At 33.1% G+C, this 40,977-nt stretch carries 41 protein-coding genes and 1 pseudogene (1 of these 42 only partly in view); 38 read left to right on the plus strand and 4 right to left on the minus strand.

From position 1 onward, the window contains the following. The 15 genes from ACU68Y_RS03200 to ACU68Y_RS03270 form a co-directional block, all read left to right on the plus strand. A protein-coding gene (locus tag ACU68Y_RS03200) for a hypothetical protein (protein ID WP_060790877.1) crosses the window boundary here: on the plus strand, positions 1–217 show its 3' portion. Its footprint begins 191 nt before the window's first position; only the last 217 of its 408 coding nucleotides appear in the window; its start codon lies off the left edge, out of view; its stop codon occupies positions 215–217. A 126-nt stretch (positions 218–343) separates the two neighbouring features. Next, positions 344–2,437 (plus strand): Tex family protein, encoded by a 2,094-nt coding sequence (locus tag ACU68Y_RS03205; protein WP_446755513.1) that lies wholly within the window; start codon positions 344–346, stop codon positions 2,435–2,437. Between the two features lie 87 nt (positions 2,438–2,524). Further along, a complete protein-coding gene (locus ACU68Y_RS03210) occupies positions 2,525–2,887 on the plus strand; it encodes a type II toxin-antitoxin system RelE/ParE family toxin (RefSeq protein WP_446755514.1) in 363 nt (120 codons plus the stop codon). Then, on the plus strand, positions 2,874–3,170 hold the full coding sequence (locus ACU68Y_RS03215; protein WP_002836992.1) for a helix-turn-helix domain-containing protein: 297 nt from the start codon (positions 2,874–2,876) through the stop codon (positions 3,168–3,170). The genes ACU68Y_RS03210 and ACU68Y_RS03215 overlap by 14 nt, the downstream gene beginning before the upstream one ends. 81 nt (positions 3,171–3,251) lie before the next feature. Next, positions 3,252–3,662: a GNAT family N-acetyltransferase gene (locus ACU68Y_RS03220; RefSeq protein WP_002839197.1), complete on the plus strand. Its 411-nt coding sequence runs from the start codon at positions 3,252–3,254 to the stop codon at positions 3,660–3,662. A gap of 134 nt (positions 3,663–3,796) precedes the next feature. After that, positions 3,797–4,420, plus strand: a complete 624-nt coding sequence (locus ACU68Y_RS03225; protein ID WP_002836906.1) for an ECF transporter S component — start codon at positions 3,797–3,799, stop codon at positions 4,418–4,420. Further along, a complete protein-coding gene (locus ACU68Y_RS03230; RefSeq protein WP_002839210.1) occupies positions 4,417–5,148 on the plus strand; it encodes an energy-coupling factor transporter transmembrane component T family protein in 732 nt (243 codons plus the stop codon). The genes ACU68Y_RS03225 and ACU68Y_RS03230 overlap by 4 nt, the downstream gene beginning before the upstream one ends. Continuing rightward, entirely contained in the window at positions 5,148–5,984 is an 837-nt protein-coding gene (locus ACU68Y_RS03235; RefSeq protein ID WP_002839189.1) for an energy-coupling factor ABC transporter ATP-binding protein, read from the plus strand. The genes ACU68Y_RS03230 and ACU68Y_RS03235 overlap by 1 nt, the downstream gene beginning before the upstream one ends. Beyond that, complete coding sequence (locus ACU68Y_RS03240) at positions 5,984–6,802, plus strand: energy-coupling factor ABC transporter ATP-binding protein (RefSeq protein WP_002837024.1); 819 nt, start codon at positions 5,984–5,986, stop codon at positions 6,800–6,802. Before ACU68Y_RS03235 ends, ACU68Y_RS03240 begins: the two co-directional genes overlap by 1 nt. Continuing rightward, a complete protein-coding gene (locus ACU68Y_RS03245; protein ID WP_316535318.1) occupies positions 6,795–7,697 on the plus strand; it encodes a nucleoside hydrolase in 903 nt (300 codons plus the stop codon). The genes ACU68Y_RS03240 and ACU68Y_RS03245 overlap by 8 nt, the downstream gene beginning before the upstream one ends. A 116-nt stretch (positions 7,698–7,813) precedes the next feature. Continuing rightward, a complete protein-coding gene (locus ACU68Y_RS03250) occupies positions 7,814–9,280 on the plus strand; it encodes a C69 family dipeptidase (protein ID WP_094225993.1) in 1,467 nt (488 codons plus the stop codon). Between the two features lie 75 nt (positions 9,281–9,355). After that, positions 9,356–9,817 (plus strand): ASCH domain-containing protein, encoded by a 462-nt coding sequence (locus tag ACU68Y_RS03255; RefSeq protein ID WP_094225992.1) that lies wholly within the window; start codon positions 9,356–9,358, stop codon positions 9,815–9,817. A 234-nt stretch (positions 9,818–10,051) separates the two neighbouring features. Next, positions 10,052–10,897, plus strand: coding sequence for a KilA-N domain-containing protein (locus ACU68Y_RS03260; RefSeq protein ID WP_002840707.1), 846 nt, complete (start codon positions 10,052–10,054; stop codon positions 10,895–10,897). Between the two features lie 112 nt (positions 10,898–11,009). Beyond that, positions 11,010–11,657 carry an SIMPL domain-containing protein gene (locus ACU68Y_RS03265; RefSeq protein ID WP_446755515.1) on the plus strand — a complete coding sequence of 216 codons (648 nt, stop codon included), beginning with the start codon at positions 11,010–11,012 and terminating at the stop codon, positions 11,655–11,657. Positions 11,658–11,659: 2 nt separating this feature from the next. After that, positions 11,660–12,313: an alpha/beta hydrolase gene (locus tag ACU68Y_RS03270; RefSeq protein WP_446765322.1), complete on the plus strand. Its 654-nt coding sequence runs from the start codon at positions 11,660–11,662 to the stop codon at positions 12,311–12,313. Positions 12,314–12,349: 36 nt separating this feature from the next. Here ACU68Y_RS03270 and ACU68Y_RS03275 read toward each other — a convergent pair whose 3' ends face one another. Both ACU68Y_RS03275 and ACU68Y_RS03280 read right to left on the minus strand, forming a co-directional pair. Next, complete coding sequence (locus ACU68Y_RS03275) at positions 12,350–13,711, minus strand: YjiH family protein (protein ID WP_446755517.1); 1,362 nt, start codon at positions 13,709–13,711, stop codon at positions 12,350–12,352. Positions 13,712–14,072: 361 nt separating this feature from the next. Further along, positions 14,073–15,329, minus strand: a complete 1,257-nt coding sequence (locus tag ACU68Y_RS03280; RefSeq protein WP_446755518.1) for a YkvI family membrane protein — start codon at positions 15,327–15,329, stop codon at positions 14,073–14,075. Between the two features lie 133 nt (positions 15,330–15,462). On the opposite strand from ACU68Y_RS03280, the gene ACU68Y_RS03285 reads away from it, so the two are divergent. The 13 genes from ACU68Y_RS03285 to ACU68Y_RS03345 all read left to right on the plus strand — a co-directional run bounded on the left by ACU68Y_RS03285 (position 15,463) and on the right by ACU68Y_RS03345 (position 28,737). Next, positions 15,463–16,224, plus strand: coding sequence for an AIM24 family protein (locus ACU68Y_RS03285; RefSeq protein ID WP_002836990.1), 762 nt, complete (start codon positions 15,463–15,465; stop codon positions 16,222–16,224). 239 nt (positions 16,225–16,463) lie between these two features. Beyond that, positions 16,464–16,745, plus strand: a complete 282-nt coding sequence (locus ACU68Y_RS03290) for a hypothetical protein (RefSeq protein ID WP_446755519.1) — start codon at positions 16,464–16,466, stop codon at positions 16,743–16,745. 15 nt (positions 16,746–16,760) lie between these two features. Continuing rightward, positions 16,761–17,936 (plus strand): hypothetical protein, encoded by a 1,176-nt coding sequence (locus ACU68Y_RS03295; protein ID WP_446755520.1) that lies wholly within the window; start codon positions 16,761–16,763, stop codon positions 17,934–17,936. A gap of 87 nt (positions 17,937–18,023) precedes the next feature. After that, positions 18,024–18,971, plus strand: coding sequence for a GTP 3',8-cyclase MoaA (gene moaA / locus ACU68Y_RS03300; protein WP_060790862.1), 948 nt, complete (start codon positions 18,024–18,026; stop codon positions 18,969–18,971). A 1-nt stretch (position 18,972) separates the two neighbouring features. Next, positions 18,973–19,887 (plus strand): cyclic pyranopterin monophosphate synthase MoaC/MOSC-domain-containing protein, encoded by a 915-nt coding sequence (locus ACU68Y_RS03305; RefSeq protein WP_002840694.1) that lies wholly within the window; start codon positions 18,973–18,975, stop codon positions 19,885–19,887. Between the two features lie 181 nt (positions 19,888–20,068). Then, a complete protein-coding gene (gene thiC / locus ACU68Y_RS03310; protein ID WP_446755521.1) occupies positions 20,069–21,370 on the plus strand; it encodes a phosphomethylpyrimidine synthase ThiC in 1,302 nt (433 codons plus the stop codon). A 164-nt stretch (positions 21,371–21,534) separates the two neighbouring features. Continuing rightward, entirely contained in the window at positions 21,535–22,011 is a 477-nt protein-coding gene (locus ACU68Y_RS03315) for a MarR family winged helix-turn-helix transcriptional regulator (protein ID WP_060790860.1), read from the plus strand. Next, complete coding sequence (locus tag ACU68Y_RS03320; RefSeq protein WP_081091130.1) at positions 21,986–23,746, plus strand: ABC transporter ATP-binding protein; 1,761 nt, start codon at positions 21,986–21,988, stop codon at positions 23,744–23,746. Before ACU68Y_RS03315 ends, ACU68Y_RS03320 begins: the two co-directional genes overlap by 26 nt. After that, positions 23,739–25,535: an ABC transporter ATP-binding protein gene (locus tag ACU68Y_RS03325; protein WP_446755522.1), complete on the plus strand. Its 1,797-nt coding sequence runs from the start codon at positions 23,739–23,741 to the stop codon at positions 25,533–25,535. The genes ACU68Y_RS03320 and ACU68Y_RS03325 overlap by 8 nt, the downstream gene beginning before the upstream one ends. Before the next feature lie 91 nt (positions 25,536–25,626). Beyond that, a complete protein-coding gene (rlmD, locus tag ACU68Y_RS03330; protein WP_060790858.1) occupies positions 25,627–26,856 on the plus strand; it encodes a 23S rRNA (uracil(1939)-C(5))-methyltransferase RlmD in 1,230 nt (409 codons plus the stop codon). A 291-nt stretch (positions 26,857–27,147) separates the two neighbouring features. Next, positions 27,148–27,207, plus strand: coding sequence for an erythromycin resistance leader peptide (locus ACU68Y_RS03335; RefSeq protein WP_146743586.1), 60 nt, complete (start codon positions 27,148–27,150; stop codon positions 27,205–27,207). A gap of 57 nt (positions 27,208–27,264) precedes the next feature. Next, on the plus strand, positions 27,265–27,996 hold the full coding sequence (erm(A), locus tag ACU68Y_RS03340; protein WP_000810833.1) for a 23S rRNA (adenine(2058)-N(6))-methyltransferase Erm(A): 732 nt from the start codon (positions 27,265–27,267) through the stop codon (positions 27,994–27,996). 216 nt (positions 27,997–28,212) lie between these two features. Beyond that, the gene (locus ACU68Y_RS03345) at positions 28,213–28,737 is read left to right on the plus strand and encodes a phosphotransferase (RefSeq protein ID WP_001176020.1); all 525 of its coding nucleotides are present in this window, start codon (positions 28,213–28,215) and stop codon (positions 28,735–28,737) included. An 896-nt stretch (positions 28,738–29,633) separates the two neighbouring features. On the opposite strand, the gene ACU68Y_RS03350 is transcribed toward ACU68Y_RS03345, so the two are convergent. Continuing rightward, complete coding sequence (locus ACU68Y_RS03350) at positions 29,634–30,965, minus strand: relaxase/mobilization nuclease domain-containing protein (protein ID WP_446755905.1); 1,332 nt, start codon at positions 30,963–30,965, stop codon at positions 29,634–29,636. Between the two features lies 1 nt (position 30,966). Continuing rightward, positions 30,967–31,323, minus strand: a complete 357-nt coding sequence (locus ACU68Y_RS03355; protein ID WP_002836960.1) for a plasmid mobilization protein — start codon at positions 31,321–31,323, stop codon at positions 30,967–30,969. Positions 31,324–31,667: 344 nt separating this feature from the next. Here ACU68Y_RS03355 and ACU68Y_RS03360 point away from each other — a divergent pair, with 344 nt between their 5' ends. From ACU68Y_RS03360 to ACU68Y_RS03405, 10 genes and pseudogenes are all read left to right on the plus strand, one after another. Further along, positions 31,668–32,264 carry a TetR/AcrR family transcriptional regulator gene (locus ACU68Y_RS03360; RefSeq protein ID WP_019213939.1) on the plus strand — a complete coding sequence of 199 codons (597 nt, stop codon included), beginning with the start codon at positions 31,668–31,670 and terminating at the stop codon, positions 32,262–32,264. A gap of 23 nt (positions 32,265–32,287) precedes the next feature. Beyond that, complete coding sequence (locus tag ACU68Y_RS03365; RefSeq protein ID WP_060790070.1) at positions 32,288–34,762, plus strand: PEP/pyruvate-binding domain-containing protein; 2,475 nt, start codon at positions 32,288–32,290, stop codon at positions 34,760–34,762. A 1-nt stretch (position 34,763) separates the two neighbouring features. Beyond that, positions 34,764–36,143, plus strand: a complete 1,380-nt coding sequence (locus ACU68Y_RS03370; RefSeq protein ID WP_060790069.1) for an MATE family efflux transporter — start codon at positions 34,764–34,766, stop codon at positions 36,141–36,143. Between the two features lie 428 nt (positions 36,144–36,571). Then, positions 36,572–36,709: a hypothetical protein gene (locus ACU68Y_RS03375; protein ID WP_004838640.1), complete on the plus strand. Its 138-nt coding sequence runs from the start codon at positions 36,572–36,574 to the stop codon at positions 36,707–36,709. A gap of 55 nt (positions 36,710–36,764) precedes the next feature. Then, on the plus strand, positions 36,765–38,588 hold the full coding sequence (locus ACU68Y_RS03380) for a recombinase family protein (protein WP_446765323.1): 1,824 nt from the start codon (positions 36,765–36,767) through the stop codon (positions 38,586–38,588). A 55-nt stretch (positions 38,589–38,643) separates the two neighbouring features. Continuing rightward, on the plus strand, positions 38,644–38,868 hold the full coding sequence (locus ACU68Y_RS03385; RefSeq protein WP_288164686.1) for a CD1845 family protein: 225 nt from the start codon (positions 38,644–38,646) through the stop codon (positions 38,866–38,868). 19 nt (positions 38,869–38,887) lie between these two features. Then, a complete protein-coding gene (locus ACU68Y_RS03390) occupies positions 38,888–39,277 on the plus strand; it encodes a bleomycin resistance protein (RefSeq protein ID WP_002841024.1) in 390 nt (129 codons plus the stop codon). A 143-nt stretch (positions 39,278–39,420) separates the two neighbouring features. After that, a pseudogene (locus tag ACU68Y_RS03395) lies at positions 39,421–39,525 on the plus strand (DUF3847 domain-containing protein); the annotation flags it as partial. Positions 39,526–39,655: 130 nt separating this feature from the next. Beyond that, on the plus strand, positions 39,656–40,150 hold the full coding sequence (locus ACU68Y_RS03400) for a hypothetical protein (protein ID WP_035137264.1): 495 nt from the start codon (positions 39,656–39,658) through the stop codon (positions 40,148–40,150). Between the two features lie 84 nt (positions 40,151–40,234). Next, a complete protein-coding gene (locus ACU68Y_RS03405) occupies positions 40,235–40,525 on the plus strand; it encodes a DUF3847 domain-containing protein (protein WP_446755903.1) in 291 nt (96 codons plus the stop codon). Positions 40,526–40,977 lie beyond the last annotated feature (452 nt).

The following is a 40,977-nucleotide window of genomic DNA, read 5'->3' on the forward strand; positions in this document are numbered from 1 at the left end:
AGCGATATTTATGATGCTTTTCATCGGACAAATGACACCTCCATCAAGAGGATTCATCGAATATTCATTTATCGACTTTTATTACGTGTCGGCTTCGACGATTTTCATGTTAGTAGCAGACATTGCAGGATCCATCAGAAAAACTCACATGATTCAAAAAGAGATTTTCTTGGAACAATTAGAAAAAGAAAAAAACGCTAAGTTATTTAAAAAATAATCAACCAAACCATCAAGTGTACGCTTGGTGGTTTTTAAAATTTTACCTCAAAATGCTTTAATCTGGAAAAATAAATAAAATAATGTTAAAATATAGATTATAGTTTATTAAAAGAGAAGGAAGAGAATGGATATACTACAAAAATTATCAGAAGAATTAGACATAAAATATGATAACGTTGTTAAGACGGTTGAATTGTTAGATGAGGGAAACACTATTCCATTTATCGCCAGATATAGAAAAGAAATCACTGGAAATTTGACTGACGAAACGTTGAGACAATTAAACGATAGGCTTACATATTTGAGAAACTTGCAAGAAAGAAAAGACGACATCACACGTCTTATCGATGAGCAAGGAAAACTAACAGAAGATTTGAAAAAACAAATCGACGAAGCGACTATTTTGACAGAATTAGAAGATATTTATCTTCCATTTAAGCCTAAGAAAAGAACTCGTGGATCGATCGCTGTAGAATTGGGACTTCAACCTGTTGCCGATATGATAATGGAAAAGACTCATTTATTGGCAGAAATCGAGAAAAAAGCTTCAGAATTTATCAACGGAGAAGAAATCAAAACAGTTGATGATGCTGTAGCGAAAAGTTTGGATATCATAGCAGAATTCGTATCGGAACAAAAAGTGTTCAGAGATATCGTTCGTAATTCTTTCGTTACAGAGGCGATTTTGAAAACTGAAGAGAAAAACGAAGATGAATCCGGCACATACAAGATGTACTACGATTTTTCTGAGAAAGTAAAAGATGTCAAAGCCCACAGAATTCTTGCAATCTTTAGAGGAGAAAAGGAAGGATTCTTGAAAGTTTCATTCGTTTTAAATGACGATTACAATATTTTCAAAATTATGAGAAAAATCGCAAGGAAAAATGATTTTGAAACTTACGATTTGATTGAAAAAGCAGTCAAAGATAGCTACAAGAGATTGATTGTTCCATCAATCGAAACAGAAGTGCGTCAAAGCATGAAAGAAATGGCAGATGACGAATCAATCGGCGTATTTAAAAGCAATTTGAAACCTTATTTGATGCAACCTCCTATCAAAGAAACAGCAATTATTGGACTTGACCCTGGATTTAGAACTGGTTGCAAAGTCGCTGTAATTTCTGAATACGGAGATTTCTTGGACAGTGCAGTAATATATGTCACTGATGCCAGAAAACAAATCCAAAGAGCAGATGAAACTTTGAAGGAATTTATTAAAAAATACAACGTAAAGTTAATCGCAATAGGTAACGGAACAGCTTCTCGTGAAACAGAAAAATACGTATCTGATTTGTTGGCGCAAATTGACGACGAAATATTCTACGCAATTGTAAACGAAGCAGGAGCTAGTATTTATTCTGCATCCAAGCTTGCAATCGAAGAATTTCCAGATTTGGATGTAACAATCAGAGGAGCAATCTCAATCGCACGTCGTATTCAAGACCCACTTGCAGAATTGGTTAAAATCTCTCCACAATCGATAGGAGTTGGACAATACCAACACGACGTCAACCAAAAAAAATTAAAATCATCACTCGAAGAAGTAGTGGAAGATTGCGTAAACACAGTTGGTGTCAACATCAACACAGCAAGCTCTGCACTTTTGAATTACGTATCTGGAATTACGAAAACAACTGCGAAAAACATCGTGGATTACAAAATAGAAAACGGACCATTCACTAATCGTCAAGAAATATTGAAAGTAAAAGGAATTGGACCAAAAGCATTCGTACAATGTGCAGGATTTTTGAGAATTCCTGAAAGCGAAGAAATATTGGATAACACAGAAGTTCACCCAGAAAGCTACGAAATCGCAAAACAAATCATGAAATACGATTTGAACGATATCGACGTGAAAAAACTGTCAGAGGAATTGGAAGTGGGAGAACCTACTTTGCGAGATATAATTGAAGAACTCAAAAAACCAGGTAGAGATCCACGTGACGAAATGCCAAAACCAGTTCTACGACAAGATGTATTGTCAATTGACGATTTGGAAGAAGGAATGATAGTCACAGGAACTGTAAGAAATGTCGTGGACTTCGGCGCATTCATAGATATTGGAATAAAAGAAGATGGACTTTGCCACATATCCAAAATGAGCAACTCCTACATCAAAAACCCAAGAGAAGTGTGCGAAGTAAGTGACACCGTAAAAGTAAAAATAATTGGAATAGACAAAGAAAGAGGATTGGTTTCTCTGTCAATGAAATTGTAAAATGGGCGCTGTAATAGCGCTTATTTTTGTGAGAAAATTCAATTGACAATATGGGATATATAACATAAAATATAATCAGAGGTAAATATGAATGATTTTGAAGTAATATTATATGAAAAAGAAAATGGCGAAATACCAGTAGAAAAGTTTTTGGATAATTTACCTATTAAAATGAAAGCAAAAGTAGTTGGATTGATTCAAATATTGCAAGAATTTGGTAATGATTTAAGAGAACCCTATAGCATACACTTAGAAGATGGTATATTTGAACTCAGGGCAAAGCAAGGCAGAGATATTACAAGAGTATTGTATTTTTTCTATTTCGATAAAAAAATTATATTAACTAATGGATTTGTAAAGAAAACTCAAAAAACGCCAAAAGCTGAAATCCAAAAAGCAAAAAAATACAGAGATGATTTTACGGAAAGGACAAAAAATGAAGACTTTTGATAATTATTTAAAAGAACAATTGAAAAATAAAGAATTTGCAAATGAATATAAGAACATTCAACCAGATATGGATATTATAAGAGCTTTAGTTTCTGCAAGAACATCTCAAAACTTAACACAAAAGCAATTATCAGAAAAAACTGGCATTGATCAATCAGACATTAGCAAATTAGAAAATGGAACCAGAAACCCAAGTATAAATCTTTTGAAAAGACTAGCTGATGGCTTGGGAATGGATTTGAAAATTGAATTTGTAAAAAAGAATCCTCAAATTTCAAAATAAACCTTAGAGATATTGGCAAGTAGCTGATATCTTTTTTTGTCAAAAATTAGAAAATAATGGATAATATTTGTGAGGTGAATTATGAACACAAAATACGTTATAAAAAATGCAGCGGTTAGTCCAGATGATTACAACGAATTGCGTGAAAAATCTGGTATTGGAAATAGAAAATCGAAGGAGAATGTAAAAGTTGCAATCGAAAATTCTCTTTTCATTACATCGATTTATGATGGCGATAAGTTAATTGCGATGGCAAGAGTTGTCGGCGATGGGGCTATTAGTTTGGTGGTAACTGATGTTATGGTAGATGTTGATTATCAATCAAATGGACTTGGGAAGATTTTGATGAATGAAATTAATAAATACTTGGACGAAAATTATGACGAGGATAGCTATATTATTTTGTTGGCGAACACTCCTTACGACAAATTTTACGAAAAATTTAACTTCAAAGAATTTCCTAACAAGAAGGGGATGCTAAGAGTTCTGTAAATTTCAAATTAAATATTTTAGCAATACAAAATTTTTGTTAATAATTTTAACGATAAATGATTTAATAATTCTCCAAATTATGATAAAATTTATTCAGCGGGAAATATTTTCCGCAAAATTTATAGGAGGAATTTATGAAATCTAAATCTAAGACTAGCTATAATTTGTCGGTAATTTTACTTATTCCACTTGGTATAGCTATCAATTTTGTTGGTGCAAATTTAACTGCAGCATTAAAATTGCCCGTTTATTTGGATGTTATTGGAACTGTATTCACAGGTGTGTTGTGCGGCCCATGGATTGGTTTTCTTACAGGTGTTGTCACAAATATCGTGACATCTGTTACAAATCCAACACAACTTCCATACATGATTGTAAGTGGTGCGATTGGCTTGGTGGCAGGTTTTTGTGGTAAGAGAGGAATGTTTAAAACTCCACAGAAAACATTTGTAGTAGCCATTATTATTTGGCTTGTGGCGATGATTACATCTGCGCCAATCACTGTGTTGGTTTTCGGTGGTGTTACTGGAGCGAGTGGTTCAAGTGCAATCACGACATTTTTGGTTGCAACAGGAAAAGGATTATGGCAATCAGTGCTTGGTTCAACAGTTCTTACAGAAACTTTGGACAAATTCTTGACTTCTTTTGCAGTGTATTTTCTAATCAAATCTATTCCGAACAGAAACTTGTTGAGATATCCTAACGGACTAGAATACATAAAAGAAAAGAAGAACAAATACGTGAGAGGTGCAAAATGATATCTAAAATTTTCCCAACAACAAAACTTTTTATAGTGATAGTTACAGTTATTATTTCGTTGGTTTTGCCATGGCAATTTGCGTATCTTTTCGTACTTCCATTAAGCTTGATATTGGCTTTATTGGACAATAAATTCAAACCATATTTCAAAAAATTGTGGATAGTTTTGTTATTCGTACTACTAATAATGTTTTTATTCCAATTGTTATTGGACAAATCAACAGAACACGTTTATTTGAATTTAGGATTTATGAGAGTGACACTTAACGGGATATTAAATGGTTTGGAACAAACTAAATTCATTCTTACACTTATAACATTGTTTTTATTATTTTTCGAAACTACAGACATCGAAGACTTGATGATATCACTTCAAGAAAAAAATGTAAGCCACGTTACAAGTTATGTTATCATGGCAACAATGACAATGATTCCTGAAATGATTAAGAAAAGTTCCAAAATCATCAAAGCCCAAGAAGCGCGTGGAATTGAAACGACAGGCTCTTTGAAAAACAGAGCGAAGGCGTTCTTCCCTTCACTTGGACCTTTGATTATATCTTCACTTTCAGAAATCGACGAAAAGACGATTACACTAGAAGCACGTGGATTTGCATCCGAAAACGAAAAAACATGCCTCAAAGAAATCAAGAAAACAACTACAGACAGAATAATTTTCTACGTATTCATTGCCTTGGTTGTGTTGGCATTGGTGTGGAGGTTTAAATAATGATAGAACTTAAAAATGTTTCGTTCAAATATGAACTTCAACAAGAAAAAACGATAAAAAATTTGGATTTGTACGTTCAACAAGGAGAATTCATAGGAATTATCGGCAAAAATGGTTCCGGCAAGACGACTTTGTGCAACATTATTAGAGGAATAATTCCGGATTTCGTTCAAGGAGAGATTTCGGGCGACATAATAATTGACAACAAAAACATCGACGATATCGAACGTGGGGAAATGGCAGAATTAGTTGGATTTGTATTCCAAAACCCATTCAGTCAAATTTCTGGAATCAAGAAAACTGTATTCGAAGAAATAGCCTACGGACTCGAAAACTTGGGAGTTCCAAGAGAAGAAATCAAACGAAGAGTAACTGATGTAATTAAATTACTTAAAATAGAAGATTTACAAGATAAAAACCCGAACGAATTATCAGGTGGACAATCGCAAAGAGTTGCGATAGCTTCAATCATCGTCATGAATCCGAAAGTGTTAATATTTGACGAGCCTACAAGTCAGCTAGACCCACTGGGAACTGAAGAAATATTCGACATTTTGAAACTTTTGAAATCACAAAACAAAACTATAATCTTGGTTGAACACAAAATTGATTTGATAGCAGAATATGCAGATCGAGTTGTCGTAATGGACGATGGAGAAATTATCTTCAACGGTGAAACTCACGAAGTTTTATCGAACGACAAAATCGAAGAACACAATGTATCTATGCCTATAGTTTCGAAACTTGCCTACAAGATGAACGCTGAAAAACCGGGATTTTTCAAAAAAGTTCCTATCACTTTGGATGAATGCAAGAAAGAATTGGAGGAAGATTAATGAGCGAATTAGAATTTAAAAATGTAAGCTTTACTTATCCTAACGGATTCAAAGCGATTAACGATTTGAATTTTGTTGTGTATCCTTCAGAAAAAGTTGCAATCGTAGGACAAAACGGAGCTGGCAAATCAACTTGCGCCAAATTAATGAATGGATTATTGAGACCAAGTTCTGGAGAAATCTTGTTAGAGGGCAAAAACACAAAAGACATGACAACAGCACAAATCTCCAGAAAAGTTGGCTACGTATTCCAAAATCCTAACGATCAAATCTTCAACTCAACAGTTTACGATGAAGTCGCATTTTCGTTGAGAGCATTGAAAGTCGACGAAGATGAAATGGATAGACGTGTCAGACAAGCGTGCGAAATTTGCGAACTTTCAGAATATTTGGACGATCATCCATACGATTTGCCATTTAGTACTAGAAAATTCATCACGATTGCAATTACAATCGCAAACGACTGCGATATTTTCATATTTGATGAACCAACTGCAGGACAAGACGCATATTCGATGAGTTGCTTGAAAAGAGTCATCGACCATTTGCACGATTTGAACAAAACAATCATAACAATAACGCACGATATGGAATTTGTCGTTGAAAACTTCAACAGAGTTGTCGTAATGTCCAACAAGGAAATCATCAAAGACGCAGATAAGAAGGAAGTTTTTGACGAAGACGAAATACTACAAAAAGCATACATCCAACCGCCTGTTATCAAAAGACTTTGCAATTCGATTAATTTGAACGAAAAATTGTTGTCGGTGGATGATTTTGTAGATTACATCAAAGATTTTGGAGGACACAATGATTAATTGTATATTGGATTTTGATCCAGGAGTAGATGATGCAGCGGCATTATTTGCAATTAAAAAAGCAAAAAATTTAAATTTATTGGCGCTTTCATCGGTGAGTGGTAACGTATCAATTGACCACACAACAAGAAACATGCAATGCTTGGCAAAATTATTGGATATAAATGTACCGATGGGAAAAGGACAAGAAGTGCCACTTGTAAGAGAGCCTTTCTTTGCGACAGTTCACGGAGATGATGGAATTGCAGGATTCAGAGATATGATTGAATCAGACGATGTAGGAGAACTTTCAAGCGAAAATTCAGTTACAATGATGCACGAAATCATTCAAAAATCGACTGAAAAAATCACAATCATCGCAGTAGGACCACTTACAAACATCGCGCTATTGCTTCGAACTTTTCCGGAAGACAAGGAAAAAATCGAACAAATCAGCATCATGGGTGGCTCCATTACAAGAGGAAATGTAACAAGCCTCAGCGAATTTAATTTCTTCGTAGATCCAGAAGCCGCAAAAATCGTATTTGAAAGTGGCGTGAAACTTATCATGGCAGGACTTAACATTACACAAAAAGCCAGCATAACAGATGAGCAAATCCAATTCTTGGACACAATTGAAACGAAAAGAACGAAATTTGCACACAGAATTTTGAAATACTACGCATCAAACGATGCAGGAATTCACGATCCTTGTTCAGTAATCGTTCTTGATAATCCAGAAGTTTTCGAAACAGAAGACATGTACATCAAAATCGATGTGCAAAACGACGAAACAAGAGGAATGAGCTACAGAGATTTAATAAAAGAAGAAAATGGCGAATTCAACTGCAAAGTTATCACTAAAATAGACAGAGAAAAATTCAGAGAAATTTTGATGCAAGCTCTAACAGAATAAAACTTACTCCGAAATATTTCGGAGTTTTTTTATTTTACTGTGTAAAAAATATGGGAAAAGGGGTATAATGATATTGGATATTAGAAAAGGATATCACATTTAGGAGGTAGAAAATTATGGCATGTACTACACTATTAGTAGGTAAAGAAGCGAGCTTTGACGGCTCAACAATTATTTCAAGAAGTGAAGATTCTCCTTCTGGAATTTTTACAGCAAAAAGATTTATCGTTGTAAAACCAGAAGATCAACCAAGAAAATACGAATCAGTTTTATCAGGATGCAAGGTAGATTTACCGGATAATCCTATGAGATATACAGCTCTTCCAAACTCTGACACATTCGAAGGAGATTGGGCAGCATCAGGCGTTAACGAAAAAAATATTTCAATGAGCGCAACTGAAACTATCACTACAAACGCAAGAGTTCAAGGAGCAGATCCTTTGATTCAATACCCAACAAAAGAAGAAAAATGCGGCGGTATTGGCGAAGAAGATTTCGTAACTCTTGTTCTTCCATACATCAACTCTGCAAGAGAAGGCATTGAAAGATTAGGAAAATTATTAGAAGAACACGGAACTTACGAATCAAACGGAATCGCATTCCAAGATGTTGACGAAATTTGGTGGTTGGAAACAATCGGCGGACATCACTGGATGGCAAGAAGAGTTCCTGATGATGCATACGTTGTAATGCCAAACCAATTGGGAATTGATTATTTTGATTTCGACGATGCTTATGGTGAACAAAAAGAATTCATGTGCTCAAAAGATTTGAAAGAATGGTCCGAAAAACATCACTTATTCTTAGATCAAGAAGATTATATAAATCCAAGATTAGCATACGGATCTCATGATCATTCAGATCACACATACAACACACCAAGAGCATGGATTATGCTTAGATATTTCAATCCTAACACTTTGATTTGGGATGGAGAAGACGCTGATTTTACACCAGAATCTGACGATTTGCCATGGGCAATGGTACCAGAAAGAAAAATCACAGTTGAAGATATGAAGACAATATTGTCTAGCCACTACGAAGGAACACCTTATGATTGCTACGCAAAACACGGAGATCCAAACTACCGCGGAATGTATCGTCCATTGGGAATTAGCCGTGACAACGTAACACATTTCACACAAATAAGACCATACGCTCCAGAAGAAATCAGAGCAATTCAATGGTTGTCATTCGGTAGCAACGCATTCAACGCAGCAGTTGCATTCTACGCAAACGTAGAAACAACACCAAGCTATGTAGGTGATCAAGTAGTAAAAGCAACATCAGAAAACTTCTACTGGGCTAACAGAATCATAGCAGCACTTTGCGATGCACACTTCAATAAAACAGCAATCTTCATCGAAAGATACCAAGGAGCAGTTCAATCCAAATCCAACGAAATTATCAACAAATACGACGAAGAATTTGCTAAAAACTCAGGTAATGTTCATGAATTACTTGAAAAAGCAAACCAAGAAATGGCAGATTTCTTGAAAGAAAAAACAGACAAATTACTTCACGACGTTTTATTCACAGCAAGCTGCGAAATGAAAAACGGATTCGCAAGAAGTGACAACTAATATTTAACACAAAATCGGGTTTGATAATCAAACCCGATTTTTTATACATAAGAAATTTTAAAAGAGGAAACATAAATGAAAGCACTAAGTATACAACCATTCTACGCAACAATGATAGCTATGGGATGTAAATGGATCGAACTTCGCAGTTGGAAGACAGATTATCGAGGATGGATATTGATTTGTGCATCCACTGCCAGAAATAAATTCGAAAGAACATCACTCATGAATGGACACGCAATAGCAATCGCAGAATTGGCCGACATTCGAAAATACAACGATGAAACTGACAGATCAGATGCATTTTTATATGATGATGAAACATTTGAAGGATATTCGTGGATATTCAACCGCGTAATTCCAATCGTACCATTCCCAGTAAAAGGCAAACTCCACTTGTTCGAAGTGGAACGTGAACTAGATGACCTCGAAGCAATCGACATAGACTACGATACAAAACAATACGATGTTGATGTCGCAACGCGGTGGAAAGAAAATGGATTCATAGAAAACTTGGATATATTTGGAGAAGAATAATTTAATTCTAAAAAAATTTAAAAAACAGAGCGAAAGAAATAACTTTCGCTCTGTTTTTTTGCAGAGAGAAACAGCTACAATACTGAATTTACCAACTCATTTTGGTATAATAATAGGTAAGAATATTTAATAAACAAGAATAAAAATATAGCAGGTGATTACATGGACAACATAACAGGATCTAACCTTGGATTTGAAATTGTAAATAGTACACCAGCATAAGGAGAGTGTAAATTGTCTAAAATGAAGAAAGAGCAAATTTCTGCTAAGGGATTTTCAATTCAAGTATATACCGAAGATTTTAAAAATGATTATATAAGCTTAACGGATATAGCAAAATATAAAAACACAGATGATCCAAGATTTGTTATTCAAAATTGGATGAGAAATAGAAACACTCTTGAATTTATAGGATTATGGGAAGTTTTGAATAATCCAAATTTTAACCGTGTGCAATTCGACACGTTTAGAAATGAAGCAGGCCTAAATAGATTCACAATGACCCCTGGAAAATGGATAGAATCTACAGATGCCATAGGTATAGTTTCAAAAGCGGGCCGATATGGAGGAACCTATGCTCATTACGATATAGCAATGGAATTTGCGTCATGGCTTTCTCCAGAGTTTAAGCTTTATATTATTCAAGACTATAAAAGATTGAAGGAAGATGAAACCTCAAAGCTATCATTGACTTGGAATCTTCATAGAGAAATTTCCAAGATTAATTATAAAATTCATACAGATGCAATAAAAGAATATCTCTTAAAAGACCTAACTAATGAACAATTATCTTATAAATACGCAAGTGAAGCAGATATGCTGAATGTTTTATTATTTAATAAGAGAGCAAAACAGTGGCGTGAAGAAAATCCAGAGTTAAAAGGCAATATGAGAGACTATGCAGGTTTGAATGAATTACTTGTGCTTGCAAATATGGAAAGCTATAATGCAATCCTTATTGGAAAAGGTGTGAATCAAAAAGAGAGAATGATTGAACTTAGAAAACTTGCAAGAACACAATTGATGTCACTTGAAAAACTTGGAGATAGTGGTATTAAAAAATTAGAGGAGAAGAAATAATTTTTTAAGTAATTAATTGACAAATTTGTAAAAAATCATCTATTTTATCGTGGAACAAGCAGAGTACATCGACGAGGTTGTAGGATAAATTTATCATCAAAAGGAGATTATTATGGAAAGAACTATTCGTGTAAAGGGTAAGGGAAAGATTTCGGTGAAGCCTGACACTATCAAGATTACGATAAAAGCTGAGGGCTTGCGTTGGAATTATGACGAAACTATTGAGCAATCGACACATGATACGAAAATGTTGCGAGATGCTTTGGAAAAAGCAGGGCTTGATCCGAAGAATTTGAAGACGACGCATTTTTCGATTGATTCAAAATACGAGAGATATCGCGACAGAAATGATGACTACAAGGACAGATTCATAGGTTACAAATACGAGCATCGCACATATATTGAGTTTGATAATGACAATAAGATACTGGGGAAAGTTTTGTATGAATTGGCGCATTGCGATGTAAAAGTGAAGTTTGAAATTAATCACACTGTAAAGGACAAGGAAAAGGTCAAGAATGATTTGCTAGAAAAAGCTGTAGAAGATTCCACAACTAAGGCAAAGGTGTTGGCGAAGGCTTCTGGTGTGAAGTTGAAGGAAATACTTAACATAGATTATTCGTGGGGAGAAATCGAGATATATTCATCTCCGATGGATGATTTGATGGTTTGTGAAGCGGCATCGACATATGACATAGACATCGAGGCTGATGACATTGATATACAAGACACTGTTACGATTACATGGACAATAGAATAAATATGAATCATACAAAAGAAGTAGCAAAAAAAATATATATGTTATCTGGTTTGGGATGTGACAAATCAAACGTAAATAATCTTGAAATCGAATTAAATAAGTACAATTATACTATTGAATATATCAATTTACCAGGACAATTTTCAAATATAGATGTGAACGTAGAAAACGAAGAAGATTTTGAAAAATGGATAGAAACTCAGATACCAAAAAATTCAATAGTTATTGGATATTCGCTAGGTGCAGATTTATTGGTTAGAAATATTGAAAGGATAAAACCAGATAAATTAATTATTTTAGATGGCGCAATTATTACGAATGATTTCACGAAAACAACAGCGGAAAAAGAAGTTGAATTTAGTAGAAGGTATATAAAAGAAAATAGTCTTGAGATGAATGCTGACACAATTTCTAATTTGCTTTATATAAAGTTCAAAGAAGATGTGGATGTTTTTGACATGCATATAAAAGAAAAAACGCTGTTATTATTAGCTGATACACCAGATGATTTATACAAATATAAGAAAAACAAGGTAGGGAAAAATAATAATCAAGAAAATATAAAATCACTATTTGTCCCAAATACATCACATGATTTTCACACTGAAAAGCCAGTTGAAATAGCTGAATGTATTGGTGAATTTTTAATAGAATAAATCAAAAAAACCAGAGAATGTTTCTCTGGTTTTCGTTTACATAAATATCAAATGTGCGATTGGGACTACTATCAAAAGTGAGATTATTGTTCGTTCTATAAATATAACGAATAATTCGAACAAATTCACAGGAATTGACGATGCGAGTATGAGTCCTCCGACTTCTGATAGATAGATTAATTGTGTTACAGAAATTGTCGCTACGATGAATTTGGTCATTTGCGATTGAATTGTGCTTGCGGCTATGATGGATGGTGTGAACATGTCACTGAATCCGACGATCATTGTCTTGGATGCTTCCAAGCTTTCAGGAACTTTCAAGAAGTTCAACAGTGGCAAGAATGGCTTTCCAAGGATTTCGAAAACTTGAGTGTTATTGGCAAGTACAAGCGATGCTGTTCCGATAATCATAACTATAGGCATTACTGAAAACCACATTCCAAATGCGTTTTCGATTCCATTTTTCAAAAATTCTCCGATTCCTTTATGAGAGTCTGCACGTTTGATTGCCAAATCTAATCCATATTGTACGGATGAAGAATAATTTTTCGATATATCTTCATTTGCTTGATTAGATTCTACAAAATATTCATCTTTTTTAAGTGACAATGGTGGAATTCTTGGGACGATAATTGCGCACACGATTCCGACTAAGCATACCAATAAGTAGTACACTCCAAAGTAGTCGACCATGTCAACTTGTGACAAGACAATCAGACTGAATGTGATGGAAACTGCAGAGAAATTCGTAGAAATAATTGCGGCTTCTTTTGCAGAATAATATCCAGATTCGTATTGGTTTGAAGTCAGCATGACTCCTAATGTTCCATCTCCAATCCAACTTGTGATGCAATCTACTGCTGCACGTCCAGGAATTAAAAATACTGGTCGCATTATTTTGGTGAAAATCGCACCGATAAATTCCAAAAGTCCAAAATCCAACAAAAGTGGTAGTAGCATGCTGGCGATTACGAAAATAATTACAAGCGATGTCAACAAATCGTTGAGGATAAATGTGGCAGATTCATCTGCGACTATCATGTCGTAAAATTTCCCAAAGTGTAGCTTGTCTTTCAACACGACCATCCACACGACGATAAATCCTAGAATTCTTAGAACTAGCCACACGCCTGTTACGGAAAATGTCTGATCCAAAAGTTTGTTTTCTTTGATGAATTTGACATTGAAACTTGCCAATACGCTCATGACAAATGATATCGTGATTATTATTGTACAAAGTGCTGGTAGATAATCGCCAATGGTTTTGGCGATAAAATCAGCGAAAATTTTGACTATTATTGTCCAATTGCCATCGAATTTTACAGGAATCATGAAGATAATTATCCCAATAATCGATGGAATCAGAAATTTAAGTAATGATTTCTTGTTGGTTTTCATATTATCTCCTCGCTTTAAAATATTTCAACTAGTATATCATTAATAAAAAGATGATGCAAGAAAATAACAAATAAAGTTATTGAGAAGAAGTGAGAGATCCTTTGGTGTAATAAATTTAAAAATCTTCTGGTATTAAAATTAGAAAAATCCTCTAGCACGAATATCTAGACTACACAAATTGAAGATTTCTAAATCTCAAAATCCTAAAATCGTAAGCACGCTAACGCTTACGCGGTACGATTTTTGACGGATTTTTTCGATTTGAAATCAAACAATTTGTTTCGTATGATATTCTTAGCCAGAGGATTTTCTAATCTACAAAATCTCAAACAAAAAAGGCTGCTAGTAGTGCAGCCGTAAATTATTTTTCCGTATCTTCTGTGGTATCATCTGATTGATTTTCTTCTGCCATTGTTTCCATTTCTTCTTTCAAAACTTTGTTGTCCAAGTTTGAATCTTCAATCATGGATTTTACTTTGCTGGCATCTTTTTTGCTGTAATGTTGATCGTCGTCGTATTTCTTTTCCAACAAATCCAAGATTTTGAATCTTCTTTTGGATTCTTTCTTGATTTTTTTGAAATCTCTGATGTATGCGTAAATCAAGAATAGTATCAATACAATACCAGCGTAACCTATGATTGGGTAGGTGATGCTTATAAGTTTTTTGAATCCTAAAAAGCTTAGGAAAAAACCTACCGTAACGAATCCTATCAAATACATTTTGTATTTCGCAGGATTACTTTTCGAAAATCTTTTTGCCAACGAATAATACAAGCCGATTGCTGTGTTAAAAATCATTCCGAAAATTACCAAACTCATAATCAAACCAAGAATTGGGTTGATTTCTTCGATTAAAACTTGTGTTGGAAGATCTGAATCTTTTAAAATGTCGACTCTCATGAATAAAACAACAGCCAAAAGTGATGTTACCGTTCCTGTGATAAATCCTCCCAAAAGTCCACTGACTTTGGCTTCTTCTGATAATACGTGGTTACCACCGATTGCAAATGCCGTACTCAAACCAACCATCATACACAATGAAAAGTAATTGACTACAGAAAGCCAAGGATTGCCGAAATTTTTCGGAATAGTTCTTGCGATTGGATCCAATTGGTCAAAACTTCCGTCAAATTTCACGATTGTGTAGATTGATGCAATTAATATCAACGCCACGATAATTGGTGTGAATGCTCCGATAATTCTCGTAACTTTTTCAAAATCCATCATTCCTACGAAAATTACAAGTAGTGCGCAAATCAAAGACCCTATCCATGGAGCTAGTCCAAATTGTTGGTTGAGGTTGGATCCTGCACCTGATAGCATTACAAACCCGATTATAAATCCTGTTAAGATAAGTAAAATGTCGAATACTTTCGTGAATTTCTTGGATGCTATCTCGTCCAAAACATCGCTGTGCTCATCTGCAAAATAATACGAGCCCAATTCCAAAATAATCGCCCCGATAAATGTATGCAACAACAAAACAAATAGCGCGGTCCACAAACCAGATTTGCCATAAGCTGTGAAATATTGCAAGATTTCTTGTCCGCTTGCAAGGCCTGCACCAGTTAGAACTGCGACGTATGCAAGGGATGTGTTTAATATTTTTTTTGTCATAATATCTCCTTCTTTTGTAAAATTATATAATAAATTTTTCGGATTGCCAAATTTTTATTATATAACAAATACAATAAAATTCAAATTTGAAAACTGAACAATATGGTATAATATTCATGAAAAGAGGTGCTATATGTTTAAAGTTAAAAATTTTGAAGATAATGATGATGTAATAATCAAAGAACAAAATGGAGCGTTTAAAGTTGTAGAATACAAGAGGGATTTGTCGGTTGATTACGAACAAGCACAAAGCTCTTACTTCGCATCTGAAATGAATGTCAGAAGAAGACAATTGGTGTGCGACGTTTCCCAATCAAATATAACTGTGCAAGCGGGAGCTATGCAATGGATGGTTGGAAATGTCAATTCAACTACTGGAATAAAAGGAGCTGGAGATTTCTTCAAAAAAGCTTTGCGTGGTTCTGTCACTGGTGAAAGTGCAATCAAACCAGAATACACAGGTGATGGGCTTTTGGTATTGGAACCGACATACAAGCACATTATTTTGTTGGATGCAGATGATTGGAACAACGAAATTATTATTGAAGATGGATTGTTCTTGGCTTGCGATTCTGAATTGGAACACAAAGCTATCATGCAATCAAGTATTTCATCGGCTGTTGCAGGTGGCGAAGGATTGTTTAACCTTGGACTTCACGGAACGGGAATTGTCGCATTGGAATCTTATGTTCCAAGAGAAGAATTGATCGAAATAACTCTTGACAATGACGTGTTGAAAATAGATGGAAGCATGGCGATTGCTTGGAGTGGAACGTTGAGCTTTACAGTTGAAAGAGCTGGCAAATCATTGATAGGATCTGCGACAAGCGGCGAAGGACTTGTGAATGTGTACAGAGGAACTGGAAAAGTTTTAATGGCACCAGTTTTGGAGTAAATGAAAATGATAAACCACTAGATAACAAACCTTAATGCTTTAGAAATCTTCAATTTGTGGAGTCTAGATATTCGTGCATTAATGGTTTGTTATTTTTTATTTTCGTTCATAGCCAATTAGAAAAAAAGCGTGAAAGTTTGCAAAAATTTTCGCGTTTTTTTATTGAGATTAATTGAATATGGTATAATAAGGTAAAGAATATTCAAAGTAATGTAAAGAACATCTTGGGGGGCACTACTATGAATAAATTGAGAAATAAATTATACAAATACGAATTTATAACTATGATTTTAGGTGTAATTCTGTTTATCGTGGAATTGAAGTTTGCAACTAATTATCCTAGACTTGTAAGCGCGTTGATATCGCCATTGTCGAATATTTTCATCTACGCGGCAATAGCTATTGTGTTGATTTTGATTGTTTTGGAGATGATCAGTGCGATTAAACACAGAAATTTCGATATTTTGTTTTTCATTTTAATCATTTTAGCGGGACTTTATTTGATGTATCGTATTATTTAAAATTTGGAGGATATTATGAGTATATTTGATAAATTAAAAAGCGTTTTTTCTTCAGAAGAAAAAGAAACTAACAGCCAAGCACACAAAAATGATTGGTATGTTTTTGAATGGAGCGTAAAGGATACTGGAGAAATCTTCTATGTTGGATATGGTTATGGTGAAGATTCCAAGTCTTTCGGATTTGAAACTTATCATGGAGAAAGAATCAAGGAAAAATTAGACGTAGAATGTAAAATAATCAAGGACAACTTGGAAGAAGACGAAGCACGTGATTTGCAACAAGAAGAGTTGAAGAGAGTGTTGAAAGAAACTGACAATGTGATTATCAATCGTGTGACTCCTAATATGATTACTAGAAAATCGGGATTATTGAAGTCAGTTGCTACACCAAACTACAGATTTGAACAAGCACCAGTGTTGTATGTCTCTGAATATGAACAACATTATTTGGATATGGATTATGATGATTTTGAAAAGGTTGACTTGGATAATTTGAAATCAGTGTTCTTGGTTGAAAAGGGTGTTGACGATGAAATTATCGCGAACATTTACAAGGATGATTTGGACAAATATGTAAATCAAACAAAATCTTTGTTGGAACACGAAAATATTAAAATAGTTGATGACCAATTTGCAAATGATGTAACTGCTTGGGTATATATCGGAGATGATTCCATTGCAAAGGTTAAGGAATACGAGGACAAGGCACAACAAAAACTTTCCAAGAAAATTCCTGTATACCACATGATGGATGTGTTGAAGAAATTAAAAGAAAAGAACAAGGACAGCTTGGATGAGATTTTCAACAAAATCAAGACTACAAAAGAAGTTGTAATTCACCCACACAACAGTAGAGTTGCTGTGTTTGATATCAAAAACTTGGACGATCCAGCAAAGGGTGCGAAGGAAGGTTTGAGATATTGGAATGAAGGAGAAAAATTCAGAAAGGATTCTCATTTCCAATCTGCAATCAAAAACTACGACACTGCTCGTGAAAACGGATTGTGTACTCCTGCACTTTACAGTTCTTATGCTAGTGTTTACAGAAGCATGAAGGATTACGACAACGAAATTGATATTTTGCAAGAAGGTATCAAGAGATTGTCAAATCAAGATAATGTGTCTGAATCTCACATCAATTCTATGAAAGAAAGATTAGAAAAAGCAAAGGAACTTTTATTAAAAGAATAATTTGAACGAATTTCCCAATTTGAGAAATCAAGTTGGGGAATTTTTTATCGCTAAGCGTTATATGATATAATATATAAAGGTGGTAAAATGAAAGATGCTCTCGGAAGAAAAATAGATTATTTGAGAATTTCGGTGACTGACAAGTGCAATTTGAGATGCAAATATTGCATGCCAGAAGAAGGAATCACGCACTTGAATCACGACGAAATTCTAACTATAGATGAAACTTTGAAAATCGTTGAAGTTTTCAAAGATTTGGGAATAAAAAAAGTGCGTTTAACGGGAGGCGAACCTCTTGTTAGAAACGGAATATTGGATTTGGTAAAAGGCATCAAGGACATGGGAATCGAAGAAATCTGCATGACTACCAACGCCATCAAATTGTACGACATGGCTGATGATTTGAGAAAAAATGGTGTTGATAGATTCAACATTTCATTGGATACTTTGCATGCGGATAAATTTCGTGAAATAACTCGTGGTGGAGATTTGAAAAAGGTTTTGAAATCCATTGACAAACTAAAACAAATGGATATGAAACCTATCAAAATCAACACCGTTGTTATGAGACATTTCAACTACGGTGAGATTGAAGATTTTGTGAAATTCGCAGAGGATGGTGTGATTGTGAGATTTATCGAGCTGATGCCTATTGGTGAAGCGATTGGAAAATCTGATGATTACGTGTCGAACGAAGAAATTATCAAAAAAATTGGCAATCTTCAAAAAATTGACAGCGATTCACAAAAATCGAAGGTCGCAGAATATTATACCAATCCAAATGGTGCGATTGTGGGATTTATCAATCCGATTTCTCACAAATTCTGTTCAGAATGTAACAGAGTTAGGTTGGATTGCAAGGGCAATTTGTTGATGTGTTTGCATTCTAATAAGTCGATTAATTTGAAAGATTGTATTAGAAATGGCGAGGATATACGACAAATAATCACGCAAGAAATATACAATAAACCAGAAAGACATTATCTCGAAGAAGGTAATTTCAACAAAAGGGATATGAATACTATAGGAGGTTAATGTGGATTTAACTCATTTTAACGAAGATGGTTTGCCAAGAATGGTGGATGTATCTGAAAAGGAAACTACTAAAAGAGTTGCTGTGGCTCATAGTAGGATTTATATGAAAAAAGAAACTATGCAAAAAATCACAGAAAAATCCATCAAAAAAGGCGATGTTTTGAGTGTCGCACAAACGGCGGCGATTATGGCTGCGAAGAAAACATCAGAAATTATTCCAATGTGTCACAATATTTTCATCACAGGTGTTGATGTTAAATTTGAATTGGCAGATGATTTTATAGATATTTTCGTTCAATCAAACACAGAATCAAAAACGGGAATTGAGATGGAAAGTTTGACTGCTGCAAGTGTAGCGGCTCTTACGATTTATGATATGTGCAAGGCAATTGACCGTTCGATGAGAATTACAAATGTGGAATTACTTCACAAAGAAGGCGGCAAAAGCGGCGTTTACAACAGAAGTGTGGACAGCGATGAAGCTATTGTAATCGATGTAAATATCAGCGAGAAAAAAGGAACTGTGAAAACTCCTGTAGAATTTGCAGAACTAAAAGTGGATCACGGATTGGTTGGAGATGCACATGCTGGAAATTGGCACAGACAAGTGTCGCTTTTGGCAGAAGAATCCATCAACAAAATGCGAGAAATGGGTCTTGATTTGAAAGACGGAGATTTCGCAGAAAATATCACAACGAGAAACATTGAATTGTTTACGCTTCCTGTCGGTCAAGTGTTGACGATTGGAGAATGCGTGCTTGAGGTGACACAAATCGGCAAAGAATGTCACAAAGGTTGTGCGATTAAACAAAAAGTCGGCAATTGTATCATGCCAACGGAAGGAATTTTCTGTAAAGTTTTAAAGGGTGGAATTATTAAGAAAAATGACAAAATCAAGCTTGTAGAATTAAATTAAAAGTTTGTGTTATAATATATTCGGAGTCTGGGGGTGCTTTACGCTGAGATCTTTTTAGAAACCCTTAAACCTGCTCATGATAATGCATGCGAAGGGAAGAACTTAGAATGTTTTTTGCGGATACATGGATTGTGTATCCGTTATTTTTTTTCCAGTCTCCAAATTAATTTAGGAGGTATTTATGGAATATACAACTCAATTAGACGCTGCGAAGAAGAAAATCATTACAAAAGAAATGAAAAGAGTAGCGCAAAAAGAAAATATAGACGTAGAAATTCTTAGAGAAAAAATCGAAAAAGGATACGTGGTTATTCCTGCAAACAAAAACCACAAATCATTAGATGCACACGGTGTTGGCGAAGGTTTGAAAACAAAAATTAACGTGAATTTGGGTATTTCAAAAGATTGCTACAATATCGAAAAAGAAATGGAAAAAGTTAGAGTGGCAATCGACATGGATGCAGAAGCGATAATGGATTTGTCAAATTACGGTAAGACAAGAAAATTTAGAGAAGAACTTATCGATTACTCTCCAGCAATGATAGGAAGCGTTCCAATGTACGATTGTGTGGGAATGTTGGATAAAGAATTGAAGGATATTACTGAAGAAGAATTCTTGGAAGTTGTGGAACAACACGCAAAAGACGGGGTGGATTTCATCACAATTCACGTGGGACTTACAAGAGATATCGCTGAACACTTGAAAACAACAGATAGAATCACAAAAATCGTGTCACGTGGTGGATCATTATTATTCGCGTGGATGATTGTGAACAACAAAGAAAACCCACTTGTAACAAGATACGATGATATACTTGAAATCTGCGAAAAATACGATGTTACACTAAGCTTGGGAGATGCATTGAGACCAGGTTGTATCAACGATGCGACAGATGATTTGCAAATTCAAGAGCTAATCAATTTATCCAGAATGGCAAAAAGAGCCTACGAAAAAAATGTCCAAGTAATGATTGAAGGACCAGGTCATGTTCCAATCGATCAAATCGAAGCAAACATGAAAATCGAAAAAACAATCTGTAACAACGCACCATTTTATGTGTTGGGACCTTTGGTTACTGACATTGCACCAGGATACGATCACATAACATCAGCAATAGGTGGTGCCATTGCAGCAAGTACAGGAGCAGATTTCTTGTGCTATGTAACACCAGCAGAACATTTAAGACTACCTAACTTGGAAGATATGAAAGAAGGAATCATTGCTACGAAAATCGCGGCTCACGCTGGAGATATCGCGAAGAAAATCCCTGGAGCAAAAGAAAGAGACGACGAAATGAGTAGAGCTCGTTTCAACTTGGATTGGGAAAAAATGTTCGAGCTTGCAATTGACAGCGAAAAACCCAAAAAATACAGAAAAGAATCTCAACCAATCGAAGAAGATAGCTGCACAATGTGTGGTAAAATGTGTTCTATGAGAACAGTTAAGAAAGTATTGAACGGCGAAGATGTCAATTTAATTTAGAAAATTTGATTAAAAAATTTATTTTAAAATGAGAATTCAACCATCAAGAATATCTTGGTGGTTGTTTTTTATTTGAACGAAATTGAAAAATATTCGAGAAAATCATTGACAATGGTTATTAGTAGTCGTATAATTCTAATAGTATTAGGTAAAAAGGTGATATTATGAATGAAAAATTAGCAAAAGAAGTTATAAGATGCGTTCACAGCATTGGAAAACACCATCCTCACAAACAAATTAACGATTCTGTTAGAGGAGAAAACATGGCTTTGGGATTTATAAAATCAGAAGGCGGTTCGACTTATCCCAAAGAAATTGAACTTGCGATGGGAATTTCCAGTGCGAGAGTTGCAGCTATTATCAAAAAATTGGAACAACGAAATCTTGTAATCAGAACTGATGACAAAATTGACAGGAGAAAAACTTTGGTTACTTTGACCGAACAAGGTGAAGAAGTAGCCCTTGAAACTGAAAAGAAAATAATGTATGCGCTTGGTCAAATGTTTGATTATTTAGGAGAAGAAGATTCTGAAAATTTCGTACGAATAATCGACAAGCTTATCAAAAATTTGCCAAAGATTAGCAAAGACTGCGAAGAAAAATTTAAAGAAATGGATGATAATTTTGATAAAAATATTTAAGTATTTGAACAAAAAACAATGGATTCAAATTCTTTTGAGCTTGGTGTTTATCGTAACACAAGTGTTTTTGGATTTGAAAATTCCGGATTATATGTCGAAAATTACGATGTATGTGGAAAGTCCGGGTCATACTGTAAGTGATATTATTGGAGAGGGCAAATGGATGCTGTTGTGTGCATTTGGTTCTCTTTTATCAGCGATAATTGTAGGATATTTGGCATCGAAAATTTCGGCGTCATTTTCCAAAAATTTGAGGTCTAGAATTTTTTCCAAGGTGGAAAGTTTCTCGATGAAAGAAATCAACGAGTTTTCGACAGCAAGTTTGATAACTAGATCTACAAATGATATTACTCAAATTCAAATGGTAATAGTGATAGGTTTACAAATTTTGATAAAAGCGCCGATAATGGCAGTCTGGGCAATTACCAAAATCTACAACAAAGGATTTGAATGGACAATGGCAACTGCTGTCACTGTTTTGGTTTTAATTGTATTCGTTGCAATACTGATGGTTATGGTTATGCCGAAATTCAGAATGATGCAAACTTTAACCGACAATATCAACAGGATTTTGCGTGAAAATCTGACAGGCCTTGCAGTCATCAGAGCGTACAACTCCGAAGATTATAGGGAAGGAAAGTTCGACGAAGCAAACATCGATTTGACAAGAACACAATTGTTCACAAGTCGTGCGATGTCGACGCTTTTTCCTATGATTAATTTCAGCATGTCGATGTTGACCCTTGTGATTTATTTTATCGGGGCGGGACTTATCAATGCGGCGCAAATGATGGACAAATACGTCTTGTTCTCGAACATGGTTGTTTTCAGTTCGTATGCAATGCAAGTTATCATGTCATTTATGATGATGAGCATGATTTTCATCATGGTTCCAAGAGCAGAAATCTCTGCCAAACGTATCAACGAAGTTTTGGATACAGAACTTTCTATAAAAGATGGAAATCTTGATAGCTCAAATGAAGATTACGAATATGAAATTGAATTTGACGATGTGTCTTTCAAATATACAGATTCTGAACAATATATCTTGCAAAATATTGATTTTAAAGTCAAAAAAGGAGAAAAAGTTGCCATCATCGGATCAACTGGATCTGGGAAAAGCACAATCTTGAATTTGCTTTTGAGATTTTACGATGCGACTGAAGGTGTCGTCAAAATCCAAGGAGTAGATATCAAACAGTACAAGCTCAAATTCTTGTACGAAAAAATCGCAGCAGTGTTGCAAAAATCATTTCTTTTCAAAGGAGATATTAAATCGAACATTTCTTTTGGAGATGAAAACACCGACACTGAAATGGTAGAAGAAGCAGCGGATACTTCGCAATCTATGGAATTTATAGATAAATTTGGCGACAAATTCGATCATGAAATTGCACAATTAGGAAAGAATGTTTCTGGTGGACAAAAACAAAGACTATCCATTGCAAGAGCAATCTACAGAAAGCCTGATATATTCTTGTTTGATGATAGTTTCTCGGCACTTGATTTCAAGACAGACAGTGAGCTTAGACATCAACTCAAAGAAAACAACCCTGATTCCACGACGATAGTTGTCGCTCAAAGAGTGGGATCTATCATGGATTCTGATCAAATAATCGTACTTGAAAATGGTCAAATCGCAGGGATTGGTAAGCACAAAGATTTATTGAAAAATTGTGAAGTTTACAAAGAAATAGCCTACTCGCAATTAACAGAGGAGGAATTAAATGCCTAGACAAACTGTAAATGAAAAACCGAAAAAATTCAAAAAAACATTAAAAGAAATGGCAAGGTATTTGAAACCTTACTTCCCATTGATATTAATAGCAGTTGTAGCAAGCGTAATCGCAACGATATTGCAAATAATTGGACCAGATAAATTGAAACTAATCACAGACGAAATCACCAAAGGACTTCCTAAAATGGTAAAAGGAAAGCCTGTAATGGCTGCAATTGACATGGATAAAGTAAAATCAATCACGATGATGCTTGTGATATTTTACGGATCATCTTTGTTGTTGAATTTGCTTCAAAGATTTATCATGGCAGATGTTACACAAAAAATCTCCAAATCATTCCGAGAAAAAATCGCTAATAAAGTCAACAAATTGCCATTTAGCTATTTCGACAACACAACTTTTGGGGATATCCTAAGTAGAGTTACTAACGACGTCGACACAATCAGCCAAAGTTTGAACCAATCTGTTGGAAGTTTGCTGACAAGTGTTGTGATGTTAGTAGGAACCGTAGTAATGATGATTTACAACTCGGGGATTTTGACTGTAACGACGATTTTGTCATCGCTTGTGGGATTTGTGGTTATAATAATAATTATGAAAAAATCACAAAAACATTTCAAAGCCCAACAAGAAAACTTGGGAGACATTAACGGCCAAATTGAGGAAGTCTACACCGGTCACAACGTCATCAAGGCATACAACGCTGGTGAAATGATGATTGATAAATTCGAAGAAACTAACACGAAACTCTACACAAGTGCTTGGAAATCACAATTTCTGTCCGGACTTATGATGCCTGTAATGCAATTTGCAGGAAACTTTTCATACGTAATGGTCTGCATAGTCGGAGGTGCACTTGCGATTAATGGCAAAATATCATTCGGAGTAATTGTGGCGTTCATGATTTACGTGAGACTATTTACCAATCCATTATCAGACATTGCACAAAGCTTCAACACCTTGCAAAGAGCTGCAGCGGCAGGAGAAAGAGTGTTCGAATTTTTGAACGAAAAAGAATTAGAAGAAGAAAATGTAACTGAAAAACTCGACAGAGCAAAAGGCGAAGTCGAATTTAAAGACGTTAGATTTGGATATAACCCAGACAAAATCATCATCAAAGATTTCAGCGTCAAAGTAAATCCAGGAGAGAAAATCGCCATCGTTGGCCCAACTGGAGCAGGCAAGACGACAATTGTAAATCTATTAATGAGATTTTACGAAATAAACGACGGACAAATATTGGTAGACGGAATTGATACGAAAAAATTATCCAGAGACAATTTGAGAGACCAGTTCTGCATGGTACTTCAAGATTCTTGGATTTTCGAAGCGAGTGTCAGAGAAAACATAACATTTGGAGAAGAAAATATAACTGACGAAGAATTGATTGATGTGTGCAAACGAGTAAACTTAGATCATTTTATCAGAACACTTCCACAAGGATACGACACGATTTTAAACGACAAGCAATCATTGTCGCAAGGACAAATTCAACTACTCACAATCGCACGTGCGATGGTAAGTCACGCGCCAATGTTGATACTAGATGAAGCCACAAGCTCTGTGGATACGAGAACTGAAATAATCGTTCAAGATGCAATGGACGAACTCGCAAAAGGAAGAACATCATTTGTAATCGCGCACAGATTATCCACAATCAAAAACGCGGATTTGATACTTGTAATGAAAGACGGAGACATCGTAGAAAAAGGAAAACACGACGAATTATTAGCACAAGACGGATTCTACGCACAATTATACAACGCACAATTTGAAAGAAAATAGCGAAAATATTGTAAATTGAGATTGGGATTAATTAGTCCCAATCTTTTTTACTTTCAAATTTGATATAATAAAAAGATAAAGAGGTGATTAAATGAAATTAGAAATAATTGATATGATAGATGACGGAAGATGTGTCGCAAAATACGAAGGAAAAACAGTGTTCGTAGATGGAGGAAGTGTCGGAGAAATAATCGAAGCAAAGAAAATAAAAGAAAAAAAGAATTTGATATTCGCCACAAAAACAAAAACAATACAACAATCACCTCATAAACAAGAACCGCTTTGCCCACATTTCTACGAATGTGACGGATGCAGCATGCAAGATATTACATATGAAAAAGAATTGGAAATCAAAAAAAATTCCGTACTCAACAAATTGCAACGAATCGCGAAACTAGATATAAAAGATGTCGACATACTCACAAATGCTGAGTATTATTACAGAAACAAAGTCGATTTGAAAGTGGAAAACGGGAAACTTGGATATTACAACAGAAAAACGCACAACCTAACACAAATATCCACTTGTAAAATAGCATCAAAAGCAATAAATGAAATGATAAATTGGTTGGGAAATCACGATTTGAATGGCGTGTCGGAAATCAAAATCAGATCCAATTACAACGACGAAATCCAAATCTCCCTGGATTATTTATCAGATGAAATGCTAGAAAACTTAAAAACTGTTGATAAAATCGTAGAAATTTATGATAAAAATAAAAACTTTGATTTGATTTATAGGAAAAAACAATTTGTAGATAAAATTGGAGATTTATCATTCATAATAAGCCCCAAATCATTCTTCCAAGTAAACAAATACAACACAAGTTTGCTCTACGACACTGCAAAACAAATGATGAATGCAGAGGCAAATGACAGAATATTGGACCTATATTGCGGCATAGGAAGCACAACAATGTACATTGGAAATGGCAACAACACAATCGGAGTCGAAGTCGTAAAAGATGCAGTAAAAGATGCCAACGAAAACAAAAAACTAAACAACCTAGAAAGCATTCAGTTTATTGAAGAAAAATCAGAAAACGTCGTAGGAAAACTCACACAAGAACACTTCGATGTAATCCTTGTCGACCCACCACGAAAAGGAATGGATGAGAAAGTAGTCGACGCAATAATCAAATCCACCGCAAAAAAACTCGTCTACATCTCATGCGACCCTGCAACACTCGCGAGAGATTTGAAGATGTTAACAGAAAACGGATTTGGGGTTGAAGATGTTGAATTGGTTGATATGTTCGCGAAGACAATGCACGTTGAAGCAGCAATTCTGATGACGTATTGTGGTTTGGACAAGGAATAATAGGAGTCAACCACAACATGTAGTGGTTTGAGTACGAAAATTGGGTCAAAAACAGGCTAAAAAATACCGTTTTTTGACCCTTTTAAATAGGGCATTTGACAGATGACATTTGATGTTTCGGGATTAAAAATCCATAGGGTGAGGTAGATTAGCACAGAACTTTATTGAATAGAGAAATTAAAAGTGATATAATCAGTTGCATAAGGAGGAGTTAAATATGTGTACATGTATTGCAGTAGTAGATATTACTTTATCTCATTTATAATGAAAAAAATTAAAGGAGGTAAAGGTATGGGTATGTTTTCTATATTTGTTATTGAGAGATTTCATTATCAACCAAACCAAAAATAATTGGTTATAATGAGCTCTTAAGATTAGTTCATTATAACCGGCAAGGAGAAGGTTATAATGAAACAGAAAAACCCGAAAAATACGCAAAATTTCATTACATCTAAAAAGCATGTAAAGGAAATATTAAAATATACGAATATCAATAAACAAGATAAAATAATAGAAATTGGGTCAGGAAAAGGACATTTTACCAAGGAACTTGTGGAAATGAGTCAACGGGTGAATGCTATAGAGATTGATGAAGGTTTATGTCATGCCACGAAAAAAGCAGTTGAACCTTTTCAGAATATAAAAGTTATTCATGAGGATATTTTGAAGTTTAGCTTTCCTAAAAATACAGACTATAAAATATTTGGTAATATTCCCTACAATATTAGTACTGATATTGTAAAAAAGATTGCTTTTGATAGTCAAGCGAAATATAGCTACCTTATTGTAGAGAGGGGATTTGCTAAAAGGTTGCAAAATACCCAACGAGCTTTAGGTTTGCTGTTAATGGTGGAAATGGATATAAAAATTCTTAAAAAAGTGCCACGAGCATATTTTCACCCTAAGCCTAATGTAGATTCTGTATTGATTGTACTTGAAAGGCATAAACCATTTATTTTAAAGAAGGACTACAAAAAGTATAGATTTTTCGTTTATAAATGGGTAAACAGGGAATATCATGTTCTTTTTACTAAAAATCAATTAAGACAGGTGCTGAAGCATGCGAATGTTACTGATCTTGATAAATTATCCAATGAACAATTTTTGTCTGTTTTCAATAGTTACAAATTATTTCAATAAATTAAAAATAATTAAGCGTTCTCTAACTTTAAGAGAACGCTTAATCTTATTACATTGAAAAATGCATTCTATTATTTTCAATTATTATGATATAACATAACTATCATTTTACTTATTTGCATATTTGCACGAAAATATAGTTATCGACGACTATTCTGATAATAGCAACTAATATAGTCAATGATAACTCAAAATTTATTGATATAGTAGGTATATGTGCAACTAATTAGGGAAGATTTTAGCTTGCCATTTCTGAAACAGCTAAAACAAGTATTGCGTAAAGAATGCGCCAGTCTTCCCATGGACTTAAAATGCTTGCTTGGGGCACACATAAAACCCCTTGAACAATCTATTGACAGAGTTGAAGGACTGTCGGAGATTCTAAGACGAAGTAATCCTAAAATGGCCCTATGCCATACAGATATTCATAATTGGAACTTGATGCAACGGGATGAGCAGTTAGTTCTAATTGACTGGGAAGGCTTGAAATTGGCTCCAGTAAAAGCTGATCTCATGTTTTTTGTTGATAAGCCATATTATGATGTATTTATGAACATATACCTGAAATTACACAAAGATTTTTTAATCAATACGGATGCTTTGTTATTCTATCATATTAGACGTAAACTAGAAGATATATGGGAGTTTATTGAACAACTTTTATATGACAATCAAGAGGATAAGGAAAGAAATGAAACTATAAAAGTTCTTGATGGTGAACTGAATAACTTAGTGTTTTGAAAAAAGAATAACGTATTATTAAGCTAAATAATATTGGAGAAGAAAATGAATAAACAAGAATTATATCAAATTGCTTTCAGTATAATTAATCATAAAAAGTTACGGAACTTTGGAACTTCAGGGCATGTGGAGACGGTGGTATTGATGTCAAGGAAAATAAGATAATAGGCTATAAAAGTGTTGAAATTAATGGTTTTTGGGGTTTTAGAAGAAATCCTAAAAGCCATTTTTCTATTTAGATAAATATCTTAATTATAATTAAAGAATAAATTGAGGATCAAGAACCTCAATATTATATAGAAAATAGCCACGAAGCGATCATACCAAAAGAAATCTTCATGCAAGTCTAAGAAGAAATGGATAGACGAGCTAATATGGTAAGTGGCAAAGGGAAAAGAAGAATCTATTCCAGTAAATACGCCCTTTCAAGTATTGTCTACTGCTCTATATGTGGGGATATTTACAGGAGAATAGCATGGAATAATAGAGGAAAGAAAAAAACAAGTTATTTATAGTGTTAAATTACCAACACTCTTATTACTTCCTATGTAATGTTTACAGTTCTAGTATCATAACTTGTTCAATTAGAGGATTTAAACAGCTTTTTGTGGGCTGTTTTTTCTTTTATAAAAAATGATATAATAAATTATGAGATGCGTATTTATTGCTTATTCTCACATGCTTGTCTGTCCAATTATTGGACTAGTAGGTTTAATACTTGGGGTAAGGGAAAAAGATAGGTTTTTTATGGCATTAAATGTCCTTTTTATCTTATTACTTCCTATAGCAATGTTTGCTAGTCATCTAGTAGGATCTCTTTAAGTAAGATAATAAGTTTAGAATAAAAATTTGTAAATAATTTTAAAAAAGCTATAAGTTTATCCGCTTATAGCTTTTTATCTCTCCACTTCCTTTCCATAATAATTTTCATAGTTTTTCCTATACTGAACAAGGTCAGAAAATTGTTCTTTATTCAAAGAATACTCTTGCATAAGGGTGTTCTTTTTTTCTTGCAATTTATCGAGATTTGATAGTATTTCTTTTGTGCTTGGAAGCTTTTTATAGTTTTCTAAAATTTCTTTAGCGGCTATTTTATAAACAGAAAGTTCACTATAATATTCTTCTGCAAACTGATTATCTTCAGGATTTTTCTTGTGGTATTTATATATTTCACGATACTTATTTATAGTATAAATATTTTCCATATCTTGGGATAAACTATTCATTTCAGCTTCAATTTTCTTTATTTTATCTAACAAGTCTTGTCTATCATCAGCAGATTTTTTGATCAGGTCATCGAGTTGTGTGATAGAGTTAATTCCTTGTTCTCTAAGCTTAATTATCGAGTCAGCCATTGTTTTGATATTGTGTTTTCTTGCCCAAATTTCATAACCTTTAGAGGATTGAGCTTTTTTATTAGTAGATATATCAATAACATTTCCTACTCGTTTTTTAATAGGATTAGCTTTATTTTTGATAGCTAAATCTATTCTTTCTTTGATTTTTTCCTCAGTGTAATCTTCTCCGATAGTCTTCGATCTTGTAAATCTTTGCTTATCTTTATGATGAAAAGCAATGTGTTTACCAAACTTAATTTCATAATCAAGAGATTTCATATTTTCTAAAAACTCTTCCCACGAGTTAGACTTATTAATCATTCTGTCTATATCAAATTGCAGTTTAGATTTCCAGGAATTTCCTTTCTTGTTTTGCTCATATTCGTACCAAGATTTACCAGCAGTTTTATATTTTCTTTTGTAAGCTTCATAATATTCATCAATGACTGAAAGCTTATTTTCTTTACATAATTCGTCACTTTGAAACCTGATTTTATGATAAGATTTTTTATTAGATTGGTAGCATTTGCCAGTCTTGTAATTAACATTATTAAAAATAATATGGTTATGTATATGCCCTCTATCTATATGAGTTGCAAGAACAAATTCATAATCTTCTTTTAAAATTTTCTTACATAATTCCATTCCAATTTCGTGAGCTTTTATAGGATCAACCTCTCCTGGTAGAAAAGATTGAATTAAATGTCTAGCCAAAACTGTACCTTTAGTATCATTATCTTCTCGTGTTTTCATAAATTGTATATGAGCAGTAGCTGGGTGACATTTAAATGAAGATACCAAGACTTTTTCATTAGTTTTTTCACTCTTAGTTATATAATCTATTGCCAAATTTAGAGTTGATTTTATAGGATGTATTTTTGTAATTGCCATATTAGTCACCATAGCTTTCTTTTGATTTATTAAGAAGTAGGGAATGGATCTGCCATATTTTTCTTGATAATTTTTCTATTTCTTTATTCATTGCTTCAATTTCATTTTTGTATATAACACCAGTTGTATTAGTTGCTTTTGCAATCTGGTTTATATTATTTGTTGCATTCGAAAGTAGCCATTGTAGGTTTCTAAATGGTTCTAAATCTACAACATAAATCTCTTTTTCTAATACACACTTTCTAAGAAAGTGGGACATAGTTTTACAATTAGCAAGTTTCATTTTCTTTTCAAAGATTTCTTTTTCTTCATCTGTTAAATATATTTTTAGTTGATTATTTCTTTTTCTATTATCCATAGTATATCTCCTTATCATAAATTATTGGGGTCTTAGGGTTCTCCCTAACAAGGTAAAATTGATAAAAAAAGAAGCAGACCATAAAGGTTCTGCTTCATCAATTTTTCGTAAGTGGGTACTCACTTACTGTGCTTGCTACATAAGAATAAATTAGATATCAAGCATTAAGCAAGTTTTGAATTTATAGCTATATTATACCAAATTATAATGATGTATTCAATTTGAAGCCATCTGTGAATATAAAAAATAATATTCATTGACATATACAGGAAGAAGAGTTATAATATCTATGAATAAAAATTGTAAAATTCATAGACAAAAAACCACTCTCGGAGGATAAAAATATGGGAAAGGCATTTACAGAAGAAGAAAAGATAAAAATCAAAGAAAGTATTATGGAAACAGCTCTTGATTTATTTCATGATAAAGGGACAAAATCACTTAGCATTTCGGAATTGACAAAAAGAGTCGGAATAGCTCAAGGGAGTTTCTATAATTTTTGGAAAGATAAAGAATCTCTTGTCATTGATTTAATGGCATATAGATCAATACAAAAATTGGAGAACATTGAAAAAGAATTTTCAAATTCACTTACGAATCCTAAAAAATTCCTTTCAGAGGTAATTTTTAAGTATTCAATAGACATGACTGAGAAAATTAGAAATCAGCAAATTTATCAAGAGGCATTTAGAATATTTGCGAGTCAAGATTCAAAGAAAGTGAATAGAGTAGAAAATCTATATGGGGATTTTTTGGATAGGTTAATAGATTATTGGTACAAAAACAATGTAGTAAAAAGCGTAGATAAGCAAGGTTTATCAAATGCCTTTGTTGGAAGCTTTGTTCTATGTTCAAATTATTTCCATTTTAATGAAGATACATTTGAGGAAGTACTTAATATTTATATACAAAGCATTGTTTTTAAATATATAGAAATTTAATTGTAAAAAGGAAGGTGATAGATATGATTCTGGATTTTAATGAGATAAAAAAGGAAGATGTATTAATTGTTGGAGGTAAGGGAGCTAATCTTGGAGAAATGACTTCGGCTAAAATAAATGTTCCAAGTGGTTTTGTTATAACAGCAGACGCATATAGAGATTTTTTAAAAGTAAATGCTATTGATAGCCTCATTGAAAATGGAATTAAAAAATCAGCAGATGATGAAAAAATACTTCTAAATGAAGCTGAGCATTTTAGAGGAAAGATAAAGTCTGGGAAATTTCCTGAGCAATTGGAAAATGCAATAAGAGAAAAATATTTTAATCTTGGAAATAATACAAGAGTTGCAGTGCGTTCTTCAGCAACGGCAGAAGATTTACCGGATGCCAGTTTTGCAGGGCAACAAGAAACTTATTTAAATGTTCAAGGTATTGAAAGTGTATTAAATGGGGTGCGTAATTGTTATGCTTCACTTTGGGGGAATAGAGCTGTAAGCTATAGATTTCATCAAGGTTATGATCAAACTTCAGTTTCTATTGCAGTTGTTATTCAAGAAATGATAGAGAGTGAAAAATCAGGAGTTTTATTTACTGTAAACCCAGTAAACAAAAAAGAAAATGAGATGCAAATAAATGCAAGCTTTGGCTTAGGAGAAAGCGTTGTAAGCGGAAGAGTTACAGCGGATAGCTACATTATTGACAAATCAGGAAATATAATCGAAGTAAATATTGGAAGCAAGGAAACTCAGATTATATACGGGTATAAGGAAACTGTTGAAGTATCGGTAAACTCTGATAAAAGAAAAACTCGTGCATTAAATGATAGAGAAATACTTGAACTTATGAAGTGCGGTTTAGAGATTGAAAAACACTATGGTATGCCTATGGATATTGAATGGGCTATCAAAAATGATATTGTCTATATTTTACAAGCGAGAGCGATTACCACATTAAAAAATTCCAAGAATGATATAACTGACAATGATTTAATAGAGAAGTATATAAAGGGTAAAAAAATCAAAAAGGATACACAAGAAGTAATGTCATTCTTTTTAGAAAAAATGCCTTTTGCACATAGAGTCCTTGATTTCGATTATTTGATGGCAATTAATGATCAGAAAGTAAACATTTTGTCAGAAGGTGGAATTATTTTACCAAGAAATCCAATTATAGATGATGATGGTATACAAACTTTTTCTGATGACGGAAAGCGAATTGGAAAGAATATTTTTAAATTTTTTAATATTTTAAAGAACATGAAAGATTTTGAGTTCTGTTATAAGAAGTGCAAAGATTTTATGAATATATATGAAGTTGAAATAGAAGAAATCAAGCACTTAAATTTTGAAAATATGACATTAACGGAGTGTGGAAATTTTTTAGAAGAAAGTTATGTTCTTTTGCAAAAGCTTGCTTATGATAGATTCAAATATGCATTATTTCCATCAGTTTTAAATAGCAAGAAATTTACCAAAATAATAAAAAAAGTAAATAGCAATTATTCATCATTTGATTTTTATTGGGACTTAGATAATAAAACATCAGTGGTTACAAATGATGTCTATAAAATGGCTCGTGAGATAAGAAAAAATGAAGCTTTAAAAAAAGCAATAATTTCCGGAGATAATTTTAAGGAATTATATAAAAAGTATAACGATTTTAAGAATATATCAGATGAGTTTATGAAAGATAATGGTTTTAAATCTGATTATAATTGTTATTGTTTATCTGCAAAAACATTTCTTGAGGATCCTGATAGGCTGATAAATATATTACGACCTATATTAAATGAAAATAGTAATGAAAGTAACGATATAAAGGATTTTTCTAAGCTTATGGAGAGCGTAAAGGAAATCTATGGTAGAAAGTATCAGGATGTAGAAAAACAGATAAAATATTTTAGATATTTTCATGTGGTTCGTGAAGAAAGTCAATATTTGTGGGAAACACTATTTTATTATGTGAGAAAGTGTGTTAAAAGAATTAACTTTATACTCTTGGGTGATGAAAATATAGAAACTGGAGTGGCTAATCTTTTTCATAAAGAATTGTTGGAAGTAATTAACAGAGGTAATTTAAATGAATCAGATAAGGAAAAAATAAATAGGAGAAACGAAAAATTTCATTTAGCAGTAAAAGTTTGGGAAGCTTCAAAGTTATTGATTTTTAAAACAGATGGTGATGTCTTAAAAGGAGTAAGCGGAAGCACTGGCATTGCTGTTGGAAAGGTGTGTCTAATAAATAGTCCCAAAGAATTTTATAAAATGAAAAAAGGAGATATATTAGTTTGTCATCTTACAGATCCTGAATGGACTCCATTATTTAAGCTGGCAAGTGCTGTTGTGGCAGATACAGGTTCTGCTTTGAGCCATGCTGCAATTGTTGCAAGAGAATATAATATACCGGCAGTTCTTGGAGTTGGTTTTGCAACTACCAAATTCAAAGATGGAGATACCATACAAGTAGATGGTAATACCGGCGAGGTCAAAGGTTGCTGATATGAAATCAAAAAATCAAATAGATCAAAAAGAATTGAGAAGACAAAAGATTTTAAGTGAATCACTTTTACCTTTGATAGTAAAAATGTCTGTTCCAACAATTGTTGGTATGCTAATTATGGTTATTTATAATTTGACAGACACATTTTTTGTCGGACTTTTAAATGATAAATCGATGACAGCCGCTATTGGTGTTGTTTTTAGCTTCGTGAGTATTATTCAGGCTATTGGTTTTTGGTTTGGATATGGTAGCGGTAATATTATGTCTAAAAAACTTGGAGAACAAGATGAAGAAGAGGCGACAATTATTTCTTCCATAGGAATGGCATTTTCTATTATAAGTGGATTTTTGATAGCTATAATGTCATGGATTTTTATATCAGACTTGACAAAGTTCATTGGTGGGAATGCTTCTGTTAACTTATTTGAATTTACTACTCAGTATTTAAAGGTGATTATAATAAGCGTTCCATTTAGTCTGTATTCTATTACTATTTATAATCAATTGAGGCTTTGTGGAAATGTAAAAGATGGAATGATAGGTTTACTTTTAGGAATGTTCAGCAATATGGTTCTTGATCCTGTATTTATGTTTATATTCAAGTTCGGGTTTGTTGGAGCTGGAATTGCAACTTTGACAGGGCAAATAATTGCTTGTATTTCACTTACTATGTTGGCGAAAAGAAATGGCAATATTCCTGTTTCTTTGAAAAATGTAAAATGTAGTAAAGAACGCATATACCATATTCTTGTAGGAGGAATGCCTAACTTTTCAAGGCAAGCAATTACAAGTGTTTCCCTCATTTTATTGAATAGAGTTGCAGCAAGCTTCGGGGATAGTATTATTGCAGCATTAACCGTAAGTTCAAGAACAGTTGCCATAGCTTATATGATTATGATTGGATGGGGGCAAGGGTTTCAACCTATTTGTGCAATGAATTATGGTGCAAAAAAATATGACAGAGTTAGATCAGCATTTAATTTGACAGTTGTTGTTGGAACTATATTTTTGATTATATCAGCAGTGGCGCTATATATTTTTTCGGAACATTTTATTATTGCAATGTCTAAAGATAGTGAAGTTATTTCTATAGGAGTGCAAATACTTAGAATGCAATGTATAACAATTCCATTGTTAGCCTATTATGCGATAAGTAGTATGTTGATGCAAAACATAGGCAAATATTTTTGGTCGTTGATAATTTCGATTTCAAGGCAAGGTATTTTCTACATACCTCTTTTATATTTACTTACTAATTTATATGGAGAATTTGGGATATATTTGCTCCAACCAATAGCGGATATTTTGTCATTTGTTTTAGCTGTTATTGTTGTTTATAAAATAAAAAATGAACTAAAAAACGAAGAGAATATACATTAGATGAATTAGCAACAGGTTGAATAGTTGGAGGAAATTACTATGTATTATTTTATGTCTAATGCTTATATAGAAAAAATTTACAGACCTTTTTGATACTGGTAATTATAATAAAAAATTAAATACAAATAACAATCGAAAAAGTTTCTTTCATTTTAGAGGATTTATGCCTTAGGGCATAAGTCCTTTTTTTATGTTCAAATTAATCATTGAAACTCAAAGAAACTCAAAAATACTATAAAAAATAAAAATTTTGGTTACCAAAGAGGGCAAATTTCACTTTATAAAGTGAGGGGTATTTTTTCATCTTTCTATAAAAATCCAAATACTTTGAAGTGTGAAGATTCTTGAAATTGATTATGTGAGATTAGTATATTTCAAATTTAATCCACTAACCAAGATAAAAAAATCAACTTACATAGGAGGTAAAAATGCAAGCAATAAAGATTTATAGCATGAGAGTTGCTATGTTATGTAGACTTTATGATCTTAAATTAATTAATGATAAGGAATATACAAAAATAAAAAATAGAATAGAAAATGATTATAAGAAGAGAGATAGAAAGTAGTTAATCTTGTGATATAATAACACTGTAGAAAGATACAAAATGGGAAGGAGGTAAAATGAATACTAAAGTAAAATTAATAAAAGCTTCAAATACTGGAGCAAGAAATAGAAATGCACTAGATTTAGATTTAAAACGAGTTGCAGCATATTGTCGAGTAAGTACAGATAGTAAAGACCAACTTGAATCATATAAATCGCAAGTTGATTATTACACAAATCTAATAAAAAATAATAAGAACTGGACTTTGGCTGGTATATACGCAGATGAAGCAACAACAGGAACAACTGCAACTAAAAGAGCAGACTTCATGAGACTAGTAAGTGATTGCCAAAATGGAGATATAGACATGATAATTACTAAATCTATATCAAGATTTGCTAGAAATACATTAGATACATTAAAGTATGTAAGACTATTAAAGGAAAACAATGTTGGAGTAGTATTTGAAGAAGAAAATATAGATACTTTGACAATGGATGGAGAGCTATTACTAACAATATTAAGTTCAGTAGCTCAACAAGAAGTAGAAAATACCTCAGCCCATGTAAAAAAAGGACTGAAAATGAAAATGGAAAAAGGGGAACTTATTGGTTTTCAAGGTTGCCTTGGATACGACTATGACCCTATAACAAAAAGTATCTCTATAAATGAAGAAGAAGCCAAAATTGTCAGATATATCTTTAAAAGATATTTAGAAGGCAATGGTGGTTCGGTCATTGGTAGGGAACTAGAAGAACAAGGATATCTCACCCCTAGAGGTAAAACAAAATGGTCAGACACTACAGTGTTAGGAGTAATTAAAAATGAAAAGTATATTGGCGATATACTAATGGGAAAAACTTTTACAGTTGATCCAATAACAAAAAGAAGACTAGCAAACTTTGGTGAATCTGATAAATATCACATCGAAAATCATCACGAGCCAATTATATCAAAAGAAGACTTTGAAAAGGCACAAGAGATTAGACTCAGGAGAGCACAAAATAGAAACACCATTGCTAACAAGGATAGGAAGAGAGAAAAATTATCAAGACAATACGCTTTTTCAAGTATGCTGGAATGTGGATTTTGTGGAGAGATACTTTCAAGAAGAACTTGGCACACCAGTTCCATTTACAAAAAAATTAACTGGCAATGTGTAAAGTCAACTAAAAAAGGTAAAAAATATTGCCCTCATTCAAAAGGAATACAAGAAGCAGCAATAGAAAAAGCTTTTGTTGAAAGCTATAGGCAATTATGCCATGCAGATTCAACAGTAATAGATGACTTTTTAAAAATTATTGAGGAAGAAATAAATGATGAATCTTTAGTCAAAGATTTGAAAAAGATAGAAAATCAATTAAATAGAATCATTAGTCAAGAAAGAAAGTTAGTTGATCTTCATTTAGAAGATAGTATAGACGAAGAAGTTTATGCTAAAAAGTATAAAAAACTTACAAAACAAAAAGAAGAATTACTTGATGAAAAGAAAACACTAGAACTAACGATAAAAGATGAAAACTCTATTAAAGAAAGACTAAAGCAATTTAAAAAAGTCTTAGAAAATAAAGAAATTATAGAGGAATTTAACAGAACAGTATTTGAAAGTATAGTGGATAAAGTCGTGGTTGGAAGGATTGACAAAGACGGAACAGTCCACCCATATGACTTAACATTCTACTTCAAAACAGGAATTAAAGATAGTCAAGATTCTAATAATTTCAAAGATAAAAGAAAAAATGCCAAAGACAATGACATTGATAAATTGTACTCCTACAAGAATGACGAGGATAAAAAATTATGTTCCCAAGCAAAAGACAACGCAACAAGTCTAAAAAGGAGAAACAAATTATTCCACAGTGTACACCTGAAAAAGAAGAAGCCATCATGGATGCTTTGAGACACTTCAAAATGATTTGATAGAAAAAAATGGCAGCCTATGACTATCTGTATTTATGACATTCCTACTTGGTATTGGAACGGCGTTGTTGTATATCATTATGGTGTTCTGCTTATTTTGGGCGTTAGCTTCTTTTATTCAAGGAGAAGTCGGAATAGGTATTTCTGGATTGGTTGTTGGTTTCCTATTTAGTCCTTACGGACTTCCGATGGTAGGAGTAACTGTGATAGAGTTTATTGAATTGATAAATGATAAAAATAAAGCGGTTTGGATAAATTAGTATTTGTCAAGGAGGGAATATGGATTTTAGTAGGATGATTCCTGAATTATCAGTTTTTGATATTAATCTGACTAAAAAATTTTATAGTGAATTAGGATTTAAAATTGAATATGAACGTGCTGAAGATAAATTCGTTTTCATGTCTTTTCAAGATAGTCAGTTTATGTTCGAACAAATTCATGATGATGGTTGGAATATAGGTGAGCTAGTATATCCTTTAGGAAGAGGAATAAATTTTTCAATAGCTGTCGATGATATTGAAGAACTGTATCAATTAGTGAATAATTTGAATATAGAATTATACAGAGAACTAACCAGAAACACATATCAAGTTAATGAAATAGAAGAAATGCAAATAGAGTTTTTAATTCAAGATCCCAATGGGTATTTGTTAAGATTTACTAATTAACAAATACCAGTTTGTCGAGCTAAATAAAACTGAATACCAAAGATACAAGACGATAGAAAGTAATAATTCTGTCGTCTTTTTAATTTTAAAGAAAGGAGATAAGTATGAAAAAATTATAGCAAATAAGATAAGAATCAAAAGAAATAAAAGATAAAATTGACCATACAGAAGAAAGGTTAAGGCAACTAAAAAATCAAGAAAAGAAGATATTGAAACAAGACATGGAGAAAAGAAGAAAAGAAAGAACTTGCATCGAGTATTGATTATCAAGTAGAATTATACTAAGAAGATTTGCACCAACTTAGTTGACACAACTAAGACAATATTTTTCCATTTGTGTAATGACCTATACGTTGAGAGAGGAGGTAAACTAAATTGATGAAAACACTTATTATGTTAGTCATTATCTGCTTAACAGCATCAATTATGATGGTAAATTTAATACTTATTATACCGAAATTTGGCTCGAAGCATTTCGGCGCACCTGATGATATCAAAGTTATGATGAGTAAGTTGCCAGATAAACCGATTTGGGTCAATATAATCGGCGGACTTATCATGATACTTGGATTGCTAGCCATTATAGCCGTTCTAGTCTGGGCAATTGTTGATACAGTAAAATTTAGTTTAACTTTTCAGCAAGCCTTTGTTAGATTTTTAATATTATTTGAAGGATATAAGCTTTTTGATATTATATTTTTTGATTACCTCATGCTTACCAAGTTAAAATTACCGACTAAAGTTTATCCACAGACGATTGGTGCCAAGGGATATGATAATTTTGGGTTTAATGCGAAAAGTCAGATTACAAAAGTTATAATATTCTTTTTCATGAGTCTAATTTTGGCATATTTACTGACCATTCTGGTTTAAATAGAAATTTACAATATTTAGAAAAAAGACGATTAGAAAAGTAAAAATCTAGTCGTCTTTTTTATTACAAGAAAGGAAATTAGTATGAAAAAATTAGAACAAATAAGACAAGAGTCAAAAGAAATAAAAGATAAAATTGACGATAAAGAAGAAAGATTAAGGCAACTAAAAAATCAAGAAAAGAATATATTAAAACAAGACATAGTAAAAAGAAGAAAAGAAAGAACTCATAGGCTCATAACAAGAGGAGCAATCTTAGAAAGCCTTATAGAAAATGCAGAAAAACTAACAGATGAAGAAATAAAAATCCTACTAGAAGAAGCAACAAAGACAAAAGAATTTAAAGAAACACTAAAAATAATGAGAGCAAATTAAGAAAAATATAGGGATCTATAAATAACCAAATCTCCCTTAGATTTTCTAAGGGCGCAATTATACACCCTAAAGGGTGCTTGCGTCCTGCGGAGCCAAACCCTTGCAGGGAGCAACAACCATTCGCTTTTTAAAAGTCAAGGGTAAATAAACTCGCTAAGGCTCGCCCTTGACTTTTAAAATTTGAAATGAACAAAACAATTAAGCCGACATACTGAAACAACAAAAATTAATTCAGTAGTCGGCTTTTTTAATTCTATCATTTCAAAACGCTCATTCACAAAGTGGATATAAAAAATCTATTAAGCCTCCACCTAAAACAACAAAGAAAGAAAGACTAACTATTAAAAGTCAAGAGGTAAAATGCTAAAAATATAAGAATTGATATTGATAAAAACTGAATAAAAATAAGCATGAAAAAATACCCTAGAGTTTAAGAATTTAAAAATAGGGTT

It is taken from the genome of Finegoldia sp. P1-F-LS, from assembly GCF_052932205.1.

Coding starts and splice junctions, on each gene's coding strand:
- ACU68Y_RS03205 (WP_446755513.1), top strand. CDS start 344: ATGGATATACTACAAAAATTATCAGAAGAATTAGACATAAAATATGAT.
- ACU68Y_RS03210 (WP_446755514.1), top strand. CDS start 2,525: ATGAATGATTTTGAAGTAATATTATATGAAAAAGAAAATGGCGAAATA.
- ACU68Y_RS03215 (WP_002836992.1), top strand. CDS start 2,874: ATGAAGACTTTTGATAATTATTTAAAAGAACAATTGAAAAATAAAGAA.
- ACU68Y_RS03220 (WP_002839197.1), top strand. CDS start 3,252: ATGAACACAAAATACGTTATAAAAAATGCAGCGGTTAGTCCAGATGAT.
- ACU68Y_RS03225 (WP_002836906.1), top strand. CDS start 3,797: ATGAAATCTAAATCTAAGACTAGCTATAATTTGTCGGTAATTTTACTT.
- ACU68Y_RS03230 (WP_002839210.1), top strand. CDS start 4,417: ATGATATCTAAAATTTTCCCAACAACAAAACTTTTTATAGTGATAGTT.
- ACU68Y_RS03235 (WP_002839189.1), top strand. CDS start 5,148: ATGATAGAACTTAAAAATGTTTCGTTCAAATATGAACTTCAACAAGAA.
- ACU68Y_RS03240 (WP_002837024.1), top strand. CDS start 5,984: ATGAGCGAATTAGAATTTAAAAATGTAAGCTTTACTTATCCTAACGGA.
- ACU68Y_RS03245 (WP_316535318.1), top strand. CDS start 6,795: ATGATTAATTGTATATTGGATTTTGATCCAGGAGTAGATGATGCAGCG.
- ACU68Y_RS03250 (WP_094225993.1), top strand. CDS start 7,814: ATGGCATGTACTACACTATTAGTAGGTAAAGAAGCGAGCTTTGACGGC.
- ACU68Y_RS03255 (WP_094225992.1), top strand. CDS start 9,356: ATGAAAGCACTAAGTATACAACCATTCTACGCAACAATGATAGCTATG.
- ACU68Y_RS03265 (WP_446755515.1), top strand. CDS start 11,010: ATGGAAAGAACTATTCGTGTAAAGGGTAAGGGAAAGATTTCGGTGAAG.
- ACU68Y_RS03270 (WP_446765322.1), top strand. CDS start 11,660: ATGAATCATACAAAAGAAGTAGCAAAAAAAATATATATGTTATCTGGT.
- ACU68Y_RS03275 (WP_446755517.1), bottom strand. CDS start 13,711: ATGAAAACCAACAAGAAATCATTACTTAAATTTCTGATTCCATCGATT.
- ACU68Y_RS03280 (WP_446755518.1), bottom strand. CDS start 15,329: ATGACAAAAAAAATATTAAACACATCCCTTGCATACGTCGCAGTTCTA.
- ACU68Y_RS03285 (WP_002836990.1), top strand. CDS start 15,463: ATGTTTAAAGTTAAAAATTTTGAAGATAATGATGATGTAATAATCAAA.
- ACU68Y_RS03290 (WP_446755519.1), top strand. CDS start 16,464: ATGAATAAATTGAGAAATAAATTATACAAATACGAATTTATAACTATG.
- ACU68Y_RS03295 (WP_446755520.1), top strand. CDS start 16,761: ATGAGTATATTTGATAAATTAAAAAGCGTTTTTTCTTCAGAAGAAAAA.
- moaA (WP_060790862.1), top strand. CDS start 18,024: ATGAAAGATGCTCTCGGAAGAAAAATAGATTATTTGAGAATTTCGGTG.
- thiC (WP_446755521.1), top strand. CDS start 20,069: ATGGAATATACAACTCAATTAGACGCTGCGAAGAAGAAAATCATTACA.
- ACU68Y_RS03315 (WP_060790860.1), top strand. CDS start 21,535: ATGAATGAAAAATTAGCAAAAGAAGTTATAAGATGCGTTCACAGCATT.
- ACU68Y_RS03320 (WP_081091130.1), top strand. CDS start 21,986: ATGATAATTTTGATAAAAATATTTAAGTATTTGAACAAAAAACAATGG.
- ACU68Y_RS03325 (WP_446755522.1), top strand. CDS start 23,739: ATGCCTAGACAAACTGTAAATGAAAAACCGAAAAAATTCAAAAAAACA.
- rlmD (WP_060790858.1), top strand. CDS start 25,627: ATGAAATTAGAAATAATTGATATGATAGATGACGGAAGATGTGTCGCA.
- ACU68Y_RS03350 (WP_446755905.1), bottom strand. CDS start 30,965: ATGGCAATTACAAAAATACATCCTATAAAATCAACTCTAAATTTGGCA.
- ACU68Y_RS03355 (WP_002836960.1), bottom strand. CDS start 31,323: ATGGATAATAGAAAAAGAAATAATCAACTAAAAATATATTTAACAGAT.
- ACU68Y_RS03360 (WP_019213939.1), top strand. CDS start 31,668: ATGGGAAAGGCATTTACAGAAGAAGAAAAGATAAAAATCAAAGAAAGT.
- ACU68Y_RS03365 (WP_060790070.1), top strand. CDS start 32,288: ATGATTCTGGATTTTAATGAGATAAAAAAGGAAGATGTATTAATTGTT.
- ACU68Y_RS03370 (WP_060790069.1), top strand. CDS start 34,764: ATGAAATCAAAAAATCAAATAGATCAAAAAGAATTGAGAAGACAAAAG.
- ACU68Y_RS03375 (WP_004838640.1), top strand. CDS start 36,572: ATGCAAGCAATAAAGATTTATAGCATGAGAGTTGCTATGTTATGTAGA.
- ACU68Y_RS03380 (WP_446765323.1), top strand. CDS start 36,765: ATGAATACTAAAGTAAAATTAATAAAAGCTTCAAATACTGGAGCAAGA.
- ACU68Y_RS03385 (WP_288164686.1), top strand. CDS start 38,644: ATGACATTCCTACTTGGTATTGGAACGGCGTTGTTGTATATCATTATG.
- ACU68Y_RS03390 (WP_002841024.1), top strand. CDS start 38,888: ATGGATTTTAGTAGGATGATTCCTGAATTATCAGTTTTTGATATTAAT.
- ACU68Y_RS03400 (WP_035137264.1), top strand. CDS start 39,656: ATGAAAACACTTATTATGTTAGTCATTATCTGCTTAACAGCATCAATT.
- ACU68Y_RS03405 (WP_446755903.1), top strand. CDS start 40,235: ATGAAAAAATTAGAACAAATAAGACAAGAGTCAAAAGAAATAAAAGAT.